The following is a 57,671-nucleotide window of genomic DNA, read 5'->3' on the forward strand; positions in this document are numbered from 1 at the left end:
TTCTCCGACGTGATGTCAGAGAACGGAGACTCGACCGGGTCGGTCCACTCGGGCTCTCCCGCGAAGCGGTACAGGAACGCCGCAATCGCGTCACGAGTGATCGGCTCGAACGGACGGAACTGCTGCTCGCCGTTCACCGTCCACCCAGTGGAGATGCCCTCCTGAGCCAGCCACACGATCTCCTCGTAGAACTCCGTGTTCGTGGGCGTGATGTCCACGAACGGAGACTGCGCGGGGAGCGTGACGTCCGGCGAACCGGCGTAGCGGTACAGGAACGCCGCCATCGCATCACGCGTGATCGAGTTGAACGGACGGAACTCCGTGCCGCTCTCGGTGGTCCAACCGCTGGTGATGCCCTGGTCCGCGAGCCACATGATCGACTCGAAGTGCTCCAAGGAACCATCAACGTCCATGAACTCGGACTCCTGCGGAGCCTGGGAGACCGTGACCTCGAACGACGTCGTGATCGACGTGTCCGCGTCATAGGTCACCGTCAGAGTCACATCACCGGCAGCCGACGAATCGAAACCAGTCACCGTGAACTCATCCGCGGTCAGCACCGACGCGGCACTGTCGGTCCACGTCGCCGTGACCTCCAGACCATCCAGGTCCTGAGCGTCACCGACCATGTACTCGGTCTTCGTCGGCAACTGCGTCACCGCAATCGACTCGACCTCGGCCGGCACCTCGGAAACCGTCACGTCGAACGACGTCGTGATCGACGTGTCCGCGTCATAGGTCACCGTCAGAGTCACGTCACCGGCAGCCGACGAATCGAAACCAGTCACCGTGAACTCATCCGCGGTCAGCACCGACGCGGCACTGTCGGTCCACGTCGCCGTGACCTCCAGACCATCCAGGTCCTGAGCGTCACCGACCATGTACTCGGTCTTCGTCGGCAACTGCGTCACCGCAATCGACGCCACCGAGGGCTGCCTCTCGCCGACCGACAGCACGTCGAGGTTGACGTTGCCGTCATCGCCCGACTCGAAGCTCAGCTTGATGGTGTTGGCACCGGTGTTGAGGTCGATGTCACGGGTGACGGTCGCCCACTGGTTCCAGGCACCGGTCCTCGGGAACACCAAGTCCCCGCGGTCCTCGTCGTTGACGAACAGGCTCATGGACTTGTCGCCATCGAACGGGTTGGGCCCGTTGGCGTAGCGGACGTTCACCGGGTAGGTGCCCGCCTCGTCGACATTGACCGTGATCGTGGCAGACGCACCCTCGTCCTGGATGCCGCCCACGAACCCGGTTCCCGAGTAGCCGCTGTGATTGTCTTGGAGTTCAGCGCCGGACTCCAGCACGCCCTCCTCCAGCTCGAACCAGCGATTCTCCGGATAGACCGTCACATCGAACGTCGTCGTCACCGACTCATCCGAGCTCAGGGTCACCGTGAGGGTCTGGTCACCGGCGGTCGACGAATCGAAGCCGGAAACCGTGAACTGATCGCTGCTCAGCACCGACGTCTCAGAGCCGGTCCACGTCGCCGTGACCCCCAGACCGTCGAGAAGGACGTCCTCACCGACCACGTAGTCGGTCCTGGACGGCAACTGCGTCACGTCGATCGACTCGACCGAGACCGGCCCCGCACCGAGCGACAGCACGTCGAAGTTGACGTTGCCGTCATCGTCCGACTCAAAGCTCAGCTCGATGGTGTTGGCGCCCGCGTCGAGCTCCATGGCACTCGTCATGGTCGCCCACTGGTTCCAAGCACCGGTCCTCGGGAACACCAAGTCCCCGCGGTCCTCGTCGTTGACGAACAGGCTCACGGTCTTGTCGCCATCGAACGGGTTGGGCCCGTTCGCGTAGCGGACGTTCACCAGATAGGTGCCCGCCTCGTCAACGTTGGCCGTGATCGTGGTGGACGCGCCCTGGTTGAAGGTGCCGCCCACGTAGCCGGTTCCCGAGTAGCCACTGTGCTCGTTTTGGAGTTCAGCGCCGGACTCCAGCACGCCCTCCTCCAGCTCGAACCAGCGGTTCTCCGGATAGACCGTCACGTCGAACATCGTTGTAATCGACTCATCCGAGTTCAGGGTCACCGTGAGCGTCTGGTCACCGGCAGTCGACGAATCGAACCCGGAAACCGTGAACTCATCGCTGGCCAGCACCGAGGTGCCGCTGTCGTTCCACGTCGCCGTGACCTCTAGACCATCGAGAAGCACGTCCTCGCCGACTACGTAGTCGGTCCTGGACGGCAGCTGCGTCACGTCGATCGAGTCCACCACGGACTCCTCGATCTCCTGGATCCGGATGTTCCGGTAGAAGACCGACTCTCCGGCTCCGTGATTCTGGATGCCGATGAAGCCCTGCCGCAGATCGCGCGCTGCGTCCGTGCTGGTGAAGTCGTTCACGAGCGTGCCGTTGAGGTAGATCTTGATGGTCTCCCCTTCGACGACGATCTCGTAGCCGTTCCACTGGCCCACGGGGTTCAGCGCCTCTTCAACGGCCGCGTTGTCCGCGCCCTGGAAGGTGTAGATCGCACCGGTGGTGCGGTCCTCCTGGTCCGTGGCGTCGATCTGGATCTCGTAGCCCTCGTCGACTGCCACCCACGGGTCGGTGCCCGGGTCGGGGAAGCCAACGAAGACGCCGCCGTTATGGTCGGCGACGAGCTTCCAGTCCAGCTTGAGGCTGTAGTCCCTGAACTGCTCGGGGTACCACAGCAGCCCCATGCCGCCGTTGGTGACCAGCGAGCAGTCATCCTGGCGGGCGAATGCGCCCGCTCCGGCCATGACCCAGTTCTCGAAGCTCGCCAGCGTTCCGTCGAACAGGCTGGTGTAACCCTCCTCGACGTCGGCGGGCGTGCAGATGTCCTGGCTCTCACCGATCGAGAACGCGTCGAAGTTGACGCTGCCGTCGTCGCCCGTGTCGAACTTGAGCTGGATAGTGTTCGTTCCCGCATCCAGTTCAACATCACGGGTGACAGTGGCCCACTGGTTCCACTCCCCGGTGCTGGGGAACACCCAGTCTCCACGGTCCTCGCCATTGACGAACAGGCTCCAGGTCTTGTCACCTTCGAACGGGTGGGGACCATTGGCGTAACGGACGTTCACCGGGTGGGTGCCCGCCTCGTCGACGTTGACCGTGACCGTGGTCGAGGCGCCCTCGTTCACCGTCCCGCCCATGTAGCCGACTCCGGAGAAGCCGTTGTGCTCGGTATCGACGTACGCGCCGAACTGCAGCGCGCCCTCCTCGGCCTCGTACCAGCCGTTGTCCGGCGGCGCGACGTAACCAGGAAGCGAGTTCAGCGTGTACCACGCCTCGGTGCTCCACAGGTCCTTGGCGGTCTCGGATTCGAACGGCCGCGGGGAACGCAGGTGCACGACGTGACCCGGCTCGAGGCCCTCGATGTCGAGGTCGACGGTGGTGCCGTCGGCGGACACGGTGGCGTCGGTGACGAACAGCGTCTCTTCGCCGATCTTGGGTCCGCCGTAGTTGGACGTGGGCGTGTAGCTCCACTGCTTGATCGAGTAGGACTCAGCAATGTTCGCGGCCGTCTCGGCAGAGATCGGCTCGGTGTACTCGATCTCGAACCCGCCCTCGACGACGCGCATCTCCTTCATGTCGAAGGTGTCCTCGCTCACAGGTGCGAGCTTCTGGAGGCCGTAGTTGAGCTTGCCGGACTCGCCCCAGTTGCCGCCCTCGCCGGTGCCGCCGATGTACAGCGAGCCGTCGGGCCCGTCGATCACGCGGTTGACGCCGACCTCGAGGCCTGCCGTGTGGCGGAAGGCCGCACCCTGGTACTCGCCGTCGACCTTCTCGAGGAACGTGCGCTGGAGGCCGCCATAGGTGACGTCACCGAACAGCATCTGTCCCGCGAACTCGCCCTGATCCACCAGGATCGGCGTGCTCGGCGAGTTGCCGATCTCGTTCTGCGGCAGCCACAGCGCCGGCGGGGTCACCGGGTTCGAGTCGAACGGTCCGGGGGGGTTCATGTAGTGGTTGAAGAACCGGTCCTGCTCGACGTGCACGAGCTTCGAGCTCGGCAGCCATCCGCCCTGGTTGTCCATCGCGAAGAGCTCACCCTCGGGGCCGAATGCGATGCCGTTGGGCGTCCGCAGTCCACCCGCGATGTAGGAGACGTCTCCCGTGACGCGGTCGATCGCGAGCGTCGTGCCGCGGTCCTGTGCGGGCTGTGGGTCGGTGGTCGCTCCACCGTTGTCGATCGCCACGGACAGGTTGACGTAGAAGTTGTTCTCGTCGTGGATGAGGCCGAACGCGAACTCGTGGAAGTTGCCGCCGTCGGGCCACGTAGCGAGGGTGGTGTGCTCCTCGTAGAAGCCGTCACCGTCGGGGTCGGTCAGCTCGGTGAGCTGGTGGCGCTCGGAGACGAAGATCGAGTCGCCGATGACGTCGACGCCCATCGGGTTGAGGAGGCCGGTCGCGAGCGGGATCACCGTCACGTCCTCGGGACCGGTGGCCGTCGTCGCGCCTTCAACCATGAAGACCATGCCAGGCTCAGGGTTCGACACCCAACCGCCGGCGTTCACCGAACCGGTGGTGCTGATGACCAGCTCGCCGTTGCCGTCGAAGGCCATTCCGGAAACCTTGGGCTCGAAGCCCTCCGGGCGCAGGTCGATCAGGTCATAGTTGGGGTTGACCGTGTCCAGTCGCAGGCCATCGCCTGCGGTGTCCGTGGCGCCCTCGCAGTACTTGAGCCCGGGGGCGGTGACACGCACCACGCCAGCCGGGGTGCTGAGCACGCTCGTCGGGACGATCTCGTACCCCGTCGCACCCGGGGGGTTCCACTCAAGCAGCAGTCGCTGCCCGCCACCCTGCTCGAAGAACTCGACGAAGAGGTCGTGGTCACCGGCGGTGAGAGACGCGGTGCCCTCCACACTCTCGGTGCCGTGGAGTCCGTCGTTGTCGATGACCTGGTTTCCGTTGATGTGCATCGCGGAGCCGTCATCACTGGTGAGTCGGAAGTCGTAATCGCCATCCTCGGGCACCGTCAGGGTGGCGGTGACGTGAGTGACGAAGTCGTCGACGCCACCAAAGTCCTCTTCCGTTTCGAGGTCGATCTCGGTGATGAGGCGATCGACGTTCGGCGTCTGCCCAGACTTCAGCGTGCACAGCTCGGTCATGCCGGGGGGCATGTGGTACGTGCGCATGGTCGCGCCGGGCTCGGATTCTGTGGCGGCGCTTGCGGGAACCAATCCCGCAGAGGCCAAGAGAGCGCCGACGAGAGCGCCGGCGCCGATCAACTTGGGCTTCATGGACGGATTCGTCCGCCCCCGCGTGAGCGGGTTGGCGATTGGGGGCATCTTTGCTCCTTCGTGTTTTGGGGGGCCAGCACGACGGCAGCGATGCCATCTTTGCCAGCACACATGGGCGGTCAACGAAAGACTTTTGACGCGCCTCGTACAACTTATGTGTGAAGTGCGTCATTGGCAACCCCTGTCTCTGACCCGCACCGATTGTGCGCGAATCGTGACCTTGGTCCCGATGCGGCGCGGGCAGGGCATACGAAAGTCCTCCGGGACCGCCCATTCCTCGACATCTTTAGTCGTATCGATAGCGGCTTTTGCCTGACTGTCGACGGAACAATCCGGGGCGCATTCACCGACCTGAGCCCACCGATCGAGTCGACCGAGTCCGTGCCCACGCCGTCTCGAGAGCCGCCCGTCGTTCAACGGATTGCTGGCGAGCGCGGGCGGTCTCGTGCTCTTAGGCGGCACCCTCGTGGCTGCGCTCACGCTGCGCCAGCGGTAGCGGCTGCTCGCGCAGGGCCCCTGCCGGCCCCGCGCGCAGACGGCGGCACCGGCTTCATCCCGCGCAGTGGGAACCCTGTGCCCGTGGACGGACCGTCAGGCTTGTTGGCGATCCTTCGCCTCCGGGGCAGGGGCGCCTATGCGGCGCGTGCCCACCCACGCCGCGACGCTCACGCCGACCACGATGACCACGTCTCCCACGCTGAAAGTGTTGGCGAGCGGCAGCGGCTCGGGCCACGCGAAGACGTCGCCGAGCCATGGCAGCACGGGGTCGGCCACCACGGCGGAGTTGGCGAACTCGTCGCCGGTGTCGAGCCCCGCGGCGGACACCGCTCCGGCCCTCGCCGGCAGCACACCGCCGTTCAGTGCGATGGTGACGCCGTTCGACAGGGCGCCCACCCCCACGATGAGGGCGCCGGGCATGGCGCGGTTCAGCCACAGGAACGTGCCGGCCGCGACGTACGTGAGGATGTGCAGCACCGGCGCTATTCCATGCAGGGCCGCGACCTGCATGATCACCACCTGCAGCAACAGCGATGCCCAGACCAGGATTGGCCAGCGCCACGGATGCATCAACAGGCCCGCGGGCCAGCGCCCGACGAGCAGCGGAGACAGCACGATGAGGGCGCACACGGCGAGGAGCAGCACGGTCAGCGCCCCCCTTGACGGCCGGTCGACGCGGACTTGCGCTCGCTCTCGAGACGTGTGCTGATCTCCTCTACCGTCGCGGGCAGGCCCAGGTGATAGCCCTGACCGATCACGCGGCCGAGCTGAGCGAGCGCCTGCGCCGTCGCATCGTCCTCGATGCCCTCGGCGACCACGCGCAGGTCCAGAGCGAGGGCGAGGGCGATGGTGGATCTCACGATGATCAGGTCGTGGTGATCGGAGCCGATGTTGCTCACGAAGGACCGGTCGACCTTCAGCTCGTCGATCTGGAGGCGCTTGAGGTAGCTCAGCGAGGCGTTGCCGGTGCCGTAGTCGTCGATGGCGATCTCCACCCCTATGCCCCGGACCGCCCTGATCACCATGTCCGCCCGCACCGTGTCCGACAGGATGCCGGTCTCAGTGACTTCGAGCACGAGGGCCGAGGCCGGAACCTTATGGCGCGCAAGCGCCTCGTAGATCTGCTGCGCCAGCCCTACGTCGGACAGATGCCGGGCGGAGAGGTTGACCGCCACGCGGACGTGGTGTCCCTCTGCACGCCACAGCGCCAATTGTGCGAGCGCGCGCTCGAGCACGAACGAGGTGACGGGGAAGATCAGCCCCGAGTTCTCGGCGAGCGGGATGAAGTCATCGGGGGCGACCGAGCCGCGCGTGGGGTGGTCCCACCGGACCAGCGCCTCGACCGCGACGGTCCGGCGGGTGTTGAGGTCGACCTGGGGCTGATACACGACGCTCAGCTGCTGGGTGTCCAGCGCGGCTCGCAGGTCGGCCAGGAGCTGCAGGCGTTCGAGGGTGTTGACGTCGTACTCGGGAGAGTAGGTGCTGATGCGGTCTCGTTCGAGCTTGGCGTGGTAGAGCGCGATGTCGGAGTTCTTCATCAGCGTCTCGCCGTCATGTCCGTGCATGGGCGCCACCGCCAGGCCCGCGCTCGCCCGCACCAGCAGCTCCAGGCTCTCGATCTGGATGGGCGCGTCCAGCGCGGCGAGAAGGTCGCGAGCGACCTGCCGCGACTCCTCGAGACCGCCGGGGACGACGACCGCGAACTCGTCGCCGCCGAGCCGGTGCACCGAGCCGTGCTCGGGCATGGCGCCGAGGAGCCTCTGGGCCACCTGGCGCAGAATCATGTCGCCCACGGGGTGGCCAAGCGTGTCGTTGAAGTCCTTGAAGTGGTCGAGGTCCAGAAGCACGAGCCCCGGACCGTGACCCGGCGTGTGCTGACCGTTGCGAAGGGTCCGCGTCAACTCCTGGTCTAGCTGGCCGCGGTTGCCCAGGCCGGTGAGTGAGTCATGAGCGGCTTCATGGGCGTGGCGCGCGGCCGCCGAGGAGAACAGGTGAGCAGCGATCACTGGGGCGGCCAGGAGCGCGAGCACGCCCACTCCGTCGGACGCGACATCGGCCGCGATGCCGCCAACGCTGAGCAGCACCAGGTGAGTGAAGAACGAGTCGCGCGCGTCCGTGCGCAGTACGACCCGGAGCGGTTGCCCAGAGGCGAGCGAAACCACCGTGGCCACGAGAAGCCAGTTCACCGCCACCATGGCTACTCCTGCGACAAGCAGGATGCCCACATGGAACGGATCGATCATCATCGGGCCGTTGAAGAACGGCACCTCGGCCAGCCAGCTATAAACGGCTCCGGCTGCGATCACACTGATCGCATACTGCGACGTGTTGAAGAACGACTTCTTGAATTCACGATGGTTCAACGCGTCGTCTGCGACACTCGCAATGGCCTGGACGATGACGGCCACCCCGACACCCGCAAAGGGAATGAGCGCCAGCACGAAGGGCAGGGAGGTCGAGAGCCTCCGGGTCTCCGAATCCCCCAGCACGAGGCGGATCGGCTTGACCTCGCCCGCGATCGCCGCAAAGGCCAGGAACACGGTAGGCCACACGTGGATTCCATCGATCGCTGCATCCCAAGGCGCGCCAACGAGAACGGCGGCGATGCCGACGGTGCCCAGGCCGCACACCACGACCAGGTAAATGGGAAGGAGCGAGGACCGCGCCCGGAGAGGACTCCGGTCGCGGCCCTCGCCCCCGGAGGGGTTTAGACCCACTTCCACCCAGCGCCGACGATCGCGGCGACGGCCACGAGGGTGCTGGCGGAGGCCGTGACGCGCACGACCTTGCTGTTCTGGAGAACGCTCCACTTGTTCATGTATCTCTCCCTTGGTGAGGGGACGATGCCGACGGTCGGTCCCGCCAGCCGGCATCGTCGCCCCCGGCGGATCCGGGTGCTTCGATGCTCGGCCATCGCCCGCTTTGTTGTGGCCCGCCGGACTGCAGGCCACAGTTCATACTGTCGTATTGCGGGCTCCGTGACCAGCATCGAATAGCCGCGTCTGGCAGGTATTTTCCCGTGAAGCCGACTTCACTCGCGCAAAAGCGCCGATGCCTGGCATCGTTGCAGTGGACACACGCGAGCCTGCCGGAGGCACAGGTGCACGCACTCGTGCGTTGGCCTATTAGCCCTCGTGGGTAGGCAATCGCCTCATTTTAAGCCATTACCCTGATGAACTCGGCCCTATCGTGCTATTCACGACAGGAGTCGTCATCTTCCTCTGTAGATAGGACGCACGTGCACGGAAACGCCGCCGCCCGATTCACCAAGGCGACCATGCTCTCGGTCGCCTCTGGCCTACCGAGCGCGGTCACGACGTCGGAGCAGCTTGAAGAGCAACTGGCGGACGTCCTGGACCGCCTGCGGCTGCCCCGCAACCTGCTGGAGCGTGTGGCGGGCATAGCAGAGCGTCGCACGTGGTCGCAGGACGAGGACATGTTCACCGGCACCATCGACGCCGCCAACCGCGCCATGGCGCAGGCCGGGGTCGGTCCAAGCGACATCGACCTGATCATCAACACGTCCGTGTCGCGGCCGCATCTCGAGCCCGCAGTGGCGACGCGTCTTCACCATGGGCTGGGGCTCCCCTCCACGGCCCTGAATTTCGACGTCACCAACGCATGCCTGGGATTCGTCAACGGCATGAGCTTGGCGAGCAGCATGATCGAGACCGGTCAGATCCGACACGCCCTCGTGGTCGCGGGCGAGAACGCCGCCGATGTCCACGCGGCCACCATCGCCCGCCTCCAGTCGGGCACGCCGGACCGCGACGAGCTCATGCAGGAGTTCGCCACCCTCACGCTTGGTTCTGGTGCCGCAGCGACGGTGATGGGCAGCACCGATGACCACTCCGATGGCCACCGTCTGCTCGGCGGCGTCACGCGCGCCGCCACCCAGTACCACGAGCTGTGCGTGGGGAGCACCGACGGCATGTTCACGGACGCGACGGGTCTCCTCAAGGGCGGTCTCGACTTGGTCGTCTCCGCGTGGCACGAGGCCGAACCCGAATGGCACTGGTCGCAGGCCGACCGATTCGTCACACACCAGGTGTCACGCACGCACACCGACGCGATCACCCGGGCCATCGACCTGGACCCCGCCAAGGTCCCCATCACGTATCCGAGGCTGGGGAACGTGGGCCCGGCATCGCTCCCCATCACCTTGGCCGGCGAGCAGGACACGCTGCGCCGGGGCGACCGGGTCGTGCTGATGGGAGTCGGGTCCGGACTGAACACCGCGTTGATGGAGCTCGTCTGGTGACGGACGCCGGCATCCCCGCCCACCTTCGCGGCACCCTGCCGGGCCTCGACCCCGCGTGGAGCCACGTCGTCCGCGTGCCCGCGGCAGGCCAGGACTCCGGCGATTCGACGGGATGCCGTTCATGGCATGTGCTCGACTCCGGACCCGTGCTGGAGCAGCGTGGCCACGAGATCGCGGGCACCGTGCTCGCCGTCCATGGCAATCCCACGTGGTCCTACCTGTGGCGCAGCCTCGTGTCGGCAAGCCTCTCCCAAGCCGACGCGGGCGGCCCGGCCTGGCGCATCGTCGCCGTGGACCAGTTGGAGATGGGCTTCTCTGAACGCACCTCTGTGGCCAGGGACCTGTCGCAACGGGTCGCCGACCTGGGCGCTCTCGTGGACACTCTCGTTCCCGACGGCAGAATCGTCTCTCTCGGCCATGACTGGGGCGGTGTGATCAGCCTCGGGTGGGCGGTGGAGCACGTGGACCGGCTCGCCGCGATCGCGCTGCTCAACACCGCAGTCCATCCGGTGGGAGGGCGCGTTCCTGCACCGCTGCGCCTTGCGGGCGCCACGGGCGTGCTCCCCGCCGCCACTCGCGCGACCACCGCGTTCCTCGACGCCACGCTCGCACTTGCTCGCCCGGCACTCACGCCCGAGGTGCGCGCCGCCTACCGGGCGCCCTACCCGACCGCATCGCGCAGGCGTGGCATCGCTGGCTTCGTCGCCGACATTCCCGCGCGCGACGACCATCCGAGCACCCCCGCCCTCGCATCGATCGCCGACGGGCTGCGGGGCGTGCGGGCTCCCGCGCTCGCCCTGTGGGGACCGCGGGACCCCATCTTCAGCGACCGCTACCTGGATGACCTCGTGGACCGGCTGCCGCACGCACACGTGCACCGCTTCGAGGGCGCCAGCCACCTGGTCGCCGAGGACGCCCCGTGGGCCCCTGCGCTGCTCGACTGGCTGCCCTCAGGCGAGGACCGCGATGCGCGGGTTCCTGCAGGCGACGACGCTCCCCGCGAGGCGGGCACGACGTTCCGGCACCTCGGAGCCGCCCTCGAGGACCGCGCAGACGACCCAGAGGTGGCCATCGTCGACATGTCGCAGAGGCCGCCGCTGCGGGTCAGCTGGCGACTGCTGGCCCGCAACGTCGAACGCCTCGCGGCAGGTCTGATGTCCTCCGGCGTGCAGGCAGGCGACCGCGTCAGCCTGCTGATCCCTCCTGGCCCCGACCTCACCGCAAGCGTCTACGCGTGCCTGCGCATCGGGGCGGTGGTCGTGGTGGCCGATGCGGGCTTGGGGGTGTCCGGGCTGTCACGGGCGGTGCGGGGAGCGCAGTCCGATCTGGTCATCGGCGAGCGCCGCGGCCTGACGGCCGCACGGGCGCTGGGATGGCCAGGTCGCAGAATCTCCACTCGGCCGCTGGCCGCGCCAGCGAGGGCCGCGCTTGGGGTGTCGACCTCGCTGACCGACCTCATGAGCGACGGTGCCCGCGTGCTTGCGGAAGGTGCCGCCCTGCCCCCGCACCCCGGGCCGGACGCCGATGCGGCGGTGCTGTTCACCTCCGGATCCACGGGGCCCGCGAAGGGGGTGCGTTACAGCCACGCGCAGCTCGCCGCCGTGCGAGACGTCCTCGCCGCCGAGCTCGACCTCACACCCGAGACCGGCCTCGTGACCGGCTTCGCGCCCTTCGCCCTGCTGGGGCCCGCGCTCGGCACCCGCTCGGCCACGCCCGCCATGGACGTCTCCGCGCCCCGCACCCTCACCGCCCGCGCCATCGCGGATGCCGTGACCGCATCGGGCGCCAGCACCGTCTTTCTCTCGCCCGCCGCGATACTGAACGTCGACCGCACCGCGGGCGAGCTCACTGCGAGCGACCGCCACGCCTTGAGCGGTGTGACGAAACTGCTGTCGACCGGCGCGCCCGTGAGCGCTCGGCTGCTCGAGTCCATGACCGCGCTCATGCCGGGCGCCACGGCCCATACCCCGTATGGAATGACCGAGTGCCTGCTCGTCACGGACATCACGCTGCCTGAGATTCACGCCGTCGCCCACCGTGACGACGCCGGCGTGTGCGTGGGGCGTCCCGTTCACGCCGCAGAGGTCCTGATCAGCGCTCTCGATTCGGATGGCGCGGCCACGGGCGCACCAGCCGCTGAATCCGGCGTGCTCGGCGAGGTGCTCGTGAGCGCGCCGCACCTCAAGGACAGCTACAACCGGCTGTGGCTCACCGACCGGGCCGCCACCCGTGACACGCCGGGGGGCGGCCGCTGGCACCGCACCGGCGACGTGGGCCATCTCGATGACGAGGGCCGGTTGTGGATCGAGGGACGGCTCGCGCACGTGCTCCTCACGCACAACGGCCCGCTCGCGCCAGTGGGACCCGAGCAGGAGGCCGAGCGGGCCGCAGTGGTACGCCGCGCCGCGGTGGTCGGGGTGGGCCCCGACGGCGTCCAGCAGGCCGTCGCCGTCGTGGAGACGCGGCCGGGCGCGCGGCGCGCGGGCTTGGCTCCCGCGGAGGTCACCGAGCAGGTGCGAAAGGCGTGCGGCACTGCCCTTGCCGCCGTGCTGGTGGTGAAGGAGCTGCCGACGGATGTGCGGCACAACTCCAAGATCGATCGCGCGGCAGTGGCCGCATGGGCAGAGCGCCTGCTCGCGGGCGATCGCGCGGCGGCTCCGCGATGAAGGTGCTCGTCACGGGGGCGAGCGGATTCCTGGGCCGGGCGACCGCCGCTCGCATCGCGCGCGAGGGTCACGAGGTGACGACCCTGCAGCGACGGCCCAGCGAGGTGCCCGGGGTGAGCGACATCGCCGGGAGCGTGACGGACCGCGACCTGGTGCGCGGTGTCGTCGATGGTCAGGATGCCATCGTCCACCTCGCCGCGAAGGTGTCGCTGGCGGGCGATCCCGCCGAGTTTGCACGCGTTAACGTCGAGGGCACGCGGACGCTGCTCGATGCCGCGCGGGACGCCGGCGTGCCGCGGTTCGTCCACGTGTCATCGCCCTCTGTCGCTCACGTGGGAAGCGCGCTCGTGGGAGCGGATGCCGGGACCGCAGATCCGCGACGCGCTCGCGGCGAGTACGCGCGCACCAAGGCGACCGCCGAACTGCTCGCCCTCGGCTACGACTCGCCGACCATGGCGGTCGTCGCCATCCGGCCCCACCTCGTGTGGGGCCCGGGCGACACTCAACTCGTGGCGCGGATCGTGGACAGGGCTCGCCGCCGCCGGCTGCCGCTGCTCGACCACGGCGCCGCCCTCATCGACTCCACCTACGTGGACAATGCGGCCGATGCGATGCTCGCCGCGATCGTGCGCGCGCCAGTGGCGCACGGGCGTGCGCTGGTCGTCACGAACGGGGAGCCCCGCCCGGTGGCCGAACTCCTGGCCGGCATGTGCCGCGCGGCAGGGGTGCCGGCGCCGTCGTGGCGAGTTCCTGGCGGGCTGGCCCGAGGCGCGGGTGGCGTCGTCGAGCGTCTGTGGGCGTGGCGGCCGGGCCAGGACGAACCCCCGATGACGCGGTTCCTGGCCGAACAGCTCTCCACCGCGCACTGGTTCGACCAGCGCGCGACCCACGAGGCCCTCGCGTGGCAGCCGCATGTCAGCATCGACGACGGCATGGCTCAATTGGCGCGGTTCTACCGCCACGCGTCCGATGCGTGAAGCCCGGCTCGCGAGGGCCGCCGCCTGAGCGCCTGAACGCCTAGGCCGCGCGACGTCGCTGTGCCATGAGCACTGCCGCACCGCCGAGCAGGAGAACCGCGGCCACGGTCGTGAGAGCGGCACTGTCGACGCCGGTCTCCGCCAGCTCCTCACCGGCCACCACACGAGCGTCCGACTCGGTCACCGAGGAGTCCGCGGTGACCGGCACCGCGGGCCCAGAGGCTTCCGGCGCAGGCGTCGGCTCGCCGACCGAGATGCTGTAGGTCGCCGAGGCGTCCGGCGTCGTGCCGTTCGAGACGGTGACGGTGAACGTGCTCTCGCCGGCACTCGTGGGAGTGCCCGCGATCACGCCGGTCTCTCCATCGAGAGTCAGACCGTCCGGAAGGTCACCGGTGGCGGTGAAGGTCGGCGAAGGGGTGCCGTCGGCCGTGACCGTGAACTCGTAGTCCTCGCCGACGACCGCGTCGGTCGGCTCGCCGGAGGTGATGGTGGGCGCCACCGTCTCGTACGGGGCGGCGGCCGGGGCGCAGCCCGTCGGCGCGGTGATGGTGTTGGTGTCGAGGGTCACCGCTCCATTGAGGGCGATCAGCCGGCCCTCGATGGTGGCGCCGGTGGTCGCCGTGACGGACTGGTCGGCCAGGACGGTGCCGCTGAAGTCCGCAGCGGTGCCGATCGTGGCCGAGCTCCCCACCTGCCAGAACACGTTGCACGCGCTCGCGCCGCCGGTGATCACGATCTGGCTCGCCGAGCCGACCGTGAGCGTGGAAGCCGCCTGGAACACCCAGACGGAGTCCGCGCTCCCCGCTAGCGTGAGGGTGCCGTTGCCCGACAGGGCGAGCTCGCCTCCGGTGTACACGCCCGGCGTGAGGCTGAGCCCTGCGAGTTCGCCGACACCTGTCTGGGTGGGCGACAGGGAGGCTGCGGTGTCGTAGCCCACCAGCGCGTCGCTCTGAGCCTGTGTCGCCTCCGCGTCGGTCTGGTGCACCGTGCCGTTGACCATGCCGTCCGGTGCTCCACCGAATCCGGTGATCGAGGTGCCCGGTGAGAGGCCGAGGTCGCCGTTCACCACGGTGGGCCCAGTGTTCGTCACGGTGCTGGCCCCGAGGACGCCGTAGGTCGCGGCGGTGCCGAGGTCGACCGGCCCGTCCAGGACCGTGGCCGCCGAGGCGGGGCCACCGACTCCGATCACGAGCGCGACCATCAGGCCGATGCCGGTGACGAGTAGGAAGGAGATGCGGGGAACGATCGTGCTGGCCATGGTGGCGCCTGACTGAGATCGAGATACACCCACAGACATCGGCGACGTCCGGATCATCCCGGTTTGTCGAGTATCACACGCGGGGCGGTGCGACCACCAGCGGAGTGGCGAACCCCACTCGGGGATCACGTGGGAGTCGAGTGGTGGAGCCTAGGGGAATCGAACCCCTGACCTCCTGCTTGCAAAGCAGGCGCTCTACCAATTGAGCTAAGGCCCCGTGAACTGACCGTCAAGGATCAGAACTCGTGGTGGACATCATCCCAGATGTCGCGCCGCGCGTCACGGGCAAGCGACCCGTAGACCACTGCCGCCACCGCCACCGCTGCGGCGATGATGACGATTCTCTTCATGCCACCACCTCGGTGGGCCCAGGAGGACTTGAACCTCCGACCTCTTCGTTATCAGCGAAGCGCTCTAACCGCCTGAGCTATGGGCCCGATGCGGCGAACGCCGCGGCGACCTACGATACCCCACGCGCGCGCGGCCAACCAAACCACCGCATCGGCCGCCTTGCCCGCGAGGGGAGAGGGATGTCGATCAGTCGTCGGTGAGGGTGACGTAGATGCCGCCCACGACCTTGGAGATGGTGTTGTAGAGGAACGCCCCGAGCGTGAACAGCGCCGTCAGCAGCACCACATTCACCACGGCCATCAGCACGGTGGCGGACATCCACTTGTTGAGCGCGAAGAACTGCAGGAGGTCGACCTCCTGGTCCTCGGTGAAGAGCTGCATCACCCACTCGTTCGCGAGAGCGAAGAAGCCGATGCTGTCGAGCGCTCCCCACAGGACGTAGACCGCGACGACCATCATGATGCCGATCGCGATCGACAGCAGGAAGCCGATCTTGAGGGCCGACCACGGGTCCACGCGCGACACGAGCACTCGCACCTTGCGGGGGCCGCCGGGGCGCTCGGAGGCGCGGATGTCGTCGCTGGACGTGAGGTCTTCCTTCGCGCGAGCCGCGAAGCCCTTGAAGCGATCGAAGCCCGCGGAGGCGGTCGCGCCGACCCCCGCAGCCGCGCCCGCGAATCCGGCACCGCGTCCGGTCGAGGTGGCGTGCGAATCGCCGGTGGGATGCTGGCTGCTCACGGGGTGGGTGTCGCTCGTGGGCGCGCTGCTCGGGGCCGATCCGGCTCCGGTCGCATGCGTACCGGTCGACGGCGAGGCGGCCGGGTTGACGGGCGAGAACGCGGAGGCCGAGGAGTGACGGCTCGACGTCGGCTGCGGCGCGGAGGTCGGCTGCGGCGCGGACGTGGGCTGCTGACCGGAGACGGGGGCGCCGGTGGCGCCGTAGGGAGAAGTCGACTGCTGCCCTGACACGGGGACGTCGCTCGTGATGGGGCGCAGGGACGAGCGCTGGGGCGTGCGCCCAGCGTCGCCTCGACCCTCATCCGGGCGGGGGCTGAAGGTGGGCCCGCTGCCGGGGTTCGCGCGGTCGTCCGCGTTCATGTGCGTCTCCTCCTCGCCCGCGCGGCCGCGCGGGCATGGTGTACAGGGTACTTGAGGGCGGCGAAATGCCGGAGTGCGGTCGCCTGCCCGGGTCCACCGAGATGCGTGGGCCACCCTAGGCGAACGCTCCGCACCGTACGGGAGGTTCCCCGCGCATCGGCCGTCCTGTCCCGACCGACCGCCCCAGTCGCCACGAAGCCGGGCCGCACTGCGCACCATCGAGGTGCAGTGCGACCCGGCCGTGGGATCACAGGAGCGATCAGGTCAGACGTCGGTGGGCGCCCACTTGGTGCCCGGCTCGCCAGACTCGACGGGAGCGTCGCCCGCGAGGTTCGCGCGGAGCTGCGCGCCCAGGTCGGCATCGACGTTGGTCCAGTACTGGATCGCACGCTCGCGGATGTCGTCGGAGACGACTGCTCCCACGTGGCCCGTGATCTGCTCGAGGAAGCGTCCCTTCTCCTCGTCGTTGAACACGTCCCGGTACATCGTGCCCGCCTGGCCGAAGTCGTCGTCCTCGGCGTGCAGCACCGCAGCGGTGCGCACCATCTCGCCGTCGGACTCCCAGCCGCCGGACTCGGCCGCGCGGGCCGGATCGGCGTGGGCTCCGCCACGCGAGTTGGGTGCGTACACCGGGGTGTCGGCCGAGGAGAACGAGTAGCGCATCGAGCCCTCCTTCGAGTACGAGTGCGCGTTCTGGTCGACGTTCTTGGGGGCGTTCACCGGCAGCTGTGCGTGGTTGGTGCCCACGCGGTAGCGGTGCGCGTCCGCATAGGAGAAGATGCGCGCGATGAGCATCTTGTCCGGCGACGGGCCGATGCCGGGGACGAAGTTGGACGGCGCGAATGCCGCCTGCTCGATCTCGCCGAAGTAGTTCTCGGGGTTGCGGTTGAGCTCCATGTGGCCCACCTCGATCAGCGGGTAGTCACCGTGCGGCCACACCTTGGTGAGGTCGAAGGGGTTGAAGCGGTACGTCTTCGCGTCCTCGTACGGCATGATCTGGACGCTGAGCTTCCAGCGCGGGAAGTCGCCGTCCTCGATGTGCGTGTACAGGTCGCGAATGTGGTGGTCCGCGTCCGAGCCGGCCAGCTGCGCGGCCTCGTCGCCCGTGAGGTGGTGGACGCCCTGCTCGGTGTGGAAGTGGTACTTGACCCAGAACCGCTCGCCCTCGGCGTTGATCCACTGGTACGTGTGCGAGCCGTAGCCGTTCATCTCGCGCCACGAGCGCGGCAGGCCACGGTCACCCATGAGCCACGTCACCTGGTGCGCGGACTCGGGGGACAGCGACCAGAAGTCCCACTGCATGTCGTTGTCGCGCAGGTGCGAGCCCGGCAGGCGCTTCTGCGAGCGGATGAAGTCGGGGAACTTGATGCCGTCGCGGATGAAGAACACCGGGGTGTTGTTGCCCACGAGGTCGTAGTTGCCCTCGGACGTATAGAACTTCAGCGCGAAGCCGCGGGGGTCGCGCCACGTGTCGGGCGAGCCCTGCTCGCCGGCGACGGTGCTGAAGCGCGCGAGCATCTCCGTCTCCACGCCCGGCTGGAACAGCGCGGCGCGCGTGTACTTGGCGATCTCGGGGTTGGAGACGGTGAACGTGCCGTAGGCGCCGCCGCCCTTGGCGTGGACCACGCGCTCGGGCACGCGCTCGCGGTTGAACTGCGCGAGCTTCTCGACCAGGTAGTGGTCGGTCAGCGAGATGGGGCCGTCGGTGCCGACGGTCAGCGAGTGCTCGTCGGATGCGACGGGTGCGCCCGCATTGGTGGTGGTGTGCTTCTCAGTCACGTGGTGTCTCTCCTTGATTGACGGTGGACAGGTGCAGATCAGTGGGTGGCCGCAGGCACGGCGGCCGAGGCGGTGGCAGTCGATGTCGCGGTGCAGTCGGCGCAGACGCCCCAGAAGGTGACCTCCGCCTCGGCGAGGTCGAAGCCGCCCGTGTCGCCCGGCGTCAGGCAGGGCGCGTGGCCCGTGACGCACTCGACGTCGGCCACGGCGCCGCAGCGCTGGCAGACGATGTGGTGGTGGTTGTCGCCCACGCGCAGCTCGTACAGCCCGGGGTGCCCGGCGGGTTCGATGCGCCGCACGAGGCCCGCGCCCACGAGGTCCCCGAGAGCGTTGTACACGGCCTGACGCGATGTGGTCGGCACGCGCAGCTCCACGCGGGGCACCAGGGCATCGACCCCGGAGTGGGGCATGTCCTGAAGCGTCTCGATCACCGCGACCCGCGTGTTCGTCACGCGCAGCCCGGCGCCGCGCAGCATCGCGGTCGCGTCGAGCACGGTGGGGGTGGACATGGGTGCGACACTACCGGCCTTTCTTGACACAGTCAAAAGAAGCGGGATGTTTGGTGCGGGCCCGTGCCGAGCGGCCGGATCAACTGAGCCGGCCCTCGGGGCTCTAAGCAGGGGCCGCGCCGGTGGCGCTGAGTTGATCCGGCCGTGCGGCGCCGGCGAGGGGACGGCGGCCGATGCGCGGGCCGGGTGCGTCTGGGCCGCGGGGGTGACCTTCGGCCCAGGTGGGCGCGGTCGTCCAGGCATACGGTCAGGAGACAGGAAATACCCCGGGAGGTATGTCATGAAGCTGGTCGTCATCGGCGGCGTCGCCGCAGGAGCATCCACCGCCGCCAGGGCGCGGCGCCTCGACGAGTCCGCGGAGATCATCGTGTTCGAGCGCGGACACCACGTCTCCTTCGCCAACTGCGGGCTGCCGTACCACGTGGGCGAGGTCATCACCGAGCGCTCGCGGCTGCTGCTGCAGACGCCCCAGAGCCTTCGCGAATCGCTCGCGATCGACGTGCGGGTCGCCACCGAGGTGGTGTCGATCGATCGCGCGGCGAAGACCGTGGCCGTGCGCGAGGTGGACACGGGCCGCGAGTACACGGAGAGCTACGACTCCCTCGCGCTGTGCATGGGTGCCGAGCCCGTGCGTCCGCCCTTGACGGGGATCGACCTTCCGAGCGTCCAGGTGCTGCGCCGGATCGGCGACATGGACCGCATCAAGGCGCGCCTCGACGCATCGCTCGCCGAGCAGAAGGCCGGCCGGCGCGGCGTGGTCACCGCGGTGGTGGTGGGCGCCGGATACATCGGCCTCGAGATGGCGGAGAACCTCCACCACCGTGGCGTGCGCGTCGACGTGGTCGAGCTGGCGGACCAGATCCTGCCTCCCGTGGACGCGGACATCGCCGCCCCGGTCGAGCAGCACCTGCGCGCCCGCGGCGTCGGCCTGCACCTCTCCACCGCCGCTGCCGCCTTCCGCCCGCTCGCGGACGCGGATGGTGACGACCGCGTCTCCGTCGAGCTGAACTCGGGCACCACCATCGCCGCGGATCTGGTGATCCTGGCCGCCGGCGTGCGCCCTGCCGTGGGACTCGCCGTCGAGGCGGGCATCGAGCTGGGCCCGAAGGGTGGCATCGCCGTCGACACCCACATGCGCACATCGGACCCCCACGTGTGGGCCGCGGGCGACGGCGTCGAGACGCCTCACCCCGTCCTCCCCGGCACGCACCTCAACCCCCTCGCCGGGCCGGCGAACCGCCAGGCCCGTGTCGCCGCGGAGAACATCTGCGGCCGTGACACCGAGTACGTCTCCACCCAGGGCACGAGCATCGTCAAGGTGTTCGAGATGGTCGCCGGCGGCACCGGCGCCACCCGGCGCCAGCTGGAGGCCGCCGGCATCGACCACCGCGTGGTCCACGTGCACCCCTCGGGCCACGCCGGGTACTACCCGGGCACCGCGATGATGCACCTCAAGGTGCTGTTCTCTCCGGACGACGGCCGCGTCTTGGGGGCTCAGGCCTGCGGATTCGACGGGGTGGACAAGCGGCTCGACCTGCTCGCCATGGCGATCCGCGCCGGCCTCACGGTCAACGACCTCGAGGACCAGGAGCTCGCATACGCGCCTCCCTTCGGCTCCGCCAAGGACCCCATCAACATGGCCGGCTTCGTCGCATCCAACGTGCTGCGCGGCGACCTCACCCTCTGGTACGCCGAGGACTACCCGCACGCCACCGAGGGCGCGCGGCTCATCGACGTGCGCACGCCGGAGGAGTACGACGTGTGGCACATCCCGGGGGCCGAGTCGGTGCCGCTCGCGACGTTCCGCGACGCGCTCTCCACCTGGGACCGCACCACGCCCATCCGCCTGTACTGCGCGGTCGGGTTCCGCTCCTACCTGGCGCATCGGATCCTGGTGCAGAGCGGCTTCGAGGACGTGGCCACCCTGTCCGGAGGGTCCACCACCTTCACTCATGTGCACGGCCGCGCCGAGGGCACCTACGAGGCCCAACCGCCCATGGAGAACTATGCGGAGAAGGTGAGCGTCGCATCGGCCGTCGCCACGGCGACCGGCGCGAGCACGGACCTCGACTGCACCGGGCTGGCGTGCCCGGGCCCGATCATGCGCCTCGCCGGCGCCATGAAGGCGGCCGATGCGGGGGACGAGATCCGCGTCACCGTGTCCGATCCCGGTTTCGCTCTGGACGGCCCCGCGTGGGCGTCGAAGAACGGACACACCCTGGTCGACATCGAGCCCAAGGGCGCCGGCTACGTCGCCACCTTCCGCAAGGGCGGCGTCGCTCCCATCGCCACGCGTGGTCCCGGGCCGGAGAAGACCTCGATGGTGGTCTTCTCCGGCGACCTCGACAAGGTGATCGCGGCATTCATCATCGCGAACGGCGCCATCGCGATGGGACAGGAGGTGTCGATGTTCTTCACCTTCTGGGGGCTGAACGCGCTGCGCCGCGAGGACCCGCCCCGGCGCGAGAAGAAGGCCATGGAGCGCATGTTCGGTGCCATGATGCCGCGCGGGGCGGACCGGCTCACGCTGTCGCAGATGCACATGGCCGGCGCAGGGACCGCGATGATCAAGAAGGTCATGAAGCGCCACGAGGTCCAACCGCTGACCGAGCTCATCCAAGCAGCTCAGGACGGCGGGGCCAGGCTCATCGGCTGCACCATGACGATGGACCTGCTGGGGATCGCGGAGTCCGACCTCATCGACGGCGTCGAACTGGGAGGCGTCGCGACCTTCCTGGGCGAGTCTCAGGAGTCGGGCAGCACCCTGTTCATCTGATCACGCAGGCGATCAGGCCCACTGACCGCGCTTCTCCAGCACCGCCTTGAGGAGGTCGGCCCGGTCGGAGACCAGCCCGTCCACGCCGATGTCCAGCAGGTGCTCCATGTGGTCCGGCCGGTTCACCGTCCACACGTGGACCTGCCGGCCCGCGGCGTGCGCGGCGTCGACGTGGCGCTGATGAAGGAACGGCACCGGCCCCTTGCGCCAAGGGATCTGAAGGGCGTCGACATCGCCCAGGCTGGCGCGAGCGTCGGCACCGATCCAGGTGCCGAGCCACCACGCGATCGCCTCGCGCTCGGCTGCCGGCGTCGCGACGGGGCGCGACAGCTGCTTCAGGGTCGCGCGGCGACGGTTCGCGTCGAACGACCCCACGCACACCCGGTCGTGAGCGCCCGTGCGCTCGATCGCCTGGGCGACCGGGCCGATCGCGGACTCGCCCTTGACGTCGATGTTGATGCGGGCCTCGGGCCACGTGCCCAGCACGTCATCGAGCCGCGGCACGTGCTCCACTCCGCCGATGCGCGCGGCCTTCACCGACTCCCAGTCCCGCTCGGCCACGTTGCCGGTGGCGTCCGTGGTGCGGTCGAGCGTGCCGTCGTGCAGCGCCACCGCGACGCCGTCGCGAGTGCCGTGAGCGTCGGTCTCGAGGTACCGGAAGCCCAGATCGATCGCGGCCTGAAAGGCCTTCATCGAGTTCTCGAGCCCCTCGAGCGAGAAGCCGCGATGCGCGAGTGCGATGGGCCGGCCGCCATTGTCGAAGTACGGGTGTCGGGTGCTCATTTCAGCACTCTATCCACGAAGGCGGCGACCGCGTCGAGATAGACCTCCCGCGGTCCGTCCGCAGAGAGCGACAGGTCGTGGATCCCGCCCTCGACCACCAGCTCCTCGACGTCGCTGCCCAGCCCTGGACCGTAGGCGGCGATCATGGCGGTGTCCACCACCACATCCTGGGAGTCGCGGCGAGGGTTGTCGGGGCGGTCGGGGCCACACGAGTCGGAGCGCGCGACCAGCACCGGCACCCGGATGTCGAGTCCTCGGGCCACCGCCTGTCGGGCCCGCAGCGTCGCGCCCAGCCAACCCGCGGTGGCCGGCTGCCCCTCCGGCTTCTTCCACGCCGGGTCGAAGGGCCAGCGCCCGCCAGCGATCAGCGACTGCGTGTAGTGCGAGGGAGCGGGCACCACGACCTGCTCCGCACGGAGCCGGCTGAGGGCGGGCATCCCGAGGATCGCCATCTGCTTCCAGCGCGGCAGCCGCAGTCCGAACAGGGGGCTGTTGAGGATGAGGCCGGCGAGAGTCGGGCTCGGCGTCCGGTCCGCCCACACCGCCGCCGCCAAGCCACCCGTCGAATGGGCGTGGACGACGACCGGCAGGTCCCCCGCATCGGCCGTCGCGGCCTGAGCCGCCGCCGTGATGTCCGCGCCCAGCTCCGCGATATCCGCGATGTGGTGCGGGCGCTCGCCCGGGCGCAGCGACCGTCCGGCCCGGCGCATGTCGACGGCGTAGAACGCGCACCCGGCCGCGGCGAACGCATCGGCCACGTGGGGCTGGAAGAAGTGGTCGTTGTAGCCGTGCACATGCAGCGCGATGCCGCGCGAATTCTCGGGATTGTCGCGGCGACGGATCAGGGTCGCTCCCCCGAGGGGCGCCTGCTCGAATCCGGGCAGGACGTCGTCGCGCCATTCCAACCGGGTGGGCACGCTGACGGGATCCATGCTCCGATGCTAACCCTGGCGCGCCCGACACCCGCCGTTCACCGGGGGCGGGCACACTTGGCGCATGAGCGACGACGACGTGCTGCCCTCTGTAGCGGATGCGCCCGGCTTCCCCGACGCGGACCGCGTTCCTCGCAGACAGGTGTGGGCGTGGGCGCTGTGGGACTGGGCGACGCAGCCGTTCAACTCGGTCATCATCACGTTCGTGTTCACGGCGCTGTACCTGACGTCGGACAGCTTCATCGATCCCGAGATCGCCGCTCTCGGCGAGGACGACCCCGCATACACGGCGGCGATCGACGATCTCGCATCGGGATTGGGATGGGGGATCACAGCGGCCGGCGTGCTCGTGGCGCTCCTCGCCCCCGTGCTGGGCCAACGGGCTGACGCCTCGGGAAAGCGCAAGTCGTGGCTGGGAGTCATGACGCTGCTGCTGGTCGCGTGCGTGGGCGGACTCTTCTTCGTCGAGGCGACCCCGGATGCGTTCTGGCTGGGAGTCGGTCTGATCGCACTCGGGTCGATCGTGGCCGAGATCGCCAACGTCAACTACTACGCGATGATGGTCCAGGTCTCGACGCCGCGCACCATGGGCCGGGTGTCCGGGCTCGGGTGGGGGCTCGGATACGTGGGTGGCATCGTGGCCCTCGTCATCGTGGTGGTGCTCGATGCGGTGTCGTGGTTCGGGATGGACACGTCCAACGGCATGGCGTATCGACTCATCGCCGTGGGCTGTGCCGTGTGGACGCTGGCGTTCGCGTGGCCCCTGTTTCGCTACGTCCCCGAGACCGAGGTGCGCCGCCGGCCCACCGTCAGCATCCTCAAGGGCTACGCGATACTGATCGGGGACCTGCGCCGGCTGTGGTCAGAGGCACGGTCCACGCTGTGGTTCCTCCTTGCCTCGGCCGTCTATCGCGACGGCCTGGGCGGCGTCTTCACCTTCGGCGCGATCATCGCGGCCGTCGCGTTTGGATTCTCGGACCAGCAGGTCATCATCTTCGGCATCGCCGCCAACCTGGTGGCGGGCGTCTCGACCGTCATCGCCGGACGGTTCGACGATTCTCTTGGGCCGCGGCGGGTGATCCTCGTCGCGCTGGGTGTGATCGTCGCGGCCGGCGTGGTCATCGTCTCCCTGCACGGAATGGGGCCGATCGTGTTCTGGATCTGTGGCCTGCTGCTGTCCGGCATGGTCGGTCCGGCTCAGGCTGCTTCTCGTTCGCTGCTGGCGCGGTTGTCGCCGGCCGGGCGCGAGGCGGAGATGTTCGGCTTGTACGCGACCTCCGGCCGAGCGGCCTCGTTCCTCGCGCCCGCGATGTGGGCGCTGGCGATCACGATCTTCGGGGCGACCATCTGGGGGACGCTGGGCGTCATCTCGGTGGTGCTGCTCGGGCTGGTGCTGATGCTGTTCGTGCGCACTCCGGCGGATCGCGGCGCGGTCGAGTCCGCCTGACGTTCGACACTCAGCGCCCGCTGGGAGACGCTGCCCCCCGAATCCCGACACTCAGCGCCCGCTAGGGCGCTAAGGTCGGGATTTCGGTGGGGTCAGTCGGCCGATGCGGGGGTCGGGGCGTCCGGTTCGGTCGCCTCGGCGTCAGGGGCTGAGTCCGCGGTCGCGGCGACCGGGGTCTCACCGTCGGCCTCCTCGATCTCCTCTTCCACCTTGCGCTCGACATTGCGGGCCACGCCGATGATCACGTCGCCCTTGCTGGGCTTGGCGAACGTCACGCCCATGGTGTTCTTGCCCTTGGCGGGGACCTGGTCCACGCGGGACCGGACCACCTTGCCGGACTCCATGATCACCAGCACCTCGTCGTTGTCGTCGACGAGCAGCGCGCCCACGAGGTCGCCGCGCTCCTCGGTGAGGGTCGCGACCTTCACCCCCAGGCCGCCGCGGTGCTTGGGCGTCCACGCGGAGACGGCGGTGCGCTTGGCGAAACCATGCTGCGTGACGACGAAGGAGAACGGGCCCCCATGGGCCGCGACCGCATCGGCCGCCGCGTCCGCCGCGTCCTCGTCCGTGGACTCGGCCACGCCCAGATCATCGGCGTCGGGAACCGACGCGTCGATCACGTCCATCGCCAGCAGCTCGTCGTCGCCGCGGAAGCTCATGCCCTTGACGCCCGAGGTGGCGCGGCCCATCGGACGGAGTTCATCGTCGGTCGCGTGGAAGCGCACCGACTGACCCTTGCGGGACACGAGCATGAGGTCGTCGTCGGGGCCTACCAGGCGGGCGGCCACGAGCTCGTCCGGACGGATCTCGCCGTCCTCGGACTCGACGTCGCGCAGGTTCACGGCGATGAGGCCGCCCGTGCGGTTCGAGTCGTAGGACGTGAGGTCCGTCTTCTTGACCAGGCCGCGCTTGGTGGCGAGCACCAGGTAGGGCTTGTCCTCGTAGGACTTGAGGTCGAGCACCTGAGCGATCTGCTCACCCGGCTGGAAGGCCAGCAGGTTCGCGACGTGCTGACCCTTCGAGTCGCGTCCGCCCTCGGGCAGCTCGTAGCCCTTCGCGCGGTAGACGCGGCCCAGGTTCGTGAAGAACAGCAGCCAGTGGTGCGTGGTGGTGACGAAGAACTGGTCCACCATGTCGTCGCTGCGCAGGGTGGCGCCGCGCACGCCCTTGCCGCCGCGCTTCTGCGCCCGGTACTGATCCGAACGCGTGCGCTTGGCGTAGCCGCTGCGAGTGATCGTGACGACCACCTCTTCCTCCGCGATCAGGTCCTCGATGTCGACGGAGCCGTCGAACGGGCTGATCTCGGTGCGGCGATCGTCGCCGTACTTGCGCACCACCTCGGCGAGCTCGTCCGAGATGATGGTGCGCTGGCGGGGCTCCGAGCCGAGGATGTCGGTGAGGTCCTTGATCTGCGCCATGAGGCCCTCGTACTCGGCCTCGATCTTCTGGCGCTCGAGGGCCGCCAGGCGGCGCAGCTGCAGGTTGAGAATCGCGTTGGCCTGGACCTCGTCGACGTCGAGCAGCTCCATCAGCCCCGAGCGTGCCTCGTCCACTGTGGGAGAGCGACGGATGAGGGCGATGACCTCGTCGAGCAGGTCGAGCGCCTTGACGTAGCCGCGCAGCACGTGCGCCTCGCGCTCCGCCTTCGCCAGGCGGTACGCGGTGCGGCGCTGAATGACCTCGATCTGGTGCGTGACCCAGTGACGGACGAACGCGTCGATGCTGAGCGTGCGGGGAACGCCGTCCACGAGGGCGACCATGTTGGCGCCGAACGTGTCCTGGAGCTGGGTGTGCTTGTAGAGGTTGTTGAGGACCACCTTCGCGACGGCGTCGCGCTTCAGCACCACCACCAGTCGTTGACCCGTGCGTCCGGAGGTCTCGTCGCGGATGTCCGCGATGCCGGCGACCTTGCCTTCCTTCACCAGCTCCGCGATCTTGAGCGCCAGGTTGTCGGGGTTCACCTGGTACGGCAGCTCGGTGACCACCAGGCACTGTCGGCCCTGCAGCTCCTCGACGGTGACGACGGATCGCATCGTGATCGAGCCGCGACCCGTGCGGTAGGCCTCTTCGATGCCGCGGCGGCCGAGGATGACGGCGCCCGTGGGGAAGTCGGGACCCTGGATCCGCGCGATGAGCGCGTCCTGCAGCTCTTCCTTCGTGGCGTCGGGGTTGTCCAGGTGCCACTGGACGCCGGCCGCGACCTCGCGCAGGTTGTGCGGCGGGATGTTCGTCGCCATGCCCACCGCGATGCCGGCCGAGCCGTTCACCATCAGGTTGGGGAACCGCGAGGGCAGCACCGACGGCTCCTGCGTGCGGCCGTCGTAGTTGTCCTGGAAGTCGACGGTGTCCTCGTCGATGTCGCGCACCATCTCCATGGCGATCTGCGCCATGCGGGACTCGGTGTACCGGTGCGCTGCGGCGGGGTCATTTCCGGGAGAGCCGAAGTTGCCCTGGCCGTCCGCGAGCGGGTAGCGCAGCGACCAGTCCTGCACCATGCGCACCAACGTGTCGTAGACCGCGCTGTCACCGTGCGGGTGATAGTTGCCCATCACCTCGCCGATGATGCGGGTGCACTTGGAGAACGCGCGGTCCGGGCGGTAGCCGCCGTCGTACATCGCGTAGATCACGCGACGGTGGACGGGCTTCATGCCATCGCGGACGTCCGGAAGAGCGCGGCCCACGATGACGGACATCGCGTAGTCGAGGTACGACTGCTGCATCTCCACATTGAGGTCGACCTTGTCGATGCGGCCATGGTTGTGGATCTCAGATGTCAAGGAACCTCACGTCCTTCGCGTTGCGCTGGATGAAGTTGCGTCGTGACTCGACGTCCTCACCCATCAAGATGGTGAAGGTCTCGTCCGCGAGCGCGGCGTCGTCCATGGTGATCTGGAGCAGCGTGCGGGTCTCGGGGTTCATCGTGGTCTCCCACAGCTCCGAGTAGTCCATCTCGCCCAGACCCTTGTATCGCTGGATGCCGTTGTCCTTGGGGATCTTGCGGCCGGCCGCGAGCCCCTCCTTGAGGAGCGCGTCCCGCTCGCGGTCCGTGAACACGTAGTCGTGCTCGGCGTTGGACCACTTGAGCTTGTACAGCGGGGGCTGCGCAAGGTACACATACCCGGCCTCGATGAGCGGCCGCATGTAGCGGAACAGCACCGTCAGCAGCAGCGTGCGGATGTGCTGGCCATCGACGTCGGCGTCGGCCATCAGCACGATCTTGTGATACCTGGACTTGTCCAGCTCGAACTCGTCGCCGATCCCGGAGCCGAAGGCGGTGAAGAGCGCCTGGATCTCCGTGTTGGCGAGCGCCTTGTCCAGGCGAGCGCGCTCGACGTTCAGCACCTTGCCGCGCAGCGGCAGGATCGCCTGGGTCGCGGGGTTCCGGCCGCGCACCGCGGAGCCGCCGGCGGAGTCTCCCTCGACCAGGAAGATCTCGGAGATGCTGGGATCCTTCGACGAGCAGTCGCGCAGCTTGCCCGGCATGCCGCCGGACTCGAGCAGCCCCTTGCGCCGGGTGGCCTCGCGCGCCTTGCGGGCGGCGAGTCGCGCCTGCGAGGCCTGCATCGCCTTGCGGATGATCTCCTTGGCGTCCTGCGGGTGAGCGTCGAACCAATCGGTGAGCTTCTCGCCGACGATCCGCTGCACGAAGGTCTTGGCCTCGGTGTTGCCCAGCTTGGTCTTGGTCTGTCCTTCGAACTGTGGCTCGCCCAGCTTGACGGACAGCACCGCGGTGAGTCCCTCGCGGACGTCGTCACCCGTGAGGTTCTCGTCCTTGTCCTTGAGCAGCGACTTCTCTCGCGCGTATCGGTTCACCAGCGAGGTGAGTGCGGCACGGAAGCCCTCTTCGTGCGCCCCGCCCTCGGTGGTCGCGATGGTGTTCGCGTATGTGAAGACCGATTCGGAGTAGCCGTTGGTCCACTGCATCGCCAGTTCAAGGGCGATCTTCTTCTCGACGTCCTCGGCCTCGAGGGAGATCACCTCGGCGTGGACTCGCTCCGACTTCTTGGTGTCGTTGAGGTGCGTGACGTAGTCGACGAGCCCGCCGTCGTACTTGTAGGTCACCACGCGCGAGGTGGGGTGCTCCTCCGCGTCCGGGTCGGAGTCAGCGGCGATGTGCTCGGGGCGCTCGTCGGTGAGCGAGATCGTCAGGCCCTTGTTGAGGAAGGCCATCTGCTGGAACCGGGCGCGTAGCGTCTCGAAGTCGTAGTCGGTGGTCTCGAAGATGTCGGGGTCGGCCCAGAAGGTCTGCTGGGTGCCGGTCTCCTCGGTGGCGTCGCCCTTCTCGAGGGTGCCCTGCGGCTTGCCGCCCTCGGCGAACACCTGCTTCCACACGTTGCCCTGGCGCTTGACCACGGTCTCGACGCGGGCCGACAGCGCATTCACGACGGAGATGCCCACGCCGTGCAGACCGCCGGAGACCGCGTAGCCACCGCCACCGAACTTGCCGCCGGCGTGCAGGATCGTCATGACGACCTCGACCGTGGGCTTGCCCTCGGTGGGGTGGATGTCCACCGGGATCCCGCGGCCGTTGTCGGTGACTCGGACGCCGCCATCCTGCATGAGCGTCACGGTGATGGTGTCGCAGTGCCCGGCCAGCGCCTCGTCCACCGAGTTGTCGACGACCTCGTAGACGAGGTGGTGGAGACCACGCTCTCCGGTCGAGCCGATGTACATGCCCGGGCGCTTGCGGACGGCCTCGAGGCCCTCCAGGACGGTGATATTCGCAGCACCGTACGCAGGCTGCGCCACGGGCGCGTCGTTCTGGGCCACAGATTTCGCCTTTCAAGCGGTTCACGCGGGCTCGGACGGCCCGCGACGTACTGTCGCTCATTCTAGACGGTTCTAGGGCCGAAATAGCGCGTGTGGATGCCACTTGTGGGGAAGTCGTGAATAGCCGATCTTGTGTGCGGCGCCGTCTGCATGCGGATGGGCCCGCAGTGGCTACCCGTACGTGTCGCGCGGCCCCCGCCCGCGGACGGTCCGCTGACCCCGCGTCCAGGACCGCGCCGTGGGGCCCGACACCTTCAGTTCGCGCACGATCTCGCGGCCGAACTCCTCGTTGATGCGGTGGCGGATCTGCCCGGACATGATGCCCAACTGCGTCGCCCACGCGGTGGAGCTCGCCTTGACGGTGAGCACGCCCTCCTCGAAAGACAGCGGCTCGCAGTGATCCGCGATCTGATCGCCGACCACCTCGCGCCACCGGCTCATCACGCCCGAGATCTCGATCTGCTCGGTCCAGCCCATGCGCCGCAACAGCGCATCCACGGCCTCCGACATCGCCGCCGGGTCCCGCCCTGGCGCGAAGGGCCGCGAGGACCTGCGCTTCTCTTCGCGCTGGCGCCGGCCGGCCGTGGGACTGGTGCGGTAGGCGCCCCTCAGACGGGCCGATGCGCGGGCTCGCTCCATCGCCTGCCTCGCCAGGTCGTGGGGCGAGCTCGCCGCGCCGGCCTCGTCACGATCGGACGTGTCGGATGCGGCGCCGTCCGGATCGTCAGCCATCGTCGCCCCCGGCGAGCACCGCACCGTCGGCGACCTCGAGCACCTCGCCACGCAGCGCCTGGGGCACGTCCTCGGCGACCGCCGCGGTGATCAGCACCTGGCTCGCCTCGGTCAGCCGGTCGGCCAATGCCGCTCGGCGACCGGTGTCGAGCTCCGCGAAGACATCGTCGAGGATCAGCACCGGCTCGCCGTCCTCGTCTGCATCGGGGCCATCATCCCTGGTCAACAGCTCGTACGAGCCCAGCCGGAGCGCGAGAGCGCACGACCACGACTCGCCGTGGCTGGCGTATCCCTTCGCCGGCATGTCTCCGAGCGCGATGTCGAGATCGTCGCGATGGGGCCCCGCGATGGTGACGCCGCGCTCGATCTCCTTGGGCCGCACCTCCTGAAGCCGCGACAACAGGACGGCGCCGAGGTCCGCAGCCGACGCATCGGCCGCATAGCCCTCGGCATCAGCGAGACCGGTCGCGTAGCTCACTCGACAGTCACCGCCACCGGGCGCCACCGCCTGGTAGGCGGCGTGCACATGAGGAGCGAGCAGCTTCACTGCCCGCAGCCTGGCCGCCATGATGCGTCCGCCCAGGTCCGCGAGCTTCTCGTCCCAGATGTCGAGCATGGTCAGATCGCCGCGCGCGTTCTTGGCAGTCTTGAGCATCGACGAGCGCTGGCGAAGGACCCGGTCGTAGTCCGAATGGTCCCCGGCGATCGCGGGCTGAAGCGCCACGCACAGCTCGTCCATGAAGGTGCGCCGGCCGGACGGCTCGCCCTTGACCAGAGAGAGATCCTCGGGCGCGAACACCACGGTTCGCAGCGCGCCGAGCAGGTCCCGCGGCTTGGCCTGCGCACGGCCGAGTCGCGCGGTGTTCGACTTGCCGACATTGATGGTGACCTCGATCGCAAGAGATCGCCCGGACTTCTCGACTCGCGCCCGCACCACGGCACGCTCGGCTCCCTGGCGCACTAAGGGTGCGTCGGCCGCGACGCGATGCGAGGACAGATTCGAGAGATATCTCACCGCCTCGACCACGTTGGTCTTGCCCTGACCGTTGCGACCGACGAGCGTCGTGACCCGCGGACCGAGTTCGATCTCCTGGTCCGCGTACGAGCGGAAGTCGGTCAGGTGAAGGTGGGTGACACGCACGCTACGACTGCATGCTCAAGACTGGATGCGGATGGGCACCAGCAGGTAGCGGAAGTCGGAGGCGAGCTCGCCCCCGGGCGCGGTGAGCCCCACGAACTCGACGGGCTTGGTGTCCTGCGTGAATCCGAGCCGCACGTACTCCGTGGACAGGGCGCCGAGACCGTCGAGCAGGTACTGCGGGTTGAACGCGACCGTGATGGGGTCGCCCTCAAGCTGGCACTCGAGCGCTTCGGAGGCCTGGGCATCGTCGCTCTGACCGGCGTCGAGGGTGACCTCACCCTCCGCGAACGCGAGCCGCACGGAGGAGTTGCGCTCCGCGACGAGCGACACGCGGCGGGTCGCCTCGATGAGTTCTGTGGTCTTGACCACCGCGGTCACCGGGCTCTCGTCCGGGAACAGCCGGCGCACCTGCGGATAGTCGCCATCCATGAGCAGCGACGTGGTGGTGAGGCCAGCCGCCTCGAAGCCGATGAGATCCACGCCCTTGCCCGAGCTCAGCGCCACGGTCACGTCTCCGGCACCGAGTGCCTTCGCGGTGTCGTTCAGCGTGCGCGCACGCACCAGAGCGACGGCCGATGCGTCCGCGGCCGAGGGCTTCCACGACATTTCGCGCAGCGCCAGCCGGTAGCGGTCCGTCGCGAGCAGCGAGATGTGAGAGCCCTCGATCTCGACGCGCACGCCGGTGAGGATGGGAAGAGTCTCGTCCCTCGACGCAGCGACGGTCACCTGGGCCACGGCGCGCTGGAAGTCGCTGCCGTCGATGGTGCCCGACTGGGCGGGGAGGTCAGGAAGCGCCGGGTACTGATCCACCGGCATGGTCGCCAGGGTGAAGCGGGAAGCACCGCAGGTCACGGAGACCTTGGTTCCCTCGAGAGCGAAGTCGACCGGCTTGTGCGGGAGCGCGTTGGCGATCTCCTTCAGCAGACGACCGGACACCAGCACCTCGCCGGCGTCGTCGACGTCGGCCGCGAAGGTGCCCCGGGCGGAGACCTCGTAATCGAAGCTTGCGAGCGTCACCTCACCGGTCGCATCGGCCGTGATGCGCACTCCAGCCAGGACGGGGACGGGAGGGCGCGCCGGCAGGGCGCGCGAGGTCCACGCGACGGCGTCGGCGAGCACATCGCGGTCGACGGTGAATTTCATTCAGGTGCTCCTTGGTGTCACTGACGGACAGACTACGCCACAGCCACGACACGGCAAGCGGCTCGAGAGGTCGACGTCGGCTCGGGCGGCATGTGGAAATGAAGGCCCTCAGGATTCACGTGTCATGACAAGAGTGAGTAGTAGTCATAGGGGACGTGCAAACTGGGGATAACCGTCGCAGTCCCTGGTAGACCTCGTGGCAGGCCTGTGTACGGCTTCGGGACAGGGACGCCTTCTTGTCATTCGGGTCGGTGGATGGAGTTCCATCATTCACAGGCTGTCCCGGTTGCTCACAGTTCTCTCCCTGTGGAAGCCGGGACTGTCCACCGTTACTCACAGGTTTATCCACAAGTGTGCAGGGTGTGATATGGAACGCCCCGAAGGATGTGGTGGACGCCGAGAAATGGCGAGCGGGCGAGTGAACCCCCGAAGGTCAGCCGCGCGACTGCTGCTTGATCCGCGCGTGGATCTCGTTGACCTGGTTGTACATCTGCCGGCGCTGCGCGATCTGGTCCTCGACCTTCTTGACCGCGTACATGACCGTGGTGTGGTCCTTGCCGCCAAAGTGTTCGCCGATCTTGGGCAGCGACAGGTCGGTGAGCTGGCGGCACAGGTACATGGCGATCTGCCGTGCGGTGACGTACACGCGGCTGCGGCTCGTGCCGGTGAGCTCCTCCATGGAGATGCCGAAGTAGTCCGCAGTGGTGCCGATGATGGTCGAGGCCGTGATCTCCGAGTCGTCGTCGGAGATCAGATCCTTCAGGACGACCTGCGCGAGCGACAGGTCCACCGGCTGCTTGTTGAGTGCGGCGAACGCGGTCACCCGAATGAGGGCGCCCTCGAGCTCACGGATGTTGCTGGTGATGTTCGACGCGATGTACTCGAGCACGTCTCCTGGTGCCTGCACGTCGTCCGCCGCGGCCTTCTTGCGCAGGATCGCGATGCGGGTCTCGAGGTCAGGAGGCTGCACGTCGGTCATGAGGCCCCACTCGAAGCGGGTCCGCATGCGCTCCTCGATCCCGTCGAGGTTGCGAGGGCTCACGTCGGAGGTGATGACCACGTGCTTGCCCGCATTGTGCAGCGAGTTGAACGTGTGGAAGAACTCCTCGAGCGTCTGTTCCTTGCCCTGCAGGAACTGGATGTCGTCGATCAGCAGCACGTCGACCTCGCGGTACGTGCGCTTGAAGCTGAGCGATCGGTCGTCGCGGATGGAGTTGATGAAGTCGTTCGTGAACTCCTCGGAGTTCACGTATCTCACGCGTGTCTGCGGCTTCAGGTGCCTGGTGTAATGGCCGATCGCGTGGAGCAGGTGGGTCTTGCCCAGACCGGAGTCGCCGTAGATGAACAGCGGGTTGTAGGTCTTGCCGGGTGACTCAGCCACCGCGAGGGCAGCGGCGTGAGCGAACCTGTTGGAGGAGCCGATGACGAATGTGTCGAACGTGTACCTGGGGTTGAGGTGCGGGTCCTCGTACGCCGGTTCAGGCTCGTGGCGCGCTGGCGCGCTGGACCGGCGCGGCGGAGGGTCGTCGTCTGCGGGCGAACTCGGCTCCGGCGGACTCACGGAGGAGTCGACGGTGACCGCGATGCGGACCTGGCGACCGATCATGTCCGAGAGCGCGTGCGTGAGCAGCTCGCGGATCGTGGTCTCGACGTAGTTCTTGGTGAACTCCTCGGCGACGGCGAGAAAGACGTTGTCCTCGACGATCGCCAGCGGCTTGATGAGCCGGATGAAGGAACGGTGCTGAGCGGTGACCGCCGAGTTCTCGTGGAGAGCATCGAGAGTGCGGGCCCAGACCTGCTCCATGGACTCGGCGCCGGGTTGGGCGGCCATCGACTCTCCTTCCGGCTTTTCCACACGGTTGTGCACAGGGCGTTGACAGCCTGTCACCTATTCGTAACCAGACGGGCGCGTGTCGCTGCCCAGGTTGGTATCCGTGTTGGTGGAGCCTATCCTGTTCAGGCCGGGCATCCAATGTGTGTGTGGCGACTTGACCCTGCGCGCCTGGAGCGCGTAACGTTAGTGCGCTTTATGACCGTACCCGAAACCCTGTGTGGAGTGACCCGTGAGCAAGCGGACTTTTCAGCCGAACAACCGCAAGCGTGCCAAGACGCACGGCTTCCGTCTGCGCATGCGCACCCGTGCGGGACGCTCGATCCTGACCGCGCGCCGTCGCAAGGGCCGCGGCAAGCTGTCGGCGTAAGGTGCTCCCGGCCCGCTCTCGGATGACGGCCGCCGCGGACTTCAAGTCCGCGATGCGTCAGGGCACCCGGAGTGGTCGGGCGACCGTAGTCGTGCACGTCAAGCAAACCGGCAATGCGAACAGCATGGCCGGTTTCGCTGTTTCTAAGGCCGTGGGAGGTGCCGTGATCCGCAACCGCGTGAAGCGACGCCTGCGCGCCATCATGAGAGACGTGCTGCCGGCGCTGCCGGCGGGCACGTCCGTGGTGGTGCGCGCGCTGCCGCGGTCAGCCGAGGTGGAATTCCCGCGGCTGAGGGCGGATGTGACCGATGCGGTCGGCACGGCGATGCGCAAGGCGACGGTCTCGTGAGTCGAGCGCACAGCCTCGCGCGAGCAGTCGCGTCCGTTCCGCGATTGCTGCTGGTCGGGCTCATCCGGCTCTATCAGTTGACCGTCTCTCCCCTGCTCGGGCCGCGCTGCAAGTACTATCCATCGTGCTCGCACTACGGACTCGAGGCGGTGCGCACGCACGGTGCGATGAGGGGATTCGTGCTCGCGAGCTGGAGGGTGCTCCGCTGCAACCCGTGGAGCAACGGCGGTGTGGACGATGTCCCCGCCAAGGGTGCGCCGCTGTTCAAGCGTGCACCGCACAGGACTTCCTCTGACGCCCCGGGCGTCACTCAAAACTAGGTAAGGATCGCAGTGGACGGCTTCTTCGCTATCTTCTACCCGCTCGAGTGGGTAGTGGCCAACATCATGGTGGGCTTCCACTGGTTGTTGACGAACGTCGGGATGTCCCCCGATGGAGGGTGGACCTGGGCGCTGTCCATCGTCGGCCTGGTGGTGCTGATCCGCATCCTGCTGATCCCGCTGTTCGTCAAGCAGATCAAGGCGTCTCGAGCGATGCAGGTCATCGCGCCTGAGCTGAAGGCCGTCCAGAACAAGTACAAGGGCAAGAAGGATCAAGCGTCTCGTGAGGCCATGAGCCGCGAGACCATGGAGCTGTACTCCAAGCACAAGACCAACCCCTTCGCCTCGTGCCTGCCCATCCTGGTTCAGGCCCCCATCTTCTTCGCCCTGTTCCGGGTGCTCAATTGGCGGATGAACCCGGTCGACTCGTCGCTTCCGCCAGCGGAGCAGACGTACGAGGGCATCGGGTGGCTCACCCCTGAACTGGCCGAGCAGGGTCACGACGCCACCATCTTCGGCGCGCAGCTGTCCGATACGTTCCTAGGTTCCGAGGGTGCCGCCGTCAAGATCGTGTCCGCGGTGCTGATCCTCGCGATGGTGGCCACGACCTTCCTCACGCAGCGCCAGCTGACCCGCAAGAACATGCCGGCCTCGGCACTCGAAGGCCCGATGGCTCAGCAGCAGAAGATCCTCATGTACGCGCTGCCCTTCATCTTCGTGATCACGGGACCGAACTTCCCCGTGGGTGTGCTGATCTACTGGACGACGACCAACGTCTGGACCATGGGCCAGCAGTTCTACGTCATCCGCAACAACCCCACCCCTGGATCCGAGGCGGAGAAGGCGCTCAAGGCTCGCAAGGAGGCGAAGGCGCGCAAGAAGGGCGTGGTGATCGAGGGCTCGTCTGAAGACGTCACTGAGATCGAGGAATCCAAGGAGCCGCGCCAGCGCCAGCAGCCCAAGAAGGGCGCACCCCGCTCGCAGCGCAAGAAGGGCGCACCGCGCCAGCCCTCCCCCGGCGGCTCCGACGGCTCGGGCTCCGGGTCGGGCCAGGCCGATCCCAACGCCGACAACGACTCGACGGACGCTGCGGACGACGCAGGTTCTACAGATGACACACCGAAGAAGGACAAATGATGAGTGAATCCAAGGACGCGACCGGCCTCGACGCCGAAGGCGACGTCGCGGCAGACTTCCTCGAGGAGCTGCTCGACATCCTCGACATGGATGGCGACATCGACATCTCCGTTGAGGCGGGGCGGGCCAAGGTCGCGATCGTGGCGGACGGGCCGCACCAGGACCTCAAGCGGCTCGTGGGCCCCGAGGGAGAGGTGCTCGACGCGCTGCAGGATCTCGCGCGGCTCGCGGTCCAGTCGGAGACCGGCGAGATGAGCAGGCTCATGCTCGACATCGCGGACTTCCGTGCCGGTCGCCGGGAACGATTGGCCGAGCAGGCTCGCGAGGCCATCGTCAAGGTGCGCGAGACGGGCGAGAGCTTCGCGCTTCCGCCCATGAACGCCTTCGAGCGCAAGGTGGTGCACGACGTGGTCCTCGAGGCGGGACTGGTGTCCGAGTCGGAAGGCGCCGACCCCGACCGCCACGTGGTGATCACGCCGCAGGCGTGACTCGTTTCACGTGAAACAGTCGGTGAGTCGATGACGGACGAACAGCGCGAGGAAGGTTCGCGGGAGGACATCGCCGAGCTCAGCCACGACCCGTGGCATCAGAGCTCGGCGGTGCGTGAGTACTTTGGCGAGTCCTACCCCCGCGTGGAGCGCTTCGCGTTGATGCTGGCTGACCAAGGCGTGCTGCGCGGGCTCATCGGCCCGCGAGAGATCGGCCGACTGTGGGAGCGCCACATCCTCAACTCCGCGGCAGTCGCACCCTTCCTCCGGGAGGGCACCATCGTGGATGTGGGTTCCGGCGCCGGACTGCCGGGAATGGTGGTGGCCGCAATGCTTCCGGAGAGACGAGTAGTGCTGGTGGAGCCCATGGAGCGGCGGACGACGTGGCTCTACGAGGCCGCCCGTGAGTGCGGCATCGACAACGTGACGGTGGTGCGCGGACGGGCCGAGGAGGTTCGTGACGTGGTCGAGGCCGACGCCATCACGGCCCGCGCCGTCGCACCGATCGACCGCCTGGTGAAGTGGTGCGCCCCGCTGTTGGCCGACGGTGGCGAGATGGCCCTCTTGAAGGGCAGGAGCGCTCCCGAAGAGCTCGAGCGCGCGAAGTACGTGCTGCGCAAATTCGGACTGACGGGCAGCGTCGAGTCCGCCCCCACCCTCCCCGAGCTCGAACCGACGACCGTCGTTCGTCTTCGCCAGGGCAGTTGACGGGTTCGGCGGCCGGGGCCGGACCTCGGACCTCCGGAGCGTTGTCCCCAGCGTTATCCACAACCCTTTCACGCGTGAAATCGATGTTCTCCCCCATGTTCATCCACAGGGGGCCGCGGTCGAGTGGACCCGGTAGAGTCGTGCGAGTGCAGCAGAGGTGGCAGATGTTCCACGTGAAACCAGCGGGAGGACGACAGTGACGGAACCCACGATCGGTGCCGCTGGCCTGGGCACCGACGAACCGGCGTCGTCGCGTCTGTCGCTGAATGAGGATCCGGCCGTTTCACGTGAAACGGAGGACGCCCTCGACGGCTTCGACGGCCTCAGCGAGGACGAGGGCAGCCCCCTCGCCAACGAGATGATCGCGACGGAACGGCTCAGGCGGCAGCTCGAGAAGACCGACTTCCCTCGGCCGGCCAAGACCCGCGTGATTGCGGTGTCCAATCAGAAGGGCGGCGTCGGCAAGACCACGTCGACGGTCAACATCGCTGCGGCGCTCGCCAAGCGAGGCGCCAACGTCCTCGTGGTGGACGCGGACCCGCAGGGCAATGCGTCCACCGCGCTCGGGGTCGAGCACCGATCCGGCACCCCCTCCATCTACGAGGTCCTGCTCGACGACGAGCCGATGGCCAACGTGGCTCAGCGGTGCCCCGACATTCCGACCCTGTGGTGCGCGCCCGCCACCATCGACCTCGCGGGGGCCGACATCGAGATGGTGTCGATCGTGCGGCGGGAGTTCCGCCTCCATGGCGCGATCATGGACCTGCTGGACGGTCCCGGAAAGCGGCTCGATTACGTCTTCATCGATTGCCCGCCCAGCCTGGGCCTGCTGACCCTGAATGCGATGGTGGTGGCACACGAGGTGCTCATCCCCATTCAGTGCGAGTACTACGCGCTCGAGGGGCTCACGCAGCTCATCAAGACCGTGGAGATGGTCAAGAAGCACCTCAACCGCGACATCGAGGTGTCGACGATCGTGCTGACCATGTTCGACGGCCGCACCAACCTCGCGCGTGAGGTCGCCTCGGAGGTCCGCAGCCACTTCCCCGACCAGACCCTCGACCACACGGTGCCTCGCAGCGTGCGAGTATCGGAGGCCCCCAGCTACGGTCAGACCGTGATCACGCACGACCCCCATTCCTCCGGCGCCGTGGCCTACACGGCAGTGGCGCGCGAGATCGCCGCCCGGGGCGCCGCTACCGACACAGGAGAGCACCAGTGAGCACACCTAGACGCGGCCTCGGCCGCGGCCTCGGCGCCCTGATTCCGAGCGAGGCGGACTCGTCCGGCGAGGGACAGGACGGCGAGAACGGCCCCCGGGTGGCGAAGGAGCGTCCGCACGACGTCTTCTTCGAGTCGAGCGGGGAGCGGGAGGAACCGGACCTGGTTCCGGTTCCGGGCGCTCACTTCGCCAACATCGACCCTCATGAGGTGACGCCGAACCCGCATCAGCCCCGTGACGTGTTCGACGAGGATGCGATGGCTGAGCTCGTCGGCTCCATCAGAGAGATCGGCGTACTGCAGCCCATCGTCGTTCGGCCGCACCCCAAGGGCACCGGCTACGAGCTGATCATGGGAGAGCGCCGTCTGCGCGCGAGCAAGGAGGCCGGCCTCGACCTCATTCCAGCGATCGTCCGCGAGACGGTCGACACGGACATGCTCCGCGACGCGCTGGTCGAGAACCTGCACCGGAGCCAGCTCAATCCATTGGAGGAGGCCGCCGCGTACCAGCAGCTTCTCGACGACTTCGGAATCACGCACGAGCAGCTCGCCGAGCGCATCAGCCGATCGCGGCCGCAGATCAGCAACACCCTGCGCCTGCTGCGCCTGCCCCCGCTGGTGCAGAGACGAGTGGCAGCCGGTGTGCTGAGCGCGGGACACGCGCGGGCACTGCTCGGCCTCGAGGACCCTGCCGACATGGAGACCCTGGCCCAGCGAATCGTCGCCGAAGGCCTGTCGGTGCGCGCGACCGAGGAGACGGTGACCCTGGGGCTCGACAAGCCCAAGGCGCCCCGCGGACAGGTCCGAGCCGGCGGCCGCACGGCTGCCCTCGACGAGCTCGGCTCACGCCTGGGCGACAGATTCGACACGCGCGTCAAGATTCAACTCGGCAAGAGCAGAGGCAAGATCACCATCGACTTCGCGTCCGTGGAGGACCTCAACAGGATCGTCTCGGTGCTCGACCCCCAGGACCCTGGGGTCCTACAGGGCCGCGCCGACGACGCGAACTGAGGACAGCCCCCGAGTAGTGCCCCGCTGAGGGCCATCTACCAGGGTTGATGCGAGGTGGAGGCCTCAGACGAGAGCGGCCTTGACGATCTCTTGGTAGATCTCGCCGATGTCGCGAGGGTCGGCGACTGCCGCCTGCGGCAACAGCGACGTCTCGGTCATCCCTGGCGCGATGTTGACGTCCAGCACCTGAGGGTTGCCGTCCTGATCGACGATCATGTCGACGCGGGAGAGGTCGCGCAATCCCATGACCCGGTGCACGGTGAGCGCGGCCTCGGTGACCCGAGCGGCATCGGCCGTGTCCAACCGTGCCGGCGTGTAGTACTGGACCCGGCCCGCGTTGTAGCGCGCGTCGTAGTCGTACGGCCCTTCGCACTCGATCTCCACCGGCGGCAGAGCAGTGGCCTCTGCACCGGTGCCGATGACGGAGACGGCGACCTCGGTGCCCGAGACGGCGGTCTCGACCATGGCGTTGTCGCCGTAGGCGAAGCAGTGCACCATCGCGCGCGACAGCTGAGCCCGTTCTGTGACCAGGGACACTCCGAGGGCGGAACCACCACGGGCGGGCTTGACGACCAGGGGCAGCCCGAACCGCGACACGATGGCGTCCATGACCTGCTCGGCGCCCACCTCGCGGAACAGCGACTGGGGCAGCGTGATGAAGTCGGGTGTGCTGACGCCCTCACGCCCGTAGACCGCCTTGGCGACCGGCTTCACCCACGCGACCCGGGCCTCCTTGGAGCGGGTGCCCACGTACCGCACACCCGAAAGCTCGAGCAGCGCCTGCAGGGAGCCGTCCTCGCCGGAGGATCCGTGCAGCAGCGGCCAGACCACCCCATCTGCCAGGGATGACAGCGTGCGGAGCAGAGTGGTGTCGACGTCCTGCACCTGCACCTTGACGCCACGGTCGCGAAGGATCTCCGCGACTCGGCGGCCCGATCGGATGGACACGTCGCGCTCGTGCGACAGGCCTCCTGCCAGAATCAGCACGTCCATGTGAGCCTCCTGGTATCGATGTCGATGGGCGTCATGCGAGGTCGGGCGAGGGGAAGTCCACGGTGTCGCCGTCGTCTCCGCCGTCGGTGCCGAAGATCCGGACGGTCTCGAGCTCGGCGTCGACCACGGTGGACAGCCGCCGCACTCCCTCCTTGATGCGATCGGGCGTGGGGTAGCAGTACGACAAGCGCATGTGGTCGGACCCCTGGCCGTCGTAGTAGAAGGCGGTGCCGGGAACGAAGGCGACGCGCGCGGTGACCGCTCGCGGCAGCATCGACTTGGCGTTCAGGCCCTCGGGCAGCTTGACCCATACGTAGAAGCCGCCGTCGGGCACGTTCCACGTGGCCTCGGGGATGTGCTCCTCGAGAGACGAGATCATCGCGTCGCGCCGCTCGCGGTACTGCTCCCTGAACTTCTTGATCTGCCCCTGCCAGTCCGCGTGGTCGAGGTAGGCCTTGATCGCGAACTGGGATGCGTTGGAGGGGCACAGGATGGCGGCCTCGGAGGCGAGCACCAGCTTCTCGCGGACCGCGTGAGGCGCGACGGCCCAGCCCACTCGATAGCCAGGCGCGAAGGTCTTGGAGAAAGACCCCAGGTAGATCACGCCTTCTTCGCTCATGGAGCGCAGGGCGGGCACGGGTTCACGGTCGAAGCCGAGCAGCCCGTAGGGGTTGTCCTCGAGCACCAGCACGCCGTATCGCTGGCAGATCTCCAGGATCCGCGGGCGTCGTTCGGTGGAGAGGCTCACTCCGCCGGGGTTGTGGAAGTTGGGAACCGTGTACAGGAACTTGACGCGCCGGCCCTCGGACGTCAGCCTCGCGAGCGTGGACTCGAGCTGCTCGGGGACCAGGCCGTCGGCATCCATGGCCACGTGCACGACGTCCGCCTCGTGCGCCCGGAACACCCCGAGCGCCCCCACGTACGAGGGCGCCTCGGCGACGATCACGTCGCCCGGGTCGATGAAGATCTTGGTGACGAGGTCCAGCGCCTGCTGCGAGCCCGTGGTGACCACCACGTCGTCCGGATGGGCGGAGATGCCCTCGAGCGCCATCACCTGCGTGATCTGCTCCCGCAGGCCCTCGTCGCCCTGGCCGGATCCATATTGGAGAGCGACCTCGCCCTGCTCGAGAACGAGGCGCTTGGTCATCTCGGCGAGCTCCTCGAGCGGCAGGCCCCCGATATAGGGCATCCCGCCTGCAAGGGACACGACCTCGGGCCGGTTGGCGACCGAGAACAGCGCCCGGATCTCCGAGGCGCGCATCGCGTGCGCGCGGGCGGCGTACGAATCGAACCAGGGGTCCAGTCGCGTGCCGGGGCCGTCGGGTGCGTTCATGCTGGCAAGTCTCCCATGGGGCGGGGTCGCGAGGCGAAACGGCAGGGCGGTTGCGCGAAGAGGCCGGGACCGCAGGTGCGGTCCCGGCCCCTTCAGCGGTCTGACCTAGGCGATGACCTCGTCGAACAGCGCGGTGAGCGCGGGCTTGGGCTTGGAGCCCACGACGGAGCGCACCAGCTCGCCACCCTTGAATACGTTCATCGTGGGGATCTACGTGATGCCGTACGCCATCGCGAGCTGGGGGTTGGCATCGGTGTCGACCTTGACGATCTTCACGCGGCCGGCGTACTCCTCCGCGAGCTCGTCGAGGATGGGCGCGACAGCGCGGCACGGTCCGCACCACTCCGCCCAGAAGTCGACCACCACGGGGACGTCCGAGTTGATGACCTCCGCCTGGAAGGTGTCCTCGGTGGCGGGCACCGGAGCGGTGGGGGCCGCGGCGGCAGGCGACTCCTCCGCGGCGAGCACCTCGGGCGTGCCGGGAGCGTCGGATTCGATGTCCGCCAGGGCGTCCAGGAAGTGCTGAGCGTCGATGGCGGCCGAGCAGCCGGAGCCCGCGGCGGTGATGGCCTGTCGGTAGCGATTGTCGACCAGGTCGCCGCACGCGAACACGCCGTCGATGTTGGTCGCGGTGGTCCGGCCGACGACCTGCACGTAGCCCTCGGCGTCGGTGTCGACCACGCCGGCGACGAGTTCGGAGCGCGGAATGTGACCGATCGCGACGAAGAGACCCGTGGCCGGCACGGTGCGCTCTTCGCCGGTGTTGACGTCGCGGAGCCGCACGCCGGCCAGCTTGGCGTCACCGTCAAGCCCTGAGACCTCGGAGTTCCACGCGAACTCGATCTTGGGGTCGTTCTTGGCGCGGTCGGCCATGATCTTCGATGCGCGCAGCTCCTCGCGGCGGTGCACCACGGTGACCTTGGAGGCGAAGCGCGTCAGGAATGTCGCCTCCTCCATCGCCGAGTCTCCACCGCCCACGACCACGACCTCCTGATCGCGGAAGAAGAATCCGTCGCACGTGGCGCACCAGCTCACGCCCTTGCCCGACAGCCGCTTCTCGTCCTCGATCCCGAGCTCGCGGTACGCGGAGCCGGTGGCCAGGATCACGGCCTTGGCCGTGTACTCCTTGCCGAGAGCGGTCTTGACGGTCTTGACGTCTCCCTCGAGCTGGAGCTCGGAGGCATCATCGAACAGCACCTCGGCGCCGAACCGCTCCGCCTGACCCTGGAGCGTCTCCATCAGCTCAGGACCCTGGATGCCGTCAACGAAGCCCGGGAAGTTCTCGACCTCGGTGGTGTTCATGAGGGCGCCGCCGGCGGTGATCGATCCGGCGATCACCAGGGGCTGCAGGCCCGCACGGGCGGCGTAGATGGCGGCGGTGTATCCGGCGGGGCCGGAGCCCACGATGATGACGCTGCGGGTGTCGCTCACAGTTGTTCCTTACTTGTGTGGGGGTCGGGTGCCTGGGGCACCCGGCTTGATAACAGATCGTAGGGCCCGGATCTTCCCAGCCCGGCTCACGGCCGATGCGGGTTCAGTCGCCATCCGACACCGTCGGGGACGGAGATGGCGAGAACGTGAATTCGGGGTACGAGCCCGGGGGGTTGTTGTCGCGGTCGAATTCGGGCTCGAAGGGCTGCGTCAGCATCGAGAAGGCGACGATCGCGACGATGACCGTGGCGGTGAGGAACAGCCCCACGAGCACTGGACCGGAGTGAATGGGACCGGGCCGCTGCGCGCGGTGCCTCGCCTGCGACGCCGCAGTGCTGACGGCGACGGAGCGCGGGAAGCGGCGCTGGAGCCACTCGAGCCCGGCCTGCGCCGCCGAGGGCGGGACCTCGGAGTTCTGCTCGGTGGCGATCTCCTGCCACGTCTCGAGCCCCAGCGGCTCATCGGCGTGGCGGGCCACCACGCGTCGGGTGTGCTTCGAGTACTCCGCCGCGACCTCCGGTGGCGCCAGCACCTGAACGTCGTCCGACTGTTCGGCCCGGACCGCCGCACGGTCGACGTGGTCGCTGCGCACCTCCTTCGCGACCTCCGGGACAGCGAGACCGGCGGCGACGGCCGCCGCCGCCTCGTGCGCGGCGCTCTCGAGCGTGTGGTGGTCCAGGGCGATCGCCGGGGTCGGTCTGGCGGGCCTGGCGGCCGCGGCGGAGCCGGGAGCCGCGGGCAGCGTGCGCATGGCCGCCCGCACCGACCGCAGGGTCGCAGCATCGGCCGGGCCAAGTGCGCGAGAGACGGCGGCCAGCGTGCTGGGTCCCGTGCCCGCGACCGTGGCCAGCGCGAAATCGCGAGCCGGGGGCGGCAGGGAGGCGGGGACGTCCGCGGCCGTGACCGCATCGGGGTCCATGCCCGTGACCAAGGTGAGGTAGAGCCGTGCCAGGGCGACCGCATCGGCCAGTTCCGAGTGCCCGCGGCCAAGGCCGGCCTGGGTCGCGAGCTCGCCCTCCGCGTCGAGGCCGGAGATCACGATGCGTCCCGCCGCGGTGACGGTGATCGACGAGGCCCGCAGGTAGCCGTGGTGGACGCCGGTAGCGGCCGCGACGCCGAGCGCGCGCGCCGCCTCCCCGACGATGGAGCAGGCCAGCCGCGCGGGGAGCACGCGCTCTCCGGCGAACAGGTCCATCCGCACCCCGCGGGGACGTTCGGTGACGACGTACGTGATGCGCTCGTCGCCGATGGTCTCCCGGCCCGAGGCCAGCACCCTCGCGAACCGGACGTCGCGGACCTGAGCCGCGCGCACGGCGGCCCTGCGGACCGCGGACGGCGCGAGGGATGTCAGCACGTCCACGGTGACATCGAGGTGGCGGCGTTCGTCGTGCGCCACCCAGCGGTCGACACCGGGCAGATCGTGGTGTTCGCGGCGACGGAGAACGAAGCGGCGACCCAGCGTCGCTCCTGCTTCCACGTCTCAACTCCCTGGTGTCGCCCGGCCGTCGTGGGGGAACACCATCTTAACTGCGGCGCAGTCGTCGCAGGATCGGCCCCGCCGCGTCCGTGGCCTCCTGGACGCGCAGCACCCACAGCGCGGCCGCATACACCGCCAGCAGCACGACGCCTCCAGCAGCCACCACCCCCACGGCGGCGATCCGTCCGCCCACACCGGTGAGCTCCTCCGCCGGCGGGACGGCGAGAAGCAGCCCCCACACGACCGCGCTCGCGGCGAGAGCGGCGAGAGTCGCCTTGGCGTGCATCACCATCACGCGGCGCCCGTCGAGACCGCCCAGGCGGCGGCTGAGACCGCCCGCGCGCAGCACCACCCCGACGACGTTCGACATCGCGAGGCCGAGTCCCACGCCCACGGTCCACCAGCGCGGATCGGTCAGCTCCCGGAAGCCGTACGCGATCGCAACCCACGCGACGGTCATGGGGATGTGCATGTAGAAGATCGACCTGGCGTCCTCGAGCACAAAATAGACCCGTTTGAACAGCACGGTGGCGCCCAGCGGCACGAGGCCGATGACCATCGCGATCAACACCCAGGACACGGACCGCACCTCTTCCGGCGTCGCCGAGAACAGGATGGCGCGGATGATGTACGGCCCGAACAGGATCATGCCGGCGGTGGCGATGACGGTGAAGACCCCCACCGTCCTCAGGCCTTGGGACAGGTCCCGGCGGAGCGAGGCCATGTCCCCGCGCGCCGCGTGCCCCGCCATCGCCGTGTACATCGCGGTGGCCAAGGAGATCGTGACGATCGAGTGCGGCACCAGATACAGCGACAGCGCCTGGAAGTACGCGGCATTACCTGCGATGACGCCGCCGGGTTCGGCCCCGGGTGCGGTGGCCGCGGCGGAGGCGACGCGCATGACGAGGGCCACCCCGACCTGTTCCACGCCGACGGCGGCGAGCGCCCATGCGGCGATGCGGCCGATCGCGGTGAGCTCGCCCTTGGGTCCGCGCCACCGCCAGTGGTACCGGTAGCCCCCGCGAACCAGCGGGATGATCAGGATCAGGGCCTGAGCCGCGATCCCCAGCGTGGCGGTGCCGCCGATCAGCGCGATCGCGCCGGGCGTCCACTCCTCGGGGGCCAGCGGGTTGGCCTCGTCGAACGGTCCGAAGAACGCCAGGAAGGCCAGCAGCCCCGCGATCGACACGATGTTGTTGAGCACCGGCGCCCACATGAAGGGCCCGAACTGGGACTTCGCGTTGAGCACCTGGCCCAGCAGGGTGTACAGGCCGTAGAAGAACAGCTGCGGGATGCACCAGTACGCGAACGCCGTCGCGAGGGCGATCAGTTCGGGCGGCCAGTCCTGGGTGTAGACCCCCACCCACAGCTGCGCCGTGAACGTGAATGCCAGCGTCGCCGCCAGGGTGATGACGCCGCCGATCGTGAGGATCCGGTCGACGGTGCGCTCCCCGCCCTCGCGGTGCAGGGCCTTCACGATCTGCGGCACCAGCGCGGCATTGAGGACGCCCGCCGCAAGGATCGCGAAGAAGGCGTTGGGGAGCCGGTTGGCGATGTCGTACGCGTTCGCGGCATCCGCGTTCAGGCCGATCGCCGCCACCAGCAGCGAGTTGCGCACCAGGCCCAGCACTCGCGACGTCGCGGTGCCGGAGGCCATCAGCGCGCTGGCGCGGCCCAGCGACTGGCGGGGTCGCCGGTCCGGGCCCGATGCGGGCTCGGGTGCGTCAGTCACGCTCGGTCCGCTCGGGGCCGGCGGGGGCCTCGTCGGCCCCCTCCGCGTACGGGTCATCGTTCTCGGAGTCGCGATCCGGAGCCGTGTCCGGCGCGGGGGCGGGCTCCGCGCGCGTCTCCCTGCGGCCGCGGCGGGCCGTCCTCACGAGGCCGGCCACCAGCAGCAGCACCAGCACCACGGAGAACACCGCGGTCGCGGCGTTGCCCCAGTCGGCGCGCACCCTCACGGCGAAGGTCTGGCCGTCGCCTACCGACTGGCCCTCGGGGCTGCGCAGCACCACGGAGACCTGCACGTTGTCGCTCGACACCGCCTCGACGCGCACGAGCGCGGCGTGCTCCTCGTTGGCCGGCACCGTGACGGTGGGACTCTCGAGCACCTGCAGGTTGGGTGAGAAGCTGGTGAGATCGACGCGCACCGTCACGTCGTGGTCGAGGCCGTTGACCACGGTGATGGGGATCTCGCCGGTCTCCGCGAGCAGGTTCAGGTCGGAGCTCTCGGCGATGCGCAGCGACGCGAGAGTCTCGTCCGCCTCGGCGACGGCGGCCGCCACGGCGGCGTCCCGGACGCCCGGGTTCTCGCGCAGCGACACCTCGACGCCGCGCAACAGCGCCGCGCCCCAGTCGGCGCGGGCCGCGTCGGTGTCGGTGGTCGCGTGAGCGAGGGTGGTGAGGCGCTCCAGGCTCCCCGCCAGCGCCGCGACGTCCTCGGCGGGCATGTCCGCCCTGGCTGCGACATTCGCGGGCAGCTCCACGTCGACGGGATCGGCCTCGAGCAGCTCGGACACCGGCAGCGGCTCCACCCACGGAGCCGTCATCAGCGTCTGAAGAACCGCCGAGGGCTGCGACGAGGACGGACGCCATGAGTCATCGAGCACGGCCAGCACCGGGTCGCCGTCGGCCTCGTCGGCGAGCAGGGCGGACTCGGCGAGCGCCCGGGCCTTGGCGGCCTCGGTTCCCGGCCGGAACTGCGCGAGGGACTTGCTCAGACCCGGGTCGGGGACGAGGACCAGGGCGTCGCCGTCCCGGGCGAGGGCCGCATCGGCCGTCTCGACGAGCTGCGCGTACCCCGCCGAGTCCGGCAGCGCGAGCGTGGCGCGGGCGCCCAGGGCGACCGCCGCCTCGGTGGACGCGGCATCGATCGCAGCGGGAGCGGCAAGCCACGGCGCGCGGCCGATGCTGGCCAGGTTCGTGCCCGCCGGCAGCGACAAGGCGAGCTCCATCAGTGAGGTCTCCTCCGCTCGCGCGAGCGAGGTGAGGTCCGGTGATCCGCTGGCGAGCCTCCAGGTCTCACGTTCGACCAGCCCCGAGTCGAATGCCAGCGCGTTCGTCACGAGCGTGGGATCGACGGCGCTCGCGACGCCCGGGACGTTCGACGCGCCGAGCACGGTCGCGGCGCTGCTGCCCTCCGCCATCGTCAGGGCCGCCAGGCGGAGCTCGGGCACGGCGGAGCCCTGCCAGGTCAGCGGGAGCACGTCGACGGGCACGTCGCCGGTGGGGGTGCGCAGGGTGAGCACCGCGCCATAGACGCCCCAGCGCCCGGATGGCAGCCCCAACTCGTCCGGACTCGCGCCGATCGTGAAGGTGCGCGCGGCGCCGGCAGCGATCGTGGAGCCCACGGTCTCGGGGGCCTCTGCCTCATCATCCGACGCGAGGCCGCCCTCCTCAGGGGCGCTCGAGACCTGGTCCGCGGGCTCGTCGGGGGGCTCGGGCAGCTGCGCGGCCAGGCGCGACGGGACCGACCCGGGCTCCGCGAGGAAGGCGTCGAGCGCGGCACGGTCGGCGAGGGGCTCCTCGGTCAGCTCGAGCTCCAGCACCACGTCGTCGACGGGCATCGCCGAGCGATTGGTGGCGGTGACCGTCGCGCTCAGGCGAGACGAGGGATCGATCGCGCCCGAGGCGAGCGACACCAGCTGTGCCGTGACGGCCTGCCGCTCGATCGCAGCAGGTGCCGGGACGGACGAACCGGCGACCGCATCGGCCGCATGCCTGGTGAGGTCCGTGGGGACCGCCGCTGCCGCGGCCGGTGCGGCGAGAAGCATCGTGAGGCTCGCCGCGATCGCGGCGACGGCTCTGTTCACGTTGGGATCGCCAGCAGTTGGGCCGCGACCTGCGCCATCTTGCGTTCGTTGGGAAACGCGAGACGGCTGCCGAGGTCGGCGACGGGAATCCACTCGGCCACCTCGGCCTCGTGGTCGGGATCGTTGTCCGTGGTGATGGTTCCGCCCTTGGCCTCGAGCAGGAAGTGGTGCACCACCTTGTGGACGCGGCGATCGTCACCCGTGAACCAGTAGTCGATCACGCCGATGGGCCGGATGATCTCCGCGTCGATGCCCGTCTCCTCGGCGACTTCGCGGATCGCGGCCTCCTCGGGAGTCTCCACGCCCTCGATGTGGCCCTTGGGCAGACACCATTCGAGCCGGCCCGCGCGGTTGCGCCGGCCGATGCACGCCGCGAGCGCGACGCCGCCCTCGACGCTCACCGCGATGCCGCCCGCAGAGGTCTCGTTGGACACCGGGAGCTGCGCAGCCCGCTGGACGTGGCCGTCGTCGCGGGTCTGCCCCGTCCGCCGCTGGCGCAGCGCATGCCCTGCCGGAGGCCGGGGCGTCGCGGCGGGGCGCGGATCGGACGGATGGGACATGCGCCAACTCTAACGAGGCGCGCGGCGACCCGGAGCAGGCCGCGCGGTGACGGTGGCGCCGGGGCGTCCACGAGGTCGAGGTGAGGGTCAATGAGCCGGTGTCTGGGATGCTGGTGCACGTGACTGACCCGATCCCCGTGCCCCCGATGGACGTGCTGCGCCGCCGCGCCGCGGCCCTATGGGAGGCGCTGCCCGCCTCCGTTCTCGAGCTGGCGGAGGTCTTCGACGCGGCCGGCCACGAGTTCGCTCTCGTGGGTGGGCCGGTGCGCGACGCGTTCCTGGGGCGATCGTCCTCCGACTTCGACTTCGCGACGTCCGCACGCCCCGACGACACCGAGCGGCTGCTGCGGACGTGGACCCGGTCGACGTGGGACATGGGGCGCGAGTTCGGCACCATCGGCGGTCGGCGCGGGGACCTGGTGGTGGAGATCACGACCTTTCGGGCCGACGAGTACGACGGCCAGACGCGCAAGCCGGTCGTGGCGTTCGGCGATTCGCTCGAGGGCGACCTGGCCCGGCGGGACTTCACCGTCAACGCGATGGCGGTGCGGCTGCCGTCGCGGGAGCTGGTGGACCTGCATGGGGGGCTCGAGGACCTGGGCGGCGGGCTGCTGCGCACCCCGATCGAGCCCGAGGTGTCGTTCGGCGACGACCCGCTGCGCATGATGCGCGCGGCGCGGTTCTCTGCGCAGCTGGGCTTCGACATCGAGCCCGCGACGTTCGCGGCGATGTCGCGGCTGGCGTCTCGCATTGAAATCGTGTCGGCCGAGCGCGTGCGCGACGAGCTGACCAAGCTGATGCTCGGGTCCACTCCCCGCGCGGGCCTGCGCGCGCTGGTGGACTCGGGCCTCGCCGCGCACGTGCTGCCGGAGCTGCCCGCTCTGCAGCTCGAGGTCGACGAACACCACCACCACAAGGACGTGTACGAGCACACGCTCACGGTCGTGGACCAGGCGATCGCGCTCGAGACCGGCGCCGACGGGCCGGTGCCCGCCCCGGACCTGGTGCTGCGGCTCGCGGCGCTCATGCACGACATCGGCAAGCCCCCCACGCGACGTCTCGAGCTGGGCGGCGGCGTGAGCTTCCATCACCACGAGGTGGTGGGCGCGAAGATGACGACCAAGCGCATGAAGGCGCTCCGCTTCGACAAGGAGACCACTCGCGCGGTGTCGCATCTCGTCGGTCTGCACCTGCGGTTCCACGGTTACGCCGATGCGCGCTGGTCGGACTCGGCCGTGCGCCGCTACGTGACGGACGCCGGCGACCAGCTGGAGCGGCTCCACCGACTCACCCGCGCGGACGTCACCACTCGCAACCGCCGCAAGGCCGACCGGCTGTCGTTCGCCTACGACGACCTCGAGGACCGCATCGCCGAGCTGCGCGAGCGCGAGGAGGTGGACTCGATCCGCCCCGACCTCGACGGCAACGCCATCATGGAGATTCTGGGGATCGGCCCCGGCCGCGATGTGGGGATGGCGTACAAGCACATGCTCGAGCTGCGCATGGAGCACGGACCCCTGGGCGAGGAGCGCGCTCGCGCCGAACTGCTCGCGTGGTGGGCGGAGCGGAGCGGCTGATGACTGGGGCGGCGGTGTGGGGAACCCTTGCTGTGCTCACCGGTCTGGCGTGGCTGGCCGTCGGCGTCGTTGCCGGGCGGGCGCTGGCCGCGCGGGGAGAGAAGCGCGATCGCATCATCGCGCGCTACCCGCTGCGCACCGCGACCGCTGTGCTGCTGCTGCCGGCGGTGGGGTTCTCGGCCTTCGGGGTCCTCGTGTCCACGGTCGACGGGTTCGGGAGCACGGGGTGGCTGCTGTTCGTCGGCGTCGCGGCGCTCGCGGGATGTGCCGTCGTCATGGTGATGGCGCACAGGGCGGTGTCACGCGGACTGGGCTCGTGGAGGTGGGCGATCCCCCCGACGGGCTTCGTGCTCCCTGCGATCGCGGCGGTGGCGTGGGCGACCGAGCCTGAGGCGGTGGCGTGGCTCCTGGCCTATGCCGTGGCGTGCGGCGGCAACGGACTGCTGCTGGCCTTGCGCGCCGCACCCTCCGCCCCCTCCCCAAAGTAGGCAACTCACGCCTGTGGTGAGGGCGCATCGGGCTGTCATGAGGCAACTGATGCGCATCTGCATGCCGGCCCCGTCCCCAGACTTCGGCGCCGCGCCCCAGTCCACGAGTCATGGCCGAGCGCCGTGGCACGAGCGGCCGTGCGGATGCACCTTGGCCCATGGGAATCCTCGACCTGATCGCACACATGGAGGCAGTGCCGACCTCGTTCTCGCTCGCGCAGTTGACCCGGAGCGCCAGCCGAGGCGGGGTCGACGCCGCAGTACAACGGGGTTCGATCGTCCGAGTGCTGCCTGATCGCTATGCGGCCGCGCTCCACGCGGACTCGTGGGCAGTGAGATCGCATGCCGCCGCCATGTGGGGGCCGGCGGGCTGCGCGCTGACAGGGACGGGCGTGCTCTTCGACGCGCGCCTGCTGCCGAGCCCTCCCGACCATGTGCATCTGCTGGTTCCCCATTGGCGCCACCGCCCATCCCCGTCGTGGGTGCTCGTGACGAGTTCGACCTATCGCCCACCACTGCTCGTAATACGAGGTGACGGCGCGACCGTCGTCGACCCTGCGCTTGCCTTGATTCACGCGCACGGCTTTGCGCCTGAGCGCCACCGGGCAGAGCTGGTCTACGGGCTGACGAGATCGGGGGCGGTGGAACCGGATGCGGTCCGAGCGCATCTCGAGCGACTGCCGCGCGTCCGGGGCCGGGCCGCGCTGCTGCGCCGGTGCGCGCTGGCGGCCGACGGCGTCGAGAGCTACCTCGAAGAGCGGGGCGCGGAGCAGGTGTTGGTCGGTCCGGGCTTTGAGTCGATCGTGCGTCAGCATCGGGTGCGAGTGAGCGCGGGCCGATTTCGGCTCGATGCCTACGACCCGATCACGCGCACCGCGTTCGAGTTCGATGGCGCGGTGGCCCACGACGGCAGCGCATCTCGTCTTCGAGACATTCGCCGCGACGCCGCCCTCACGGCTGCAGGGATCGTGACGGTCAGGTTCGGGTATGCGGATGTGACGGAGAGGCCTGAGTGGTGTCGGGAGATCGCACTCGCGACTCTGGCGAGCCGCAGTTCGTGAGCATGAGTTGCCTCATGAAGAGCCGATGCGCCCCGATCGTGAGCGTGAGTTGCCTACTTTGGGGTGGGTGGGGCGGTGGACGGGTCGGGCAAGGGAACCGGGGCCGGGGAGGGCTCGCGCGGGGCACGGGCGAAGACCAGCGCCGTCAGCACGTAGAGGCCCACCAGCACCGCCATCAACACCTGCGAGTAGCCGTCGGCCGGCAGCACCAGACCCCCGATCACGGCGCTCGAGATGAACGCCACGTTGTAGGCCATGTCGTACAGCGTGAACGCCCGCCCCCGCACCGCGTCCTCCGTGTCGCGCTGGACAATGGTGTCCACGGCGATCTTGCCGCCCTGGACCGCGAAGCTCACGACCACGGCCGCGGAGAACAGCGCCCACGGCTCCATCGAGATCGCCAGCGCCGTCTGGCCCACGGCGCCCACCCCGAGGCACAGCAGGATCCACTGGTGCCGCGTGAAACGCTCCCCCATGACGGGCGTCAGCACGGCCGCGAGCCCGAAGCCCACGGCGGCGAACGCCACGACGAGCGTGAAGTTGCCCAGCGCCTGCTCGGGCCGGTCGGGATCGCCGAGCACGTGGCGCGAGATCAGGATCGACGCGACGAACATCACCCCGTACAGCAGCCGCTGCGCCGCCATCACCATCAACGCCTGGAACGGCGTGACCCGCGCGTGCAGGTACCGCACTGCAGTGGCGAGCTCCGAGCCGAGCTCGCGAACCTGCGCCACGAGCCGCAAGCGCTCGAGGGGATTGACGGGGCCCAGCTCGCGCCGACCCAGCAGCACGGTCGCCCACGACGACAGACTGAACCCGATGCCGCCGGCGATGAGCGCCGACAGCGCGAGAGTCGTATCCGTGGCCTGCGGCGCGACGAACGTGACGATCCCGCCCACGGCGCCCCCCACCGCAGCGGCGATCGTGCCGAGCGTGGGCAGGATCGCGTTCGCGGCGAGCAGGTCGTCCCGGGCGACCACACGCGGCAGCCCAGCGGTCATCGAGGCCAGCAGGAACCGATTGACCGAGAGGGTGAGCAGCGCCACCACGTAAAGCGTCCACCGCGGCGCCTCGACCAGCAGCAGCGCGCAGATCACCGCCACGAGCCCCGCACGCACCAGGTTTCCCACGAGCAGGATGCGCTGGCGCTGCCACCGGTCGATCAGCGGCCCCACGAAGGGTCCCACCAGCGTGAACGGCGCGAGCAGCACGGCGAAGCCGGCCGCGATGGCGCCGGGAGTCGCCGCGGTGGTCGGGTCGAAGAAGAAGGCCGCGGCGATGCCCACCTGGAACATCCCGTCGCCGCTCTGCGACAGCAGGCGGATGTACGCCAAGCGTCGGAAGCCGTCGGTGCGCCACAGCCGGGCAAGATCGCGCGCGAACGACATGGCGTCAGCCTAGGGCCAGCGCCAACGGCGCTGGCGCAGCGCACCCAGGACGGCCGATGCGCGCATTAGCCTGAGCGCATGATCGCCTTGGAGACGTTGGTGGGCTTTGTCGCGGTGGCCGCCGTGCTGGTCGCCCTGCCCGGCCCGAGCGTGCTGTTCATCGTGGGCCGCGCCCTGCAGCACGGGCGCCGCGGGGCGCTGCTGTCGGTCGCGGGCAATGCTGGCGGGTTCGTGGTGCACGCCGTCGCTGTGGCGGCAGGCGTGGGGGCGCTGGTCGCGGCGTCCGCGACGGCGTTCACGATCGTGAAGATCGCCGGTGGCGCCTACCTCGTGTACCTCGGCGCTCAGGCGATCCGGCACCGCCACGATGGCCTGGCCGACGTCGCCGATCCCGGAGGCGAGGAGCTCGACCAGTTGAGCGTGGGCCGTGCGCTGTCCGAATCGTTCCTCGTGGGAGTCAGCAACCCCAAGACGCTCGTGTTCATGGTCGCCGTGCTGCCGCAGTTCGTGGTCGCCTCGGTCGGCCCGGCGTGGCCGCAGATCCTCGTGCTCGGGCTGGTATTCGCCCTCATCGCGCTACTGGTCGACGGCGTGTGGGCGCTCGCGGCCTCCGGGGCGCGCGGATGGATCGCATCATCGCCCGGGCGAGTGGCCCGGGTGCGCGCGGCAGGAGGTGGGATGCTCGCGGCGCTCGGCCTCGTGCTGATGGCCTCCCGCCGCGCCGCCTGACCGCCGAGCCGCGTCGAAGGCGACCCGCCCGCCATTCCCACTTCCACCCTGCGCGAACGAACGTGCATCGCGGCGGCGCACCGGGCATGGTGGGGGGATGACCACTACTCCCCAACGCATCGCCATTGTGGGCGGCCACGGCAAGGTCGCACTGCACCTCATTCCGATCCTGAAGGGTCGCGGCAAGACCGTGGTCCCGCTCGCTCGCAAGCAGGAGCAGCTGCTCGAGCTCGCGGCGCTCGGCACGGAACCGCGTCACCTCGACATCGAGGCCGCGACCGAGGACGACTTCGCCAAGGCCTTCGAGGGCTGCGACGCCGTTGTGTTCGCGGCAGGCGGCGGTCCGGACGGCGACATCGATCGCAAGCGCACCGTCGACCTCGAGGGCTCCCTCAAGTCGATCGCTGGAGCGAAGGCCGCCGGCATCGACCGGTTCGTGCAGGTCTCCGCCATCGGCGTGGACAACCCGGTGCCCGACGACACCGAGCCCGTATGGAAGGCCTACGTCGACGCCAAGCGCGACGCCGATGCCGCGCTGCGCGACTCGGGGCTCACCTGGACGATCGTGCGCCCTGGCGGCCTCACGGACGGCGCCGCGACCGGCAAGATCGCCCTGTCCGAGACCGTTGACCGGGGCCAGATCCCGCGCGCCGACGTGGCGCACCTGCTCGCCGACTGCCTGGACCAGCCCGCGACGGCCGGCAAGCAGTGGGAGGCCGTGAGCGGCGAGACATCGATCCCCGCAGCCATCGAGCGCGAGGTCGCGTAAGCGCAACCAACACGGTCGCGGCACTGACTGACTGACGGAACGCAGAAGGCCCGGTCACCGAGATGGTGACCGGGCCTTTCTGCGTGCGGCTGGCGAGAGAGAACTACCGCTCGGTGTCTCCCGCGATGAAGGCCTCGAGCTGGGCGCGGCCCTTCGAGTCCTCCATCTGGACCGGCGGCGACTTCATGAAGTAGGTCGAGGCCGACAGGATCGGTCCGCCCACGCCGCGGTCCTTGGCGATCTTGGCGGCGCGGATCGCGTCGATGATGATGCCGGCTGAGTTGGGCGAGTCCCACACCTCGAGCTTGTACTCCAGGTTCAGGGGCACCTCGCCGAACGCGCGGCCCTCGAGGCGCACGTACGCCCACTTGCGGTCGTCGAGCCAGGCGACGTAGTCCGACGGGCCGATGTGCACGTCGCGCGAGTCCTTGAGGTCCTTGAGCGTGCCCTCGAGGTTCGACGTCACGGCCTGCGTCTTGGAGATCTTCTTGGACTCCAGGCGCTCGCGCTCGAGCATGTTCTTGAAGTCCATGTTGCCGCCGACGTTCAGCTGGTAGGTGCGGTCCAGCGCCACGCCGCGGTCCTCGAACAGCCGTGCCATCACGCGGTGGGTGATGGTCGCGCCCACCTGCGACTTGATGTCGTCGCCGACGATCGGCACGCCCGCGTCCTCGAACTTCTTGGCCCACACGGGGTCGGAGGCGATGAACACGGGGAGGGCGTTGACGAATGCGACGTTCGCGTCGATCGCGCACTGCGCGTAGAACTTCGCGGCGTCCTCGGAGCCCACGGGCAGGTAGCAGACCAGCACATCGGCCTCGGTCTCACGCAGCACCTGCACCACGTCCACCGGAGCGTCGTCAGACTCGACGATGGTCTCGCGGTAGTACTTGCCCAGGCCGTCCAGGGTGTGACCGCGCTGGACCTGGATGTCGGTCTTGGGGACGTCGCAGATCTTGATGGTGTTGTTCTCGGAGGACTCGGTGGCCTCGACGAGCTCCTTGCCGACCTTCAGCGAGTCGACGTCGAACGCCGCCACGAACTCGATGTCCGAGATGTGGTAGTCGCCGAACTGGACGTGCATGAGTCCGGGGACGGTCTCGCCGTCCTCGCGGTCCTTGTAGAACTCCACGCCCTGAATGAGCGACGTGGCGCAGTTTCCGACGCCGACGATGGCGACCTTCAATGCGGCCATGATTACTCCTTAAGTTTGCCCGCGGAAGCGGATCGGTTGTTGTCTCCGCGGGGCGCGGATCGTTCGTTCTCGATGAGCCGGTCGAGCCATTCGACCTCCCGCTCGACCCGTTCCAGGCCGTGGCGGTGCAGTTCAGTGGTGTAGGCGTCGTGGCGCTCGCGCACGCGCTGCAGGCCCTCCGACACCTCCTCCAGGCGCTCGGCGAGCCGCGATCGACGGCCCTCCAGGATGCGCAGGCGGGTCGCGGAGTCGGTGCGCTCGAACATCGAGAAGCGCACGTCGAACGCGTCGTCGTCCCACGAGGAGGCCCCGGAACTCGCGAGCTCCTCCTCCAGCTGTGCGTGCCCGGCCTCGGTGAGCCGGTACGAGATGCGCGAGCGCTTGGAGGCCGCGGCACGGACCACGCTGTCGTCGCGGTCGTCCGTGGCGATGAGCCCGGCGGCGACCATGCGCTTGAGGCACGGATAGAGGGACCCGTAGCTGAGGGCCCGGAACGGGCCCAGCTCGCTGCCGAGCCGCTTGCGGATCTGGTACCCGTGCAGCGGCTGCTGCGAGAGCATGCCGAGGATCGCCAGCGACAGCACGTCGGTCTTGGCCACGGGCACTCCTCTCTTCTTCGTCCAATGCCCGATGCGGTCGTCGCCTCAGTAGTGAAGGAACAGTGGCGATGTCCGGCGGGATCGACGCTTACCATAGCAGCAGGTTGTATCGACACGATACATCGAACGCCGCGTCGTTGCGCGCTGCGCCACGAATGCGGGGCGTCGCGCGTTACTGACGTGACCACCGCATCGGCCGCTTGCGCGCGCCGATGCCACGGCGGGCCGCTACGCGTGCCCGCCCCGATCTGCCTAGGGTGATGGATTGTGACCGAATCGAGCCGTCCTCAGGGACAGACGCCGCAGCGCAGGAGCACGCGCACGCCCGCCGGGCCGCAGCCCCCGCGCACGTCCACGGGCGTGCGCCGCCCGCCGGCGAGTTCCACGTCCCGCACCAACGCCCCTGCGGCGCGCTCCGGCGCGCCCAAGGCGAGCGCCAAGGGGGGCGGCGCTGGCGGCGGTGGTGGCAAGGGTCGCGGCGGCAAGCGTGCCG

The 57,671-nt window shown here is 68.9% G+C and carries 44 protein-coding genes and 2 tRNA genes (1 of these 46 running past the window's edge); 19 read left to right on the plus strand and 27 right to left on the minus strand.

Going from position 1 to position 57,671, the window contains the following annotated elements; all coding sequences use genetic code 11:
• The 3 genes from ACNI14_RS09930 to ACNI14_RS09940 form a co-directional block, all read right to left on the minus strand.
• On the minus strand, nucleotides 1-5,213 hold a 5,213-nt coding region (locus ACNI14_RS09930), incomplete at its 3' end, for a bacterial Ig-like domain-containing protein (RefSeq protein WP_420519864.1).
• Between the two features lie 591 nt (nucleotides 5,214-5,804).
• Nucleotides 5,805-6,356, minus strand: coding sequence for a DUF5317 family protein (locus ACNI14_RS09935; protein WP_420519865.1), 552 nt, complete (start codon nucleotides 6,354-6,356; stop codon nucleotides 5,805-5,807).
• A gap of 2 nt (nucleotides 6,357-6,358) precedes the next feature.
• Complete coding sequence (locus tag ACNI14_RS09940) at nucleotides 6,359-8,263, minus strand: putative bifunctional diguanylate cyclase/phosphodiesterase (RefSeq protein ID WP_420519866.1); 1,905 nt, start codon at nucleotides 8,261-8,263, stop codon at nucleotides 6,359-6,361.
• A gap of 686 nt (nucleotides 8,264-8,949) precedes the next feature.
• On the opposite strand from ACNI14_RS09940, the gene ACNI14_RS09945 reads away from it, so the two are divergent.
• From ACNI14_RS09945 to ACNI14_RS09955, 3 genes are read left to right on the plus strand one after another with little or no spacing between them, the layout of a single operon-like run.
• Nucleotides 8,950-9,972: a 3-oxoacyl-ACP synthase III gene (locus tag ACNI14_RS09945; protein WP_420519867.1), complete on the plus strand. Its 1,023-nt coding sequence runs from the start codon at nucleotides 8,950-8,952 to the stop codon at nucleotides 9,970-9,972.
• Nucleotides 9,969-12,638, plus strand: coding sequence for an alpha/beta fold hydrolase (locus tag ACNI14_RS09950; RefSeq protein ID WP_420519868.1), 2,670 nt, complete (start codon nucleotides 9,969-9,971; stop codon nucleotides 12,636-12,638). The genes ACNI14_RS09945 and ACNI14_RS09950 overlap by 4 nt, the downstream gene beginning before the upstream one ends.
• Nucleotides 12,635-13,615, plus strand: a complete 981-nt coding sequence (locus ACNI14_RS09955) for an NAD-dependent epimerase/dehydratase family protein (protein ID WP_420519869.1) — start codon at nucleotides 12,635-12,637, stop codon at nucleotides 13,613-13,615. The genes ACNI14_RS09950 and ACNI14_RS09955 overlap by 4 nt, the downstream gene beginning before the upstream one ends.
• 40 nt (nucleotides 13,616-13,655) lie before the next feature.
• On the opposite strand, the gene ACNI14_RS09960 is transcribed toward ACNI14_RS09955, so the two are convergent.
• From ACNI14_RS09960 to ACNI14_RS09985, 6 genes are all read right to left on the minus strand, one after another.
• A complete protein-coding gene (locus ACNI14_RS09960) occupies nucleotides 13,656-14,873 on the minus strand; it encodes an ice-binding family protein (protein WP_420519870.1) in 1,218 nt (405 codons plus the stop codon).
• A 141-nt stretch (nucleotides 14,874-15,014) separates the two neighbouring features.
• A tRNA-Ala gene (locus ACNI14_RS09965) sits at nucleotides 15,015-15,090 on the minus strand.
• A gap of 146 nt (nucleotides 15,091-15,236) precedes the next feature.
• Nucleotides 15,237-15,310 (minus strand) — tRNA-Ile (locus ACNI14_RS09970).
• Between the two features lie 100 nt (nucleotides 15,311-15,410).
• The gene (locus ACNI14_RS09975) at nucleotides 15,411-16,322 is read right to left on the minus strand and encodes a DUF3566 domain-containing protein (RefSeq protein WP_420519871.1); all 912 of its coding nucleotides are present in this window, start codon (nucleotides 16,320-16,322) and stop codon (nucleotides 15,411-15,413) included.
• A 264-nt stretch (nucleotides 16,323-16,586) separates the two neighbouring features.
• On the minus strand, nucleotides 16,587-18,101 hold the full coding sequence (locus ACNI14_RS09980; protein ID WP_420519872.1) for a catalase: 1,515 nt from the start codon (nucleotides 18,099-18,101) through the stop codon (nucleotides 16,587-16,589).
• A gap of 38 nt (nucleotides 18,102-18,139) precedes the next feature.
• Entirely contained in the window at nucleotides 18,140-18,610 is a 471-nt protein-coding gene (locus ACNI14_RS09985; protein WP_420519873.1) for a Fur family transcriptional regulator, read from the minus strand.
• 280 nt (nucleotides 18,611-18,890) lie between these two features.
• Between ACNI14_RS09985 and ACNI14_RS09990 the strand changes: the two genes are divergently transcribed.
• Complete coding sequence (locus tag ACNI14_RS09990; RefSeq protein ID WP_420519875.1) at nucleotides 18,891-21,386, plus strand: FAD-dependent oxidoreductase; 2,496 nt, start codon at nucleotides 18,891-18,893, stop codon at nucleotides 21,384-21,386.
• 12 nt (nucleotides 21,387-21,398) lie between these two features.
• On the opposite strand, the gene ACNI14_RS09995 is transcribed toward ACNI14_RS09990, so the two are convergent.
• A complete protein-coding gene (locus tag ACNI14_RS09995; protein WP_420519876.1) occupies nucleotides 21,399-22,169 on the minus strand; it encodes a glycerophosphodiester phosphodiesterase family protein in 771 nt (256 codons plus the stop codon).
• Nucleotides 22,166-23,101 carry an alpha/beta hydrolase gene (locus ACNI14_RS10000; RefSeq protein WP_420519877.1) on the minus strand — a complete coding sequence of 312 codons (936 nt, stop codon included), beginning with the start codon at nucleotides 23,099-23,101 and terminating at the stop codon, nucleotides 22,166-22,168. Before ACNI14_RS10000 ends, ACNI14_RS09995 begins: the two co-directional genes overlap by 4 nt.
• 64 nt (nucleotides 23,102-23,165) lie before the next feature.
• On the opposite strand from ACNI14_RS10000, the gene ACNI14_RS10005 reads away from it, so the two are divergent.
• Nucleotides 23,166-24,548, plus strand: coding sequence for an MFS transporter (locus ACNI14_RS10005; RefSeq protein WP_420519879.1), 1,383 nt, complete (start codon nucleotides 23,166-23,168; stop codon nucleotides 24,546-24,548).
• A gap of 92 nt (nucleotides 24,549-24,640) precedes the next feature.
• Here the strand turns inward: ACNI14_RS10005 and gyrA are convergent, their stop codons facing one another.
• From gyrA to dnaA, 6 genes are all read right to left on the minus strand, one after another.
• The gene (gene gyrA / locus ACNI14_RS10010; protein ID WP_420520115.1) at nucleotides 24,641-27,268 is read right to left on the minus strand and encodes a DNA gyrase subunit A; all 2,628 of its coding nucleotides are present in this window, start codon (nucleotides 27,266-27,268) and stop codon (nucleotides 24,641-24,643) included.
• A gap of 46 nt (nucleotides 27,269-27,314) precedes the next feature.
• The gene (gene gyrB / locus ACNI14_RS10015; RefSeq protein WP_420519880.1) at nucleotides 27,315-29,318 is read right to left on the minus strand and encodes a DNA topoisomerase (ATP-hydrolyzing) subunit B; all 2,004 of its coding nucleotides are present in this window, start codon (nucleotides 29,316-29,318) and stop codon (nucleotides 27,315-27,317) included.
• A gap of 171 nt (nucleotides 29,319-29,489) precedes the next feature.
• Nucleotides 29,490-30,050 carry a DciA family protein gene (locus ACNI14_RS10020; protein WP_420519881.1) on the minus strand — a complete coding sequence of 187 codons (561 nt, stop codon included), beginning with the start codon at nucleotides 30,048-30,050 and terminating at the stop codon, nucleotides 29,490-29,492.
• Nucleotides 30,043-31,191, minus strand: coding sequence for a DNA replication/repair protein RecF (gene recF, locus ACNI14_RS10025; protein WP_420519882.1), 1,149 nt, complete (start codon nucleotides 31,189-31,191; stop codon nucleotides 30,043-30,045). The genes ACNI14_RS10020 and recF overlap by 8 nt, the downstream gene beginning before the upstream one ends.
• Before the next feature lie 15 nt (nucleotides 31,192-31,206).
• Nucleotides 31,207-32,334 carry a DNA polymerase III subunit beta gene (gene dnaN, locus ACNI14_RS10030; RefSeq protein WP_420519883.1) on the minus strand — a complete coding sequence of 376 codons (1,128 nt, stop codon included), beginning with the start codon at nucleotides 32,332-32,334 and terminating at the stop codon, nucleotides 31,207-31,209.
• A 433-nt stretch (nucleotides 32,335-32,767) separates the two neighbouring features.
• Nucleotides 32,768-34,165 (minus strand): chromosomal replication initiator protein DnaA, encoded by a 1,398-nt coding sequence (gene dnaA, locus ACNI14_RS10035; protein ID WP_420519884.1) that lies wholly within the window; start codon nucleotides 34,163-34,165, stop codon nucleotides 32,768-32,770.
• Nucleotides 34,166-34,397: 232 nt separating this feature from the next.
• On the opposite strand from dnaA, the gene rpmH reads away from it, so the two are divergent.
• The 8 genes from rpmH to ACNI14_RS10075 all read left to right on the plus strand — a co-directional run bounded on the left by rpmH (nucleotide 34,398) and on the right by ACNI14_RS10075 (nucleotide 39,769).
• On the plus strand, nucleotides 34,398-34,535 hold the full coding sequence (gene rpmH, locus ACNI14_RS10040) for a 50S ribosomal protein L34 (protein ID WP_062137792.1): 138 nt from the start codon (nucleotides 34,398-34,400) through the stop codon (nucleotides 34,533-34,535).
• Between the two features lies 1 nt (nucleotide 34,536).
• Nucleotides 34,537-34,884 (plus strand): ribonuclease P protein component, encoded by a 348-nt coding sequence (rnpA, locus tag ACNI14_RS10045; protein ID WP_420519886.1) that lies wholly within the window; start codon nucleotides 34,537-34,539, stop codon nucleotides 34,882-34,884.
• Nucleotides 34,881-35,204, plus strand: coding sequence for a membrane protein insertion efficiency factor YidD (yidD, locus tag ACNI14_RS10050; protein ID WP_420519887.1), 324 nt, complete (start codon nucleotides 34,881-34,883; stop codon nucleotides 35,202-35,204). Before rnpA ends, yidD begins: the two co-directional genes overlap by 4 nt.
• 12 nt (nucleotides 35,205-35,216) lie before the next feature.
• A complete protein-coding gene (gene yidC, locus ACNI14_RS10055) occupies nucleotides 35,217-36,341 on the plus strand; it encodes a membrane protein insertase YidC (protein ID WP_420519888.1) in 1,125 nt (374 codons plus the stop codon).
• On the plus strand, nucleotides 36,341-36,829 hold the full coding sequence (locus tag ACNI14_RS10060; RefSeq protein ID WP_420519889.1) for a Jag family protein: 489 nt from the start codon (nucleotides 36,341-36,343) through the stop codon (nucleotides 36,827-36,829). Before yidC ends, ACNI14_RS10060 begins: the two co-directional genes overlap by 1 nt.
• 30 nt (nucleotides 36,830-36,859) lie before the next feature.
• Nucleotides 36,860-37,537, plus strand: a complete 678-nt coding sequence (rsmG, locus tag ACNI14_RS10065) for a 16S rRNA (guanine(527)-N(7))-methyltransferase RsmG (RefSeq protein ID WP_420519890.1) — start codon at nucleotides 36,860-36,862, stop codon at nucleotides 37,535-37,537.
• Between the two features lie 196 nt (nucleotides 37,538-37,733).
• The gene (locus tag ACNI14_RS10070) at nucleotides 37,734-38,759 is read left to right on the plus strand and encodes a ParA family protein (protein WP_420519891.1); all 1,026 of its coding nucleotides are present in this window, start codon (nucleotides 37,734-37,736) and stop codon (nucleotides 38,757-38,759) included.
• Nucleotides 38,756-39,769, plus strand: coding sequence for a ParB/RepB/Spo0J family partition protein (locus tag ACNI14_RS10075; RefSeq protein WP_420519892.1), 1,014 nt, complete (start codon nucleotides 38,756-38,758; stop codon nucleotides 39,767-39,769). The genes ACNI14_RS10070 and ACNI14_RS10075 overlap by 4 nt, the downstream gene beginning before the upstream one ends.
• 63 nt (nucleotides 39,770-39,832) lie before the next feature.
• Here the strand turns inward: ACNI14_RS10075 and ACNI14_RS10080 are convergent, their stop codons facing one another.
• From ACNI14_RS10080 to ACNI14_RS10110, 7 genes are all read right to left on the minus strand, one after another.
• Nucleotides 39,833-40,762: a D-alanine--D-alanine ligase family protein gene (locus ACNI14_RS10080; RefSeq protein ID WP_420519893.1), complete on the minus strand. Its 930-nt coding sequence runs from the start codon at nucleotides 40,760-40,762 to the stop codon at nucleotides 39,833-39,835.
• Between the two features lie 31 nt (nucleotides 40,763-40,793).
• Complete coding sequence (locus ACNI14_RS10085; protein WP_420519894.1) at nucleotides 40,794-42,095, minus strand: aminotransferase-like domain-containing protein; 1,302 nt, start codon at nucleotides 42,093-42,095, stop codon at nucleotides 40,794-40,796.
• A gap of 210 nt (nucleotides 42,096-42,305) precedes the next feature.
• Nucleotides 42,306-43,526, minus strand: a complete 1,221-nt coding sequence (trxB, locus tag ACNI14_RS10090) for a thioredoxin-disulfide reductase (protein ID WP_420519895.1) — start codon at nucleotides 43,524-43,526, stop codon at nucleotides 42,306-42,308.
• Nucleotides 43,527-43,629: 103 nt separating this feature from the next.
• On the minus strand, nucleotides 43,630-45,003 hold the full coding sequence (locus tag ACNI14_RS10095; protein WP_420519896.1) for a protein kinase family protein: 1,374 nt from the start codon (nucleotides 45,001-45,003) through the stop codon (nucleotides 43,630-43,632).
• Nucleotides 45,004-45,049: 46 nt separating this feature from the next.
• Nucleotides 45,050-46,735: a murein biosynthesis integral membrane protein MurJ gene (gene murJ, locus ACNI14_RS10100; protein WP_420519897.1), complete on the minus strand. Its 1,686-nt coding sequence runs from the start codon at nucleotides 46,733-46,735 to the stop codon at nucleotides 45,050-45,052.
• Nucleotides 46,728-48,812: a DUF6049 family protein gene (locus ACNI14_RS10105; RefSeq protein WP_420519898.1), complete on the minus strand. Its 2,085-nt coding sequence runs from the start codon at nucleotides 48,810-48,812 to the stop codon at nucleotides 46,728-46,730. Before ACNI14_RS10105 ends, murJ begins: the two co-directional genes overlap by 8 nt.
• Nucleotides 48,809-49,372 (minus strand): NUDIX hydrolase, encoded by a 564-nt coding sequence (locus ACNI14_RS10110; RefSeq protein WP_420519899.1) that lies wholly within the window; start codon nucleotides 49,370-49,372, stop codon nucleotides 48,809-48,811. Before ACNI14_RS10110 ends, ACNI14_RS10105 begins: the two co-directional genes overlap by 4 nt.
• Before the next feature lie 146 nt (nucleotides 49,373-49,518).
• Here ACNI14_RS10110 and ACNI14_RS10115 point away from each other — a divergent pair, with 146 nt between their 5' ends.
• The 3 genes from ACNI14_RS10115 (at nucleotide 49,519) to ACNI14_RS10125 (ending at nucleotide 52,498) form a co-directional block, all read left to right on the plus strand.
• The gene (locus ACNI14_RS10115; RefSeq protein ID WP_420520116.1) at nucleotides 49,519-50,949 is read left to right on the plus strand and encodes a CCA tRNA nucleotidyltransferase; all 1,431 of its coding nucleotides are present in this window, start codon (nucleotides 49,519-49,521) and stop codon (nucleotides 50,947-50,949) included.
• Nucleotides 50,949-51,437: a hypothetical protein gene (locus tag ACNI14_RS10120; protein ID WP_420519901.1), complete on the plus strand. Its 489-nt coding sequence runs from the start codon at nucleotides 50,949-50,951 to the stop codon at nucleotides 51,435-51,437. Before ACNI14_RS10115 ends, ACNI14_RS10120 begins: the two co-directional genes overlap by 1 nt.
• A 158-nt stretch (nucleotides 51,438-51,595) precedes the next feature.
• Nucleotides 51,596-52,498, plus strand: a complete 903-nt coding sequence (locus ACNI14_RS10125) for an endonuclease domain-containing protein (RefSeq protein WP_420519902.1) — start codon at nucleotides 51,596-51,598, stop codon at nucleotides 52,496-52,498.
• Between the two features lie 53 nt (nucleotides 52,499-52,551).
• Here ACNI14_RS10125 and ACNI14_RS10130 read toward each other — a convergent pair whose 3' ends face one another.
• Complete coding sequence (locus ACNI14_RS10130; RefSeq protein ID WP_420519903.1) at nucleotides 52,552-53,886, minus strand: MFS transporter; 1,335 nt, start codon at nucleotides 53,884-53,886, stop codon at nucleotides 52,552-52,554.
• Between the two features lie 78 nt (nucleotides 53,887-53,964).
• On the opposite strand from ACNI14_RS10130, the gene ACNI14_RS10135 reads away from it, so the two are divergent.
• Nucleotides 53,965-54,615, plus strand: a complete 651-nt coding sequence (locus ACNI14_RS10135) for a LysE family translocator (protein WP_420519905.1) — start codon at nucleotides 53,965-53,967, stop codon at nucleotides 54,613-54,615.
• Between the two features lie 97 nt (nucleotides 54,616-54,712).
• The gene (locus tag ACNI14_RS10140) at nucleotides 54,713-55,384 is read left to right on the plus strand and encodes an SDR family oxidoreductase (protein ID WP_420519906.1); all 672 of its coding nucleotides are present in this window, start codon (nucleotides 54,713-54,715) and stop codon (nucleotides 55,382-55,384) included.
• A gap of 103 nt (nucleotides 55,385-55,487) precedes the next feature.
• Here the strand turns inward: ACNI14_RS10140 and ACNI14_RS10145 are convergent, their stop codons facing one another.
• Both ACNI14_RS10145 and ACNI14_RS10150 read right to left on the minus strand, forming a co-directional pair.
• On the minus strand, nucleotides 55,488-56,579 hold the full coding sequence (locus ACNI14_RS10145; protein WP_420519908.1) for an inositol-3-phosphate synthase: 1,092 nt from the start codon (nucleotides 56,577-56,579) through the stop codon (nucleotides 55,488-55,490).
• A 2-nt stretch (nucleotides 56,580-56,581) separates the two neighbouring features.
• Nucleotides 56,582-57,178 carry a PadR family transcriptional regulator gene (locus ACNI14_RS10150; RefSeq protein ID WP_420519909.1) on the minus strand — a complete coding sequence of 199 codons (597 nt, stop codon included), beginning with the start codon at nucleotides 57,176-57,178 and terminating at the stop codon, nucleotides 56,582-56,584.
• A 267-nt stretch (nucleotides 57,179-57,445) separates the two neighbouring features.
• Here ACNI14_RS10150 and ACNI14_RS10155 point away from each other — a divergent pair, with 267 nt between their 5' ends.
• Nucleotides 57,446-57,671, plus strand: partial view of a transglycosylase domain-containing protein gene (locus tag ACNI14_RS10155; RefSeq protein WP_420519910.1) — the beginning only. 2,072 nt of this gene lie beyond the right edge of the window; the window shows 226 of its 2,298 coding nt (coding positions 1-226); the start codon lies at nucleotides 57,446-57,448; its stop codon lies beyond the right edge, outside the window.

Source organism: Demequina pilifera (assembly GCF_048814985.1).
Lineage (GTDB): Bacteria > Actinomycetota > Actinomycetes > Actinomycetales > Demequinaceae > Demequina.

What these genes read in the sequence shown, in the direction of transcription:
- ACNI14_RS09955 (WP_420519869.1), top strand. Translation starts at nt 12,635, where the DNA reads ATGAAGGTGCTCGTCACGGGGGCGAGCGGATTCCTGGGCCGGGCGACC.
- ACNI14_RS09960 (WP_420519870.1), bottom strand. Translation starts at nt 14,873, where the DNA reads ATGGCCAGCACGATCGTTCCCCGCATCTCCTTCCTACTCGTCACCGGC.
- ACNI14_RS09975 (WP_420519871.1), bottom strand. Translation starts at nt 16,322, where the DNA reads ATGAACGCGGACGACCGCGCGAACCCCGGCAGCGGGCCCACCTTCAGC.
- ACNI14_RS09985 (WP_420519873.1), bottom strand. Translation starts at nt 18,610, where the DNA reads ATGTCCACCCCCACCGTGCTCGACGCGACCGCGATGCTGCGCGGCGCC.
- ACNI14_RS09990 (WP_420519875.1), top strand. Translation starts at nt 18,891, where the DNA reads ATGAAGCTGGTCGTCATCGGCGGCGTCGCCGCAGGAGCATCCACCGCC.
- ACNI14_RS09995 (WP_420519876.1), bottom strand. Translation starts at nt 22,169, where the DNA reads ATGAGCACCCGACACCCGTACTTCGACAATGGCGGCCGGCCCATCGCA.
- ACNI14_RS10000 (WP_420519877.1), bottom strand. Translation starts at nt 23,101, where the DNA reads ATGGATCCCGTCAGCGTGCCCACCCGGTTGGAATGGCGCGACGACGTC.
- ACNI14_RS10005 (WP_420519879.1), top strand. Translation starts at nt 23,166, where the DNA reads ATGAGCGACGACGACGTGCTGCCCTCTGTAGCGGATGCGCCCGGCTTC.
- gyrA (WP_420520115.1), bottom strand. Translation starts at nt 27,268, where the DNA reads ATGCAGCAGTCGTACCTCGACTACGCGATGTCCGTCATCGTGGGCCGC.
- ACNI14_RS10020 (WP_420519881.1), bottom strand. Translation starts at nt 30,050, where the DNA reads ATGGCTGACGATCCGGACGGCGCCGCATCCGACACGTCCGATCGTGAC.
- dnaN (WP_420519883.1), bottom strand. Translation starts at nt 32,334, where the DNA reads ATGAAATTCACCGTCGACCGCGATGTGCTCGCCGACGCCGTCGCGTGG.
- dnaA (WP_420519884.1), bottom strand. Translation starts at nt 34,165, where the DNA reads ATGGCCGCCCAACCCGGCGCCGAGTCCATGGAGCAGGTCTGGGCCCGC.
- ACNI14_RS10060 (WP_420519889.1), top strand. Translation starts at nt 36,341, where the DNA reads ATGAGTGAATCCAAGGACGCGACCGGCCTCGACGCCGAAGGCGACGTC.
- rsmG (WP_420519890.1), top strand. Translation starts at nt 36,860, where the DNA reads ATGACGGACGAACAGCGCGAGGAAGGTTCGCGGGAGGACATCGCCGAG.
- ACNI14_RS10080 (WP_420519893.1), bottom strand. Translation starts at nt 40,762, where the DNA reads ATGGACGTGCTGATTCTGGCAGGAGGCCTGTCGCACGAGCGCGACGTG.
- ACNI14_RS10085 (WP_420519894.1), bottom strand. Translation starts at nt 42,095, where the DNA reads ATGAACGCACCCGACGGCCCCGGCACGCGACTGGACCCCTGGTTCGAT.
- ACNI14_RS10110 (WP_420519899.1), bottom strand. Translation starts at nt 49,372, where the DNA reads ATGTCCCATCCGTCCGATCCGCGCCCCGCCGCGACGCCCCGGCCTCCG.
- ACNI14_RS10115 (WP_420520116.1), top strand. Translation starts at nt 49,519, where the DNA reads ATGGACGTGCTGCGCCGCCGCGCCGCGGCCCTATGGGAGGCGCTGCCC.
- ACNI14_RS10120 (WP_420519901.1), top strand. Translation starts at nt 50,949, where the DNA reads ATGACTGGGGCGGCGGTGTGGGGAACCCTTGCTGTGCTCACCGGTCTG.
- ACNI14_RS10125 (WP_420519902.1), top strand. Translation starts at nt 51,596, where the DNA reads ATGGGAATCCTCGACCTGATCGCACACATGGAGGCAGTGCCGACCTCG.
- ACNI14_RS10130 (WP_420519903.1), bottom strand. Translation starts at nt 53,886, where the DNA reads ATGTCGTTCGCGCGCGATCTTGCCCGGCTGTGGCGCACCGACGGCTTC.
- ACNI14_RS10135 (WP_420519905.1), top strand. Translation starts at nt 53,965, where the DNA reads ATGATCGCCTTGGAGACGTTGGTGGGCTTTGTCGCGGTGGCCGCCGTG.
- ACNI14_RS10140 (WP_420519906.1), top strand. Translation starts at nt 54,713, where the DNA reads ATGACCACTACTCCCCAACGCATCGCCATTGTGGGCGGCCACGGCAAG.
- ACNI14_RS10145 (WP_420519908.1), bottom strand. Translation starts at nt 56,579, where the DNA reads ATGGCCGCATTGAAGGTCGCCATCGTCGGCGTCGGAAACTGCGCCACG.